The following is a 57671-nucleotide window of genomic DNA, read 5'->3' as shown; positions in this document are numbered from 1 at the left end:
AGCAAAAACGGTCTGAAGCAATACCGGATGCACAAAGAGCGGTCACGGCAGCACAAGCGCCCGGCAGCGGCACCACTTTAATGCCGGCTTGGCGGCAATGACGGACAAGATGAAAACCGGGATCGCTGATAAGCGGAGTACCGGCATCGGAAATGAGGGCGATATTTTCTCCTTTTGTTAATTTTTCGACTAAAATGACCGCTTTCTGCTGCTCGTTATGGTCGTGTAAGGCAAAAAACGGCTTTTTAATACCATAGTGACTGAGTAGTAAACCACTGTGGCGGGTGTCTTCGGCGGCGATTAAATCTACCATTGCTAAGGTGTCTAGTGCCCGTTGAGTAATATCGCCCAAATTACCAATCGGGGTGGCAACAATATATAAAATTCCGTAGTCTGAATGAGTTTCTGTTGAATTTTGTCTGTTTTTCATTTGCTTTTAGCTCATTTGATAAGTAAGATTTCATCAGTAAATTTTTTAAATTTAGCACATTATATTCTATAGAGGTAAATACAATGGCAACTATTTTAAATTTGAGTATGAAAAAGGCATTCGTACCCACTGCAATTGCTCTTCTCATTTCTGCCTGTACATCTGTGAATCCTGTTACCGAATCTATTAAAAACGAAGCATATTCAAGCTCAGAATTCTATATTAATAAAGCTGAACAAACCAAAGAGCAGGAAGATAAAATCTCTTATCAGCTCTTGGCCGTGCGTAAATTAATTGATGAAAATAAAGAGTATGAGGCACAAAATACTTTTAGTGAAATTTTGACTTCCGAGATGAATGAAGTACAAAAACTGGAATATGCATTAGTTTCTGCTCAATTAGCCGCATTGCAAGGTAAAAATGCACAAGCAAGTAGCCAATTAAAAGCGATTCAAGAACCATTATTAAGCTCAGCACAGCGTTTACGTTATATCCAAACTCAAGCCCGTATTGCGGAAAATCAGAAAGATGTGATTGGAATTGTGCGTGCGAGATCGCTTTTAAACAGTTACTACAAAATGAACCGTGAGCGTCAAGAAAATAATGATTTTATCTGGCAGACTCTGCGTGATGCTAACCGTGGAATGCTTGAAAAAGCCACGCCAGAGGCCGGTGAAATAGAACTGGCAGGTTGGCTGGCATTAATTAATATTTATAACCGAAATGTTACCACACCGGCACAAATGCCACAGGCAATCAATCACTGGAAAAGTCAATATCCAAGCCATAGTGCGGTAACGGTAATGCCTAGTGAATTACAGGGTATTAGTAACTTCCAACAAACGCAGCTAAACAGCGTGGCATTATTATTGCCATTAAGCGGTGATGCTAAAATTTTAGGGGATATTATCAAACGTGGTTTTAATGATGCCAAAGCAGAAGACCCAACAGCGGTGCAAACTTTTGATACTGATGCCTCAGATGTTAATTCGTTAATTGCACAAGCAAAACAGCAAGGGGCAAATATTATTGTCGGGCCTTTGCTCAAATCTCGTGTAGATGAAATGTTAAGCGGCTCAGAAATTCAAAATATTAACGTACTTGCTTTAAATGCGACCGAAAATGTCCGTAGCATTCCTCAAGTTTGTTATTATGGTTTATCACCTGAATCAGAAGCGCAATCCGGTGCGGAGAAAATGTTTCGTGACGGGCATACTGTGGCAATTGTTGCAGCACCGCAGGATGATTTTGGTAACCGCTCTGCTGAGGCATTCTCTAAACGTTGGCGTCAGCTAACTAAAACCGATGCGGATGTACGCTATTATAATCAACCGCTTGATTCCGTTGCCTCTATTCAAAATGCAGGGGTAACTAAAGCAGGTTTATATGTGTTAGGAAATGCAGAACAAGTACTGGAGATTAAACAAGGTATAGATAATTCAACCTTAAAAGAGCGTTTGGCTATTTATACCTCATCACGTAGTAATTCACCGAATAACGGCATTGATTTTTATACTTCTTTAGAGGGCGTAAAATTTAGTGAGGTTCCATTATTATCTGATACCTCTTCAGCAGAGTATAAAAAAGCAGAAAATCTGGCAAGCAGTGATTTCTCAATGATGCGTTTATATGCAATGGGGGCTGATGCTTGGGCAATTGCGTCTAAATTTAATGAATTCCGCCATATTCCGGGCTATAAAATTTCAGGTCTCACAGGGGAATTAAAAGCAGGACAAAATTGCAATATCGAACGTAACTTGTCTTGGATGCAGTATCGTAATGGAGCTATTCAACAAGCTGATTAATCGACGGAAGCAAGGGTCAATTTATGAGCAAAAAGCCCGAGAGTTTTTAGAAGCTCAAGGGCTTCGTTTCGTTGCTGCTAATCAATCCTTTAAATGCGGCGAATTGGATTTAATTATGCAAGACGGACAAACAACGGTATTTATCGAGGTTCGTCAGCGTAAAAGTAATCGTTTTGGCTCTGCGGTGGAAAGTATTGATTACCGCAAACAGCAAAAGTGGCAAAATGCCGCCAATATGTGGTTATTAAAACAAAATCAAAGCTTAGACACAGCAAATTGCCGTTTTGATGTGATTGCATTTGAAGGGAATCAACTACCTTTATGGATTCCTAACTTTTTAGGTTAGATAAAAATAATGTTAAATAAGATCCAAGACAGATTTACTGAAAGTATTCAAACTCAAATTTCAGCAGCAGAATTACTACCGCAAAAATTAAGTGATGCTGCAACTCGCATTGTAGAGTGTTTATTACGTGGGAATAAAGTGATTGTATGTGGTCATGGTCGTTCTTATGGCAATGCAGAGTTATTAGTAAGCCATTTATTGCATCGCTATGAATTAGAAAGACCTAGCTTTGCAGCGGTGCAATTGCAGCTAAACGGGATTTTAGCCGGTGTACTGGCTCAAGATCAGGAGCTGGATAGTCTCTATAAAAAGCAGCTACAAGCTGTGGCAAAAGTAGGTGATCTGTTTATTACATTTTCACCTATCGGCAATGAAGAAAGTGTGTTACAAGCCATTCATAGTGCAAAAAATCACGGCTTAGATTTAGATATTATTGCCTTTACAGGCAGTCGAAATGACCATACACTCGGTTTGTTAGATGAAAGTGATATTGAAATTTCAGCCCCTTCCACCAATGAATTAAGGGTAATTGAAAGTCATCATTTTTATGTGAATTTATTGGGTGAACTTATTGACCATTTACTTTTCTCGTAAGGAGATATTATGAATAAATTAGTAAAACATCTTTTAAAAGGCAGCTTGTTGACGTTAGGCTTTATTTCTTTACAAGGTTGTATTACCACAGCAGTTGTAACCTCTGCGGCAGTGGCAACTAAAGTCGCAACAGATCCTCGTTCAACCGGTACACAAGTAGATGATGAAATCTTAGAAGAAAAAGTAGCGTATAACATCAATAAGGATGAACAAATTAAACAAGAAGCCCGAATTAACGTGGTGGCTTATAATGGCAAAGTGTTGCTTATTGGACAAGCACCAAGTTTTGATGTAGTAGAGAATGCGAAAAATTTAGCCGCAGGAGCTGAAGGCGTAACTGAAATTTATAATGAGATTCGCCAAGGAGAGAAAATTGGTTTTGGTCAGGTTACGAAAGACAGTTGGATTACAACACAAGTTAAATCTAAACTCTTGGTAAATGGCGAAGTAAAGGCGACAGAAATTAAAGTGGTGACTGAAAACAGCGAAGTTTTTTTAATGGGGAAAGTTAGCCAAACTCAAGCTGATGCCGCAGCAGAAGCTGCTCGTAATGTCAGCGGTGTTACTAAAGTGGTGAAAGTTTTTAGCTACGCTCAGTAACAAAAAACGGGTTAGTTTTCTTAACCCGTTTTTTTTTGCAAAAAATTCTCCATTTTTGACCGCTTGTTAGCAGCAAAAATGATGAATTAATTTAGTCAGTAGCGTTTTAGTTGGCTCAATATATTTCAGCTCTAAAAATTCATCAGGCTGGTGAGCCTGTTCAATGGAGCCGGGGCCGAGTACTAAAGTGGGGCAGAGCTGCTGAATAAATGGCGCTTCGGTGCAGTAGTTGACAGCATCGCATTTCTCACCTAGTAATTTTTCTACCACTTGCACAATTTGGGCGGAGTGTTCACACTCATAGCCGGGAATGCCGTCGTGAAGATGGCGGATTTCCACCAAATCGCCATATTGTTCCAGCATAGGTTTTAAATGCTCGTGCACCATAGTGTATAAATCTTCCACCGCCATATTTGGCAACGGCCGCATATCAAATTGTAACTCACAGCAAGCGCAAATACGGTTGATCGCATCACCGCCCTGAATATTGCCAAAATTCATTGTGGGGTGAGTCACTTGGAACAGTGGATTATGGTATTTTTGGCGGAGTTCATCCCGCATTTTCATCAAATAGCCAATCGACTCGTGCATTAATTCAATCGCATTAATGCCTTTGCTTGGGTCGCTCGAATGTCCGCTTTTGCCGGTAATTCTTACTGCTTCGCCTACATGGCCTTTATGAGCACGAATCGGCTTAAGAGATGTCGGCTCACCGATAATGGCACAATCCGGACGAATGTGAGTGTGCTGAGCAAAAGTTTTCGCCCCCAGCATGGTGGTTTCTTCATCAGCGGTAGCAAGAATACGAATCGGCTTTTTAATTTGCGATAAATCCAGTTGGCTAATCACATCTACCACAAAGGCAAAAAAGCCTTTCATATCAGCGGTGCCTAAGCCGTATAATTTGCCCTCTTTTTCGGTAAGCCTAAATGGATTAAACGTCCATTTTCCGTCATCAAACGGCACGGTGTCGGTGTGTCCGGCAAGCAATAATCCCCCTTCGCCTTCGCCGAAGGTTGCCAATAAATTATATTTATTGCGGCTACCTTCCACCGCCAGAATCTCAGTTTTAAAGCCGAAATCGGCAAGCCAAGTGGCAAGCAATTCAATAAGAGAACGATTGGATAAATCTTCTTCCGCAATCAGACTTGAGATGGTTGGTAGCTCAATCAGTTGAGTGTAGCGTTGAATAAAGGGAATGTTGCGTTTCATTGTTTTTCCTGTTTAGGGTAATTTTCTTAAACGTTTAATAATGGCAAATCCGGCAAGAATTTCCCAAACCATAATAGTATAAATGCCGGTCCGCTCAATTAATGGGCTGAAAATAGTCGGTAGTAGTAATGTGACTAAAATACAGGCAAAACCGATAACGCCTGCGGTAATACTAAAGCGTTTGAAAAATTTCATTGAGGGGTGGTAAATATCCAAACCTGCAATCAACAGCGTGAGGTTGCCGATTAAAAAAGTAATGCTTGCGCCTAAGTTGTAAATGCCAAATTCGCCCCGCATGGTCGGTTGAATGCCGGCAATCAAAGAGCAGCCAATCGCAAAACAAAGTGATAATAGCAAGCCAATTACTCGCAATTTATTGTGTGTAATATGCGTAATGCCGATTGCATAAATAAAGAAAAAAACGACTGCTTGTATAATAAACATTGAGCTCATCACAATCGAAAGCGGAGACAATTGGCTGGCTTTGCCATCAATTATCGTACCAACAGGCACCATTAATTCTAAGGTGCTGTGGTGGAAATAGCTGGTGAGCGATCTTTCGCTAAATAAAATGGTAAAGTGTTCTGCCACTAAATAAAACAGCCCGCTAAAGCTGGAAATAATGGCGATAATAAAAATGAAAAACGCACAGCTTTTGCGTACGCAAGGGTGCATTAAAATCGGGTAAAATTTCACCCCAAATGAACCGCTTGTAAAATAGTTCTCAACTGTTTTGGAAATTTGAATCAGCTTTTGAACAAGGTGTTTAATCCATTCTGTTTTCATATTACTCTATCATGATTTGCAATTTGCCTTCGTAATTTGACCACTTCTTACATCAAATACGTCCATTCCAGCATTAAGGGCTGCTTGTATGCCTAAGTCTGCATCTTCAAAGACTAAGCAATATTGCGGTAGAACATTTAATTTTTCCGCACATTTTAAAAAGGTTTCAGGATGAGGCTTGTGATTTGTTACCTCATCTGCATTTACAATCACGGACACATAACGACTGAGCTGGAATTTTTCGTCTAATAATTCCACCATCGCTTTGTGTGAACCGGTGCCGATTGCCATCGGTTTTTTGCCTAAATTGGCTTTAACAATTTCGAATGTGGGTAAAAGAGTAGCATTTTCTAAAATCATTTTCATACCCAATTCACGTTTCATTTGTACCACTTGCTCTAAATAATGTTCAGGCATATTGGCTTGCTTCATCATTTCACGCGCGATCACAAAGGTAGTTGATCCACTTAGTTCATACATTGCTTGAGGATTCATCGGATAGCCTAGGGTTTCTCCTACTTTTTCCCATGCTTTAGCGTGGCTTGGCATGGTGTCGATTAAAGTTCCGTCCATATCGAAAATTAATGCTTGATATTGGTCGATAATATGTTGTTCTAACATGGCTTTCCTTTCTAAATTCTGGCTTTAATACCGCCAAATTCCTCGATGATTTTGCTTGTAAAGGCGCTGAGTTCTTCGGTCATCAGCAAGAAATCGGCATCAAAGCGTTGGGCGATATCTTCTTTTAAAATATCATCGTTTTTTTCACGCACTTCATCGGCAAATTTCAAGCGGGATAAGGTAGCATCTTCATTGAGTACGCAAGAAAAATGGGCTTCCCAATCAATTGCAAGTTTTGTGATAAATTTACCCGCTTGTAAATGTTGGACAATTTCTTCTGACTCTAAATCTTGGCGTTTGCAGCGAATGACACTGTCGGTATCAAAGGATTTGAGCTCTGCTTCTTCCAATAAGTTCAGCCAGCTTGGTGTATGTCCTTTAGCTACCCAGTTAGTCATCACTTCTGCCGGTGGTAGGGCAAAAGAAATCGGGACGACCGGCAATGAACCTAAGGTTTTACGCAATAGGGCAAGCGTATCTTCCGCCCGTTTGCTAGAGGCTGCGTCCACGTACACCAATTGGCTTTCCAAATCTAACCAAATGGCAGTGAATTGATGCTTGCTGAATGCTCGTGGCAATAATACCGAAACTGCTTGATCTTTTATTGCTTGTTTTTCGGTTTTCTTTAATTTACGGGCTTCTTTTTCTTCCAGCTCGGCAATGCGTTTTTCTGTTTCTGCTTTGATGATGTTGGCTGGCAATAATTTATCTTCTTTATGTGAAATCAATAAGAATTGTTTACCTTGTGAAAAATGCAATAAATCTGAACCTACAAGCGGGCAAGACCAACCGAATTTGCTCATATCGTGTTCGGAGCATGGCGTGAATTTCGTTTCTTGCAATAAGGCTTCCAAGGCATTATTTTCAAGTGAAAGCTCGCTGGTTAATTTATAGATCATAACATTTTTAAACCAAATCATTTTTGCATATCCTTTCCAAGGTGTAGAATGGGTGTAAAATACCGCTATTCTAGCAGACCCCAAACCGACACAGTAGAGAATTTGTTGATGAATGATAAAAAACTTGCCTTTATCGGCACCGGCAATATGGCGTATGCCATTATTCAAGGCTTATTGAAAAGCGGCTATCCTGCCACCCAAATGATAGCGTGCAATAAAAGTAATTTAGCCCGCCGTGAGGCATTACAAGCGGTCGGAATTGCCACACATTTTGCAAATATTGAGGCGGTTAAGCAGGCTGATGTGGTGGTGTTGGCAGTTAAACCGCAGATGATGGCGGAAGTTTGTGCTGAATTTGCCGAGGTGGATTTTTCCGAGAAATGGGTAATTTCCGTTGCTGCCGGAATTTCGGTGGAACGTTTGGAAGCATTGTTGCCTACGGCGAAAAATATTATCCGTACTATGCCGAATACACCTTCGCTTATCGGTGAGGGAATGACAGGCTTATTTGCGAAAAAATCGGTAAATTCGACCGCTTGTGAGTTTGCTGAAAGCTTGATGTCCGCGGTCGGTAAATGTTATTGGGTAGAATCGGAAGATAAAATCAACCAAATCATTGCGATTACCGGCTCAAGCCCGGCATATTTTTTCCGCTTTATGGAAGCAATGCAGCAAAGTGCAATGCAAATGGGCTTTAGTGAGCAAGATGCCAGACTTCTCGTGCAATCTGCAGCTCTCGGGGCGGCAAAATTAGTGGTGGAAAATCTGGAAACGCCACTGGCTACTTTACGCGAAAATGTGACCTCAAAAGGTGGCACAACGGCTAAAGCCCTTGAGGTGTTTGAGCAGGCTAATTTACAAGAGACAGTGGATAAAGCGATGTGGGCGGCAATTCACCGAGCGGAAGAAATGGAGCAATCGCTATGATGGTTTCACCTTTTAAGTGGACGGCATTTAACTATTTTGGCTATTTTTGTGCCTACGGTGTGCTGATTCCTTTCCTGCCGGTGTGGTTAAAACATCACGGTTATTCCACCGAAACTATCGGCTTATTGGCTGCAATTGGGTATTTATTCCGCTTTTGTGGCAGCATGCTTGCCTCACAACGTGTGAAGCAGGTAGGGCAATTGATTCCCACTGCTCGTTATTTGACATGGTTTAATCTTTTGGCTGCCTTGTTATTGGCCTTTTCCGGGGAAAATTTTTGGTTACTTTTCCCTGTATTAATGCTGTTTCAGATTTTTAATTCGGGCGCTATGCCGATTGCAGACAGTATTGCCTCTATTTGGCAGCGCCAGATCGGTCTAGATTATGGCAAGGCAAGATTATTTGGCTCTATTGCTTTTGTGGTTGGATCGCTATCTGCAGGGTACTTGATTGGAGTATTCGGGCAAGATGTGGTGGTTTGGGTAATTATTGGCTTTTTGGCTTTGTTGGGGCTTGGGCAATTAGCTTCGCCTACAGTCGGTTTTGAGGCAAAAACGGCTACAGCGACAGGTTCAAGCATTACCTATCTTCAATTATTAAGAGAGCCGGAAACTTTAAGAGTGATGATAGCCGTTTCCCTGATTTCAGCTTCGCATGCGGCTTATTACACCTATAGCACTATCCATTGGTCTAACGCCGGTATTTCAACGCAAATGACAAGCTTGCTTTGGGGCTTAGCGGTTGCGGCAGAAATTTTGTTCTTTTTAGTCTGTAAGCGGTTGTTTAAATCGTGGAAAATTAGCCATTTAATGATTTTATCTGCTGTGTTTGCCATTATCCGTTGGGCAACGATGGCAAGTACGACGGCAATTTTGCCGATAATGATGGCACAAATCTTACATTCGGTAACTTTTGGGGCTTCACATATTGCAGTAATTCGCTATATTTCTATGCAATCGGCAGAGCGAGTGACTAAGTTGCAAGGGCTTTATTTTGGCTTGGCAAGCTGTGCGGTAATGGCGGTGTTTACCTTTGTAGCGGGGATCTTATACCAAAGTTCTCCAAGTTTGACTTTCTACTTAATGGCAGCTTTTGTGGTGCCGGCAATTTTTATTATGCCGAAGAAATTTGAAGTACAAATTACAAGATAAAGAATACAAAAATGCCGACATTACGTCGGCATTTGTCAAAATAACTCGTTGAAAATTAGATTGTTTTCACGTTGATTGCTGATGCGCCACGTTCTGAATCTTGGATTTCGAATTGAACTTTTGCACCATCTTCTAATGTACGGTAACCACCGTTTGCTTCAATTGCAGAGAAGTGAACGAATACGTCTTTTCCGCCTTGATCAGGGGTAATAAAACCAAAACCTTTAGTTGAGTTGAACCATTTTACGGTACCGGTAACTGCTGACATAACATTTTCCTTATATAAATGTAAAAAGTGATAAAAATAGCTAAACGGGATATTACAGGCGTATCTATCAATCACTTGCCTTGAGGAAAATAACTAACAAGATTCAACTATTAATTAACGCACGAACAGCTTGTGCCATTACAACACTTATTCATTTTTTACGCAAACAATTTTTATACATTTATGAACATTAAGGCAAAAAAACAGTCTATCGTTTTTGTAAAACGAATATGCGATTTATATGGACGAAGCCTTATAAATCAAATATAGTATCCAGTTAGATTTAACTTTATCTAACGTTTAAATTTTATTTAATTGATTAAATGGAACTATTATGTCAGAACAACTTATGTCGGAACAATCTATGTCAGAGCAACAAAAAGTAGAACAAACACAGAATAAAACCAACCCAACTACAAAAGAAGTAATCGCTTATTTATCAGAAAAATTCCCACTTTGTTTTAGCCTTGAAGGTGAGGTGAAACCCTTAAAAATCGGGCTTTTCCAAGAGTTGGCGGAAGCTTTGGCAGGGGATGAAACAGTAAGTAAAACCTTATTACGTCAAGTATTACGCAATTACACCAATTCTTGGCGTTATTTAGCGGCTTGTCAACCCAATGTCGCGCGTGTGGGTTTACAAGGCGAAGAAGCCGGAGTGGTAACAGAGCAAGAAGCTGCACACGCTTCAGAAACTTTAGCGGCAGCTAAAGCTGCAGTGGCTGAACGTAAGGCTCAAGAACGTAAAGCACAGCGTAAAGAGTACTTTAAGCAAAAAGCCCGTGAAGAAAATGCGAAAAAACGTACAGATATAAAAGCGAAAAAAGCAGCATCGGATAATTTACCAAAAGCATCAGATGAAAGTTTAGCGGCTTTGGCAAGTAAATTTGGCCGTAACTAATCCTCTTGCTGAGTTTTTTGGGCTATTTTACTGTTTCACAAGCGGTTGATTATTTGTAAAAAATTGCAAATTTATGACCGCTTGCACATTTGGAAAAGAATATGAAATTAAAAGAATTGAATAAAATTGTTGCACTTGGCTTGGGCTTTTTTATCGGTACTGTTTGGGCTGTTCAGCCGGATATTAAAGAGAGTGCGATTATTATTCCAAAACCTAATGAACAACATAGCTTATCAACAAAGCGTGTTACCGCTCGTTTAACGCAGTCTCATTATCATAAATTCCAATTAAATGATGAGTTTGCGGGCAAAATTTTTAACCGTTATATTGATTGGCTTGACCCGACACACACTACTTTTCTTAAATCGGATATTGAGGAAATGCGTGTGAAATATGCATCTACCTTAGATGACGATTTATATGCAGGTAAATTAGATGCGGCATTTTCTATGTATGAATTAATGTCTAAACGTCGTTATGAGCGTTATCGCTATGCATTATCGTTACTGGATAAAGAGCCGGATCTTAAAAGTGCCGATCAAATTGAGATCGATCGTGAAAAAGCCCCTTTCCCGACAACAGAACAAGAAGCAAATATGTTGTGGGAACAGCGTGTTAAAAATGACATTATCAATTTATATCTGAAAGATAAAAAATGGCCTGAGATTAAGAAAACATTGATTAAACGTTATAACTTCGCCATTAAACGTTTAACACAGTCGAAAGCGGACGATATTTTACAAACTTATTTAAATTCGTTCTCGCGTGAAATTGACCCACATACCAGCTATTTATCGCCTCGTGCGGCAAAAGCTTTCCAAGAGAGTATGAACCTTTCATTAGAAGGGATTGGAGCGACTCTTTCACAAGAGGATGATGTTACAACGATTAAATCTTTAGTTCCCGGTGCACCCGCTTCTAACAGTAAGAAACTTGCTGTTGGCGATAAGATTGTCGGGGTTGGTCAAGGTGATAAAGGCGAAATCGAAGATGTTATCGGTTGGCGTTTAGATGATGTAGTCGATAAAATCAAAGGTAAAAAAGGGACAAAAGTTCGCTTAGAAATTGAGCCGGCAAAAGGCGGTAAAGCGAAAATTATTACTCTTGTACGTGATAAAGTCCGTATTGAAGATAGTGCGGCTAAATTGACTGTTGAAAAAGTAGAAGGTAAGAATGTAGGAGTGATTAAGATCCCAACGTTCTATATCGGCTTAACTGCAGATGTTCGTAAGCTCTTAACCGAAATGGATAAGAAAAACGTTGAAGGGGTAATTATTGACTTACGTGAAAATGGCGGTGGTTCACTAACGGAAGTGATTGAGTTAACCGGCTTATTTATTAAAGACGGTCCGGTAGTTCAAGTGCAAGATGCCTTTAATCGTATTAAAGTCCATGAAGATCCGGAATCTAAAACAGTATATGACGGTAAAGTGATGGTGATGATTAATCGCCATAGTGCTTCAGCCTCTGAAATTTTTGCCGCTGCAATGCAAGATTACAACCGTGCTATCATCGTGGGACAGCAAACCTTTGGTAAAGGAACGGTGCAACAGAGCCGCTCACTGAACTTTGTGTATGACTTAGATCAGGAACCGCTCGGTTTTATTCAATATACGATCCAAAAATTCTATCGTATTAACGGTGGCAGTACCCAATTAAAAGGGGTGGATGCGGATATTAAATTCCCTGAAATTATCAATGCAGAGAAAACAGGCGAAAGCTTTGAAGATAATGCTTTACCTTGGGATAAAGTACCGGCTGCAACTTATAAAGAGACGGGTAATGCAAGAAGTGCGGTCTCTGCTTTGACAGCGAAGCACGAAGAGCGTATTGCGAAACATCCTGAATTTATCGTGTTAAATGAAAATATTGCTATTCGAAAAGATCGTGATGAGCGTAAGTTTTTATCATTAAACTTAGCGGAGCGTTTGAAAGAAAACAAAGCTGATGATGATAAACGCTTAAAAGATATCAATGCCCGTTTTGCTCGTGAAGGGAAGAAAGCATTAAAAGATATTGATGATTTGCCAAAAGATTATGAAGCGCCGGATTTCTTCTTAAAAGAAGCTGTGCAGATGATGGTAGATTGGTCAGAAATTGCTAAAAAGTCATAAATGTGTTTATAATATAAACATTACATGCCGCTTAGGTAACTAAGCGGTCTATTTTTTGGAAAAATTTGCAATGAAGGATAAACGGATGACTAAGGTGAAAGCCTTTAAATTATTACCTATGATGCTTGCATTTTCGAGCTTTGCAGTTGCTCAGACAACCGCTCCGGCAGAAGCAGCTCCTGTTGTTCAAGATACAATCTTACCGCAGTTGAGTTTTGCAGCCCAGCAAGCTCGAGCAGCGGAATTAATGAAGCAAGCAGATTATGCATTACAGCAAGAACAAATTCGTCAAGAAGAAGCAAGAAAATTTGCTGAGGCTGAAGCTAAAATTAAGCAAGAAATTGGTAATAATGTGTTATTGCTTAGTCAGGCTACGACTAAAGTGTATTTAGACAGCCAGTTTTCTAAGATGTGGAATGATAAAACTGCGGAAAAAGTGTTCTTAAAAGAGTATGCTTTGCTGGCAGCAAGTGGGGTATCATCGAAATCAGCCAAAGCATTGCAGCAGATTTTAAGTCAGCCGGAAGGATTAGGACGTGATATTCTCTTAACAGACGGTTTTTTAGACTATCTATTTTATAGTAAAAATGTATTTAAAAATGCTAATAATTGGTTATATAGCCTAGGTAGCTATAGCCCAAAGGCGCCGTCATCTGAGCAAATTGATAAATGGGTAAATGCGGTAAGAGAGGGTGAGTCGGGTCAATTTGTGTCTAATCTTGTGCCGAGAAACCATCTATATCGTGATACTACAGAAAGAGTGCTTGCCATGGCAGGTGGTTTTGCGAAAAAAGGAAAAATCAGTGGGGAAACCGCTCAGGGAACGTCATTTTATAAATTGGCGTTAAATGCACAGCGTTTACGTATTATCCCGAATTTCAATAACGGCATTTTCGTTAATATTCCAAGCTATCAATTATATTATTTCCGTGATGGTGCTTTAGCTTTACAATCTAAGGTGATTGTTGGACGTAATGAGCGTCGTACCCCGGTGATGTACAGCAAATTGAGTAATGTGGTCGTTAACCCGCCTTGGAATGTACCAACCAGTATTATGACTAAAGATATTGTGCCGAAGCTGGCCCGTGATCCGGGGTATGCTGATCGCGTCAGTCTAGAAATTCTGGATGGTAACGGTAATAAAATTAATGCTCGTAGCGTTAATTGGTCTCAATATATCAATGCAAAAAGTACACCATACCGCATTCGTCAGAAAGCAGGTGATGACAGTGCTTTAGGGCGTTATAAATTCAATATGCCAAGTTCTGATGCGATTTATTTACATGATACTCCAAATCATGGCTTATTCGGAAAAACTGACCGTGCTTTAAGCTCTGGCTGCGTACGTGTGGCAAAATCAGATGAGTTAGCCTCTATTCTACTAAAAGAAGCAGGTTGGAGTGTAGATAAGAAAAACAAAGTATTAGAGAGTAAAAAAACCACTTCAGCACAAATCCAATCAGATAACCCTGTTTATCTATATTATGTTACTGCTTGGGTTGAAGGTGGAAAGGTGCAAACCTTACCGGATATTTATAACTTTGACGCAAAAATTCCGCAAACTTCAATTAATTGGAATAAAGTGAGAAGTTTGATTTAATTAGGATTGTTAAATTTTGTGGGTTCCAAGAAGAATTTTAATCTTCTTGGAACTTTTTAGACTTGGAAGTTACCTATAACTTATGACTTAAATTTTTATTTTCCTACTTTTTATGGTTTATAGAAAATGGTTAACAATTGAGCTATTTTCTATAAATCAGTAGCTAACCTATGAGGTAAAAATGAAACAAATTGATGTTCAACGCCGTAAGTGGTTATCACTCGGTGGACTTGTTTTAGGGGCTAGCCTTCTGCCGGGTCAAGTGATGGCAGCGCTTTCTACACCAGCCCCTGTTGCATTGCGTTTTCGCAATATTAATACAGGTGATACCTATACAGCCAAATTTGGTGTGGGTGGACTCAACAAAACTGATCTCGGGCACTTAAATTACTTAATGCGAGATCGCCATATCAACCAAGTAAAAGCAATTGATCCAAGATTATTTGTTAAATTGAATCAGCTCCAACGCCGTTTAGGTTTTCATAATGCCGAAATTCTCGTCTTAAGCGGTTATCGTTCGGCACAAACTAATGCCAGAATGCGTATGAGAAGCCGTGGTGTAGCAAGTCATAGTTACCATATTCGCGGGCAGGCAGTGGACTTCCAAGTGTCAGGTGTACCACTAAATAAGGTTAGACAAGCAGCAGAAAGCTTAAATAACGGTGGAGTAGGCTATTATCCACGTAGCAATTTTGTTCACGTAGATACTGGCCCGGTACGTACATGGCGAGGCTAACAAGCGGTTATATTTGATGTTTAATTTGCAAATTATTCCAGTCAGTCCTTTTCAACAAAACTGTACTGTTGTATGGGACGAAAACAACAATGCAGCAATTATTGATGCCGGTGATGATGCTGAACGTATCATTCAATTTGTAGAATCTCAAAATTTAAAAGTGCAAAAATTATTGATTACCCATGCGCATTTAGATCATATTATGGCGGTGGAGAAGGTAAAAAATCACTTTGATGTTGAGGTTTTTGGTTCAAATATTGCAGATAAACCGTTATTTGAGCGTTTGCCGGAAATGTGCCAGCAGTTTGGATTAGCTCCTGTTGAAGCCTGTTTGCCCGATTACTGGTTGGGAGAAGGCGATATAGTTGAAGTTGGAAATCTAAAATATCAAATTCGCCACTTACCCGGCCACGCACCAGGACATATCGGCTTTTTTGATTTTGAGAATAAAATTGCTTTTAGTGGTGATGTATTATTTCAAAACAGTATTGGGAGAACAGATCTTTATATGGGCAGTCATGCTCAATTATTGGAGACTATCCGAACCAAAATGTTTGATCTAGAAGATGACTTTATTATTGTGCCGGGACATGGTTCACATACCACCATTGGGCGTGAAAAACAAAGTAATCCGTTTTTGAAATAATAAAAAGCAGATCGTTGGACGATCTGCTTTTTTGCTATCTACTCCCGCGTAAATAGAGACGGTAACTGATAGATTCTGGGGTGGGCTTGATTAAGGTGACAAACTGTGTCTGCTTGGGTTGCAACCATAAATATTGCCAAGGAGTGCTATCTGTATTGCTAAATGATTGTGTCACACCATCTTTATCATACCAAAAAAGTTTGTAAGCGATATTAAGCGGAAATTCGGTCAAATTTGTCGTGGCAAATCGTTTATCATCAGTTTCTAATTTAATGTGGTCTGCAATATTCGCTTCGATATTTACAATAGGGCTTGCGCTTTTGGGTAAATAGCTGACAGGTTTACCGGTACAAGCGGTCAAAAACAGCGAAAAAATTGCAACAATGGAAAGCGATTTCATCATATTATTTAGTCACTAAAGGGCCTAATTTTTGTCCACCAAGTAAGTGCATATGGATATGGAACACTTCTTGTCCGCCGTTTTTATTGCAGTTCATTACCAATCGATATCCGTCTTTTGCAATACCTTCTTCTTTAGCCAATTTTGCTGCAACGGTAAATAGCCGACCAAGCGCTAATTCATCTTCAGCCGTTATATGGTTTACTGTTGGAATAAATTTATTCGGAATAATTAAAATATGTGTTGGTGCTTGTGGAGCAATATCGCGAAATGCAGTTACCAATTCATCTTGATAGACGATATTTGCCGGAATTTCTTTATTGATAATTTTAGTAAAAATGGTTTCTTGATATTCTTGAGGCATAGTATGTTCCTTTTAGTCTAAATTAAGCACTTTTCTAACCGGCGCAAAGCTTTTACGGTGATAAGGCGTTGCACCAAATTCTACTAATTTTTCAAAATGCAGCTTGGTTGGGTACCCTTTATGTTGAGCAAAGCCATATTCGGGGTGAAGCTGGTCAAGCTGAGCCATTTCTTGATCGCGGGCAACTTTCGCTAAAATCGAAGCAGCACTGATTTCTGCTACCAAACTATCGCCTTTTACTACCGCTTGAGCAGGCATTACTAGTTTGGGGATGCGGTTGCCATCCACCAACACAAAATCAGGCTGAATATGCAATCCAGCTACCGCTCTCTGCATTGCCAACATTGTAGCATGTAAAATATTGAGTGTATCAATTTCAGTCGGTTCTGCACGTCCAAGTGACCAACTTAATGCTTTAGCTTTGATTTCTTCAGCTAGGGCAATACGCTTTTTTTCAGAGAGCTTTTTAGAATCAGCTAAACCTTCAATCGGATTATTTGGATCTAAAATCACCGCAGCTGTAACGACGGCCCCGACTAAAGGGCCACGACCGACTTCATCAACACCGGCAATTAGTTTGGCGTCAGGATATAAAAATTCATTCATGTTATAAATCTTCCGTTCTAAAATGACGTTGGCTTTTACTTTCAGCCCGGCTTTCAATTAGACGATGGTAATTTTCAAAGCGAATTGCAGAAATTTCACCATTTTCGACCGCTTGTCTTAATGCACAACCTGGGTCGGCTTTGTGTTTGCAATCACGGAATTTGCAGGTGCCTAGCACAGATTGAAATTCGCGATAGCCTAAGGTAATTTGCTCGGGTTCTAAATGCCATAGGCCAAACTCACGTATTCCCGGTGAGTCAATTAAGTTACCGCCTTGCGGTAAATGATAGAGACGTGAGGCAGTGGTAGTGTGTTGCCCTAAGCCAGATACATCGCTTACTGAACCGGTTAACGCATTAACTTCAGGTATTAGTTGATTGATCAGGCTTGATTTGCCGACACCGGATTGTCCGACAAAAATAGAGGTACCTTTGGCTAAATATTGATGTAAGGCATCCATATTTTCACCGGTATCGGCAGATAAACACAGTGTTTTATAGCCAATTTCCTCGTAAATTTTTAATTGTTCTTGAACCGTTTTTCTCTCTGACTCATTTAATAAATCAATTTTATTTAGCACAATGAGGGCTGGAATATTTGCAGTTTCGCAAATCACTAAATAGCGATCGATAATATTCAATGAAAGTGTAGGTAGCACGGCAGACACAATAATAATTTGGTCAATATTTGATGCCATTACTTTAATGCCATCATAATAATCTGGGCGAGTGAGCTCATTTTTACGCGGGAATACTGCTTCGATCACACCACTTATACCTTGTAATTGCTCGCTACCCTTACGCCAAGAGACAATATCGCCAACTACTACATTTTTTAAGGTCCGACGTAGATTGCAGCGGAAGATTTCTCCCTGCTCGGTTTCAACATCAGCATGTTTGGCATGTCGGGTAACGACAATACCTTGCTGGATTTCACCTAACATATCATCTTGCCATTCAGCTTCTTTTTTATTGATACGTTTGTGATGATTCGATTGAATTCTGCGTTGTTGGTTATGGGTTAGTCTTCGTTTACTCAAGGGAATTCTCAGTCTTTTAATATCAAGGTTTATAGATTAGCATACTATAAAACACCCCTCTATAATAGTCTAAATTCATAGAATAAAAGGGAATAAGGGCTAGAATAAAAATAATGAATAAGATAGAATTATACCTAAATGTTTGAGAGGCTATGATAGCTAGAAAAAAACCGCCCAAAGTGGGCGGTTATAAACCAATACGGTTCAAAATATACAGGAAGTGAAACGAGTAACGTTAGTTACTCTAGTCTAGTTTCCTAGACCAATATGCAAACACAACATCATACTTAAAATTTAGGAGTAGAAATATCTTCTACGACTATCCATCTAAGTATGGGCGTAATTTTATAGCCTCTTATGTAACGTATCAAACGAAATTTTTTAATTTAAACTATCAGAAAAAATAATGGTTGTACCTTTATTGGCAATCATCATCAATTGAAACTATATGAATATAAAACTCCCACCATTAAATGCATTAAAAGCATTCGAATCGGCTGCTCGTCATTTGAATTTCACTAAAGCCGCAGAAGATTTATTTGTAACACAAGCAGCTGTAAGCCATCAAATTAAATTATTGGAAGATTTTCTCGGTGTTTCTTTATTTCATCGTCGTAATCGTTTGTTGGAACTAACTGAGTTGGGTGCTCAGTATTTTTATGAAGTGCAGCCCCTATTGGAACAAATTGCGTTAGCAACCGATAAGATTCGCCAGCAAAGTTGCCGTCAGATCTTAACTATTAGTGTTCCCCAAACGTTTGGTATGCATTGGCTAGTCCCTCGTTTGGCAGATTTTCATGAGAAATACCCTGAAATTGAAGTTAGAATTAAAGGCGTTGATCATGATGAAGGATTATTAGGTAAAGAAATTGATGTTGCTATTTATTATGGCAGTGGAGACTGGAGCGATCTAGAGTCTATTCGTTTAACGGAATCTCGTATTGTGATTTTAGCTTCACCGGAATATTTAGCACAGAATAGAATAACTAGTGCGGAAGATCTCGTGGATAAAACTTTACTCCATTCATCAACTTATAATAAATGGAAAAGTATGGTGGAGCATTTAAATATTCAAGACAAAGTAGATGCTGAAACAGGTTCTATGTTTAGCCATACCTTTATGGTGTTACAAGCAGCGATGCATCAACAAGGTGTGGCAATTGCCAATCAAGTTCTGGCTCAGCATGAAATTGAGAAAGGTACATTAATTGAGCCTTTTCCTACCACATTATTTGATGAAAAGTCATTTTATGTTGTCTATTCTCCTCAATCATCACAGGTGCCGAAAGTGCAATGTTTTGTTGAGTGGATTCAGCAGAAAATGAAAGAGTGCTGTGGTTAATTGCCTATTTATTGAGTTATCAAGCGGTTAAATTTTAGTGATTTTTTACTCATTGCTCGCTCATCCAGAGCCGTTTGTAAAGCTGACATTCAAATGTAGATGTTTGTGCTAAAGAATACTGAAATCTAACCGCTTGTTTTATTAAAAGGAAGAGTATGAAATATCAATGGATATTATTTGATGCGGATGAAACCTTATTTTCGTTCAATTCGTATTTCGGGTTAAAATCGATGTTGGCTCGCTATCATATTGATTTTAGCGAGCAAGACTATCAGGAATTTCAGGCAATAAATAAGCCTTTATGGGTTGCTTACCAAAATAACGAAATCACAGCACAAGATATTCAAACTCGGCGATTTGCGAAATTATCTGAACAAACAGATGTAACGCCTTTCCAATTAAATCAAGAATTAATGGCGGAAATGGCGTGGGTGAGTAAACCTTTAGAAGGCGTTATTGAAACGCTCAATGCTTTGTACGGCAAAGTTAAAATGGGCATTATTACCAATGGTTTTACCGAGTTGCAACAAAAGCGGTTACTTAATACCCAAACCGAGCATTTTTTTGAAATCTTAGTAGTGTCCGAACAAATTGGCGCTGCAAAGCCAGATCGTCAGGTTTTTGATTATGCCTTTGCATTGATGGATGAATTTAACCGAACCAAAGTTTTAATGGTAGGTGATACTCTGGCATCCGATATTTTAGGTGGGAATAATTCGGGCATTGATACTTGTTGGCTAAATGTATCAAAAATAAAAAATGAGACACACATTAAGCCAACTTATGAGATTCATAACATTAAACAGATTATTGAGATTGTAGAAGGAAAATAATATGAAATTGCAACAGCTGCGCTATATCGTTGAAATTGTAAACCAAAATTTAAATATTACAGAAGCGGCGGAAGCGCTTTACACTTCACAGCCGGGAATAAGTAAACAAGTACGTTTGTTAGAGAGTGAGCTCGGTGTTAATATTTTTGAGCGTAACGGAAAGCACGTGAAATCATTAACCCCTGCAGGCGAGAAAATTGTAGCAATTGCCCGCGAGTTATTGGTGAAAACACAAAGTATCAGATCAGTTGCTGAAGAACACACTCGACCGAATAAAGGCGTGCTACGTATTGCGACTACAAACACACAAGCACGCTATATGTTGCCGGATGTGATTAATAAATTTAAGGTCCGTTATCCTGATGTGAGTTTGCATTTGCATCAAGGTTCACCTAATCAGATTCATGATGCTTTAATGGCAGGAGAAGTTGATTTAGCTATTACCACAGAAGCACAGTATTTATTCGAAGAGGCGATTTTATTACCATGTTATTGGTGGAATCGCTCAGTTATTGTAAGACCGGACCATCCGCTGGCAACTTTTGTGAACCAAAGTGAAGATTTGACTGTCGAAGAACTAGGTAAATACGATTTGATTACTTATACATTCGGCTTTACCGGTCAGTCAGATTTGGATCATGCTTTCAATAAAGACGGTATTTTACCGAATATTGTGTTTACCGCAACCGATGCAGATGTGATTAAAACCTATGTTAGATTAGGATTAGGCGTTGGTATTATGGCTTCTATGGCATATACAGAGTCAGATAAAGATTTGGTTGCAATTAAAGCAAGTCATTTATTTCAATCGAGTATGACTCAAATTGCGATTAAACGAGGAACCTTCCTTCGTAATTATATGTATGATTTTATTAATTATTTCTCACCACACTTAACTAGAGCACAGGTGGAGAAAGCAGAACAATTAAGAGATAAGAGTGCTATCTCAAGGTTGTTCGAGAGTATATCTTTAGAGGAGAAATAGATGAAAATTTGGCAGAAGCTCACAGTCTCTATTGTTACAATTTCTGGATTGATTTCGACTGCTTATGCAGACAGTTTTAAGATTAAATATAGCTCAAATTATTTAATGCCAGCTTATATTAATTTCAATAATGGAGGCGGGCAATATAATATTCAGGCTAAAATTAATGTGCCATTATATAACATTGTCTTTTCTGCGAAAGGAACGGAAAAAAACGGGCAGTTTAATATGTTGAGTTATAGAGATACTCGTAACGGCAAAACTTATGCGATGGCAGAGATAGATTCAAAAACAGTGAGATACGGAAAAGTAAAAGAACCGCTAAAACAGGAAGCTTTAACAATGCCGACTTATGATTTGTTTACCACTGCCTTCCAGCTGAGTTATTACGATAAATTACCTGCAAGCTTTCAAACGACTAACGGTAAAAAGCTTTATCCAACACCAAATGTGCAGTTACGTAAATCGCAAAGAGATGTAAAAGCCAGTGGTAAGAACTATAAGGAAATTACTTATAAATTCAGAACCAGTGATAACAAGGACATTACCGTCAAAAAATATGAGGGTGAAAAATTCCCTCGCTATATTGCCTATAGTCGTGATGGCGATAACTACGAGCTGACATTTGATAGTTTCGTTCAGTAAATATAGGAACAAGCGGTCTAATTTTGACTATATTTTGCAAAATTAACTATTTAAAAATAAAGGCAATATTTCTTTAAGAAATATTGCCTTTTTTACTACTTGTGGCATTGAGCCAAAATATCTAATTCTTTGTTATAAACGGAGAATGGAGTTTTCATATCCATCATGCTAATCACGGTATGGAAGAAATTATCGTGGGAATGTGCGTTATTTTTCGCATTATTTCGAACGCAATTTAAATCAAATGGCTCGTTTTTAATCCATTCTGGTGAAAACCACATAATCATAGGTACTTTGGTTTGGTAATCGGGAGCAATATTATATGGCGCACCGTGTAAATATAATCCGTTTTCACCTAACGATTCACCATGATCAGAGACATAGTATAACGCGCTTTCCCATGCTGGTTCTTGTTCTAAACGTTGAATAATTTTATCTAAGAACTGATCTAAATATACAATACCATTATCATAAGTATTTACTAATTCTTGATTAGAGCAGCGATTAATTTCGTTAGTATCACAGGTTGGTGTAAAGATTCTTTCTTTGTCGGTATAACGTTCATAATATGTTGGTCCATGGTTACCCATGGTATGTAATACCACCACTAAATCTTTGTCAACTCGACTTTCTTTTAAGGCTTTATCCAGCTCAGGTAATAAAATATTATCTAAACACTCTCCATCGCGGCAGTATTCCGGTAAATTTAATGTGAGCAGATCTTTATTTGGCACGCGTTCGCATACCCCTTTGCAATCGCTATTATTATTTAGCCATAAAATATCAATACCGGCACGTTGGAGAATATCCAATAAATTATCCTGTTTTGATGCTCTTATACCGTTATGGTCAGCTTGTGAAAAGCTGGAAAACATACAAGGAACTGAGACCGCAGTTGATGTGCCACAACTACTAGCGTGCGGGAAATTGATAATTTGCTCACCACGAGCTGCTAGTTTTGGTGTGGTTTGGCGTTCATAACCGTTCAATCCCCAGTTTTGTGCACGGGTTGTTTCACCGACTACCAAGATAGTAACGTGGCGGTGGTCATCCGGCTTAGCTTGTACCGCATCTAAGCCTAATTGTTGGTACGGGATGTTATTACGATAATCGTGGCGGATTTTTTTCACGGTTGAAGCAATAAAATTAGACGGTGTAATCAAATTCGGTAGATTTTTGTGATTACGAAAAAAAGAAGCATAATCCTGATAATAAAATTTACCAACCGCTAAGATTACAAAAGCAGAACCTAAAATGGATCCGAAGCGAAAGCCGATCTCTTTCCACCAAGGTTTATAATCAATTTTAACCAGTAAGTAGAGGAAAGATGGAATAATTCCTAAGCAAACAATCCAAGCAATATAAGAAAATGTCAGCATTCGTGAGCTTTCTGCAAAATTGGTTTGTAGCACATTATTTAGCATATCTACATCAAAATAGACATTAAAAAATAATGAGTTATAACTAATTGCTGCACTTAAAATCAGCAAGGTTGGAATAATAATTTTATGGATAATCGGCAAGGCGATGAGATTAAGAATAATGTTAAGTGCAAAGAAATAGACTAACGGAATTGTTAAAATAAAATAATCTTCAACACGGAACTGAAACGATTGTGCATTTAAAACTTCCCGATAAAAACCTAGATTTAAAGCAAACATAAAATAGGCAGAAACGAGAAAGAGCAAGGTGGTTGATGAGAGTGAAAATTTATTAAAAATACGCATAAATACCTCTATTGAGTTAATGGTACCTTCTTAGAGGTAAGTGAGAAGATAAAGTTCGAGGGAGAAAAGAAATTTTTGAGACTCTCATCTATTTTCTATATAGCAAAAAATTTAGATTTGATGTAAACTGTTTTCCCGTCCTGATAGTTTCTTTTTATAAAGCAAACGTTTATCTTATTTCCAATCCAATTAATCAGCAAAGGCAATAACAATGGCAACGAATTATATTTTCGTAACGGGCGGTGTTGTATCTTCTTTAGGTAAAGGTATTGCGGCAGCCTCTCTTGCATCTATTCTTGAAGCTCGTGGTTTAAATGTCACCATTATGAAGCTTGACCCTTATATCAATGTTGACCCAGGTACGATGAGCCCAACTCAGCACGGCGAAGTGTTTGTGACCGAAGACGGTGCGGAAACCGATTTAGACTTAGGTCACTATGAGCGTTTTATCCGTTCAAAAATGAGCAAAGCGAACAACTTTACCAGCGGTAAAATTTACTCTGAGGTACTGCGTAAAGAACGCCGTGGCGACTATTTAGGTGCAACCATTCAGGTCATCCCGCACATCACCAACGAAATCAAAGAACGTGTGATTGAAGGCGGTAAAGGCCGTGATGTGGCGATTGTTGAAGTCGGCGGTACAGTGGGCGATATTGAGTCGCTACCATTCTTAGAGGCCCTTCGTCAATTAGCGGTAGATGTAGGTCGTGAAAAAACCTTATTTATGCACTTAACCCTTGTGCCATATATTCCAACGGCGGGTGAAGTCAAAACTAAACCAACCCAGCATTCAGTAAAAGAGTTACTGTCTATTGGTATTCAGCCGGATGTGTTAATTTGCCGTTCAGATCGTGCCGTGCCGGAAAATGAGAAGAAAAAAATTGCCTTATTTTGTAACGTTCCGGAGCGTGCGGTGATTTCACTGAAAGATGTGGATTCAATTTACCGTATTCCTGAATTATTGAAATCACAAGGTTTAGATACCTTTGTTTGCGATCGTTTCCGTTTAGATTGCAAAGAAGCCGATCTTTCAGAGTGGGAGCAAGTATTATATCGTCAAGCAAACCCGACAGGCGAAGTGACTATTGGTATGGTAGGAAAATATGTTGAATTACCTGATGCCTATAAATCGGTAAATGAAGCGTTAAAACACGCAGGTTTAACTAACCGTTTGACAGTCAATATTAAATATATTGATTCGCAAGATATCGAAACAAAAGGCACTGATTTACTTGCAGGCTTAGATGGCATTTTAGTACCGGGCGGCTTTGGCTATCGTGGCGTTGAGGGTAAAATCCGTACTGCACAATATGCTCGTGAAAACAAAATTCCATATTTAGGCATTTGCTTAGGCATGCAAATCGCTTTAATTGAATATGCTCGTAATGTTGCAGGTTTAACAGTGGCTAACTCATCTGAATTTGATAAAGATTGTTCACAGCCTGTAATCGGTTTAATTACCGAGTGGCAAGATGCTGACGGCAATGTTGAAACCCGTAGCGATGAATCCGATTTAGGCGGCACAATGCGTTTAGGGGCTCAACAATGCCATTTAATCGAAGGTTCAAAAGCCCGTGAATTATATGGTTCGGAAACTATTGAAGAACGTCATCGTCACCGCTATGAGGTGAATAATAAACTACTTCCACAAATTGAAGCAGCCGGTTTGAAAGTGACCGGATTATCGGCCGATCGTAAATTGGTGGAAATTATCGAGGTACCAAACCATCCTTGGTTTGTGGCTGCACAGTTCCACCCTGAATTTACCTCAACCCCACGTGATGGTCATCCATTATTTGCCGGTTTTGTAAAAGCAGCGAAAGAACATCAGGATAGCCGTAAGGCCTAATTTCATTACTGCAAGCGGTTAATTTTGCAAGTTTTTTTGCAAATTTAACCGCTTGTTACTATCCATTATTCGTTAATTCAAACAGAGAGTTGAAACAAAAATGACTAATCAAACTATCAGTACACCTAAACAGGCTTTTGTTGGCTTACAAATGTTATTTGTTGCATTTGGCGCTTTGGTTTTAATGCCTTTAATTACAGGTTTAGATCCTAACACTGCACTTCTTACCGCCGGTATCGGCACCTTGCTTTTCCAACTTTGCACAAAAGGGCAAGTGCCTATTTTCCTCGCCTCTTCTTTTGCTTTTATTGCGCCAATTCAATATGGTGTTCAGCAATGGGGGATCCCTGTTACTATGGGCGGCTTGGTTTTTAGTGGTCTTGTCTATTTCTTGCTGAGTGCTTTAGTGAAATTAAAAGGGGCGAAAATTCTTGAGAAATTATTTCCGCCTGTGGTTGTTGGCCCCGTTATTATCATCATTGGTTTGGGGCTTGCACCTGTTGCGGTAGATATGGCGTTAGCGAAAGGCACGCAAATTGAACCGAATACGGCGTTAATTATTTCAATGGCAACCTTAATTACTACGTTAGTGGTGGCGGTATTTGCCAAGGGAATGATGAAGTTAGTACCGATTATGTTTGGGATTTTAGTCGGCTATATTCTGTCTTTAGTATATGGCATTATTGATTTTACTAAAGTAACTGAAGCTGCTTGGTTTAGCTTACCGAATATCTCAGCACCCGAATTTGAACTCGAGGCAATTTTGTACCTTTTGCCAATCGCTTTAGCTCCGGCAGTGGAGCACGTTGGTGGTATTATGGCAATTAGCTCAGTGACCGGAAAAGATTTTATGAACAAACCGGGCTTACATCGTACCTTATTAGGTGATGGTGTGGCAACTTCTGCTGCTGCATTCTTAGGTGGTCCACCAAATACCACTTATGCGGAGGTAACAGGTGCGGTAATGCTTACCAAAAACTTTAATCCACGTGTGATGACTTGGGCGGCTTGTTGGGCAATTGCGATTTCATTCTGCGGTAAAGTAGGTGCATTCTTACAAACCATCCCGGGTGTTGTGATGGGGGGGATTATGATGTTAGTGTTTGGTTCAATTGCGGCTGTGGGAATGAGTACCTTAATTCGTGCTAAGGTAGATATGGGACAAGCTCGTAACTTATGTATTGTATCTGTGGTGATGACTTTTGGTATCGGTGGTATGTTTATTAATGTGGGTGAATTCTCGTTAAAAGGCATTAGCCTTTGTGCAATTGCTGCCATCATTATGAACTTAGTATTGCCGCATGAGAAAAAAGAATCCGATTCTCAATAGAGTAGCGGCAGTTTTAGCCCACCTGATTTTATCTCTTTACTATGTAATAAAAATGGGAAGGTTTAACCTTCCCATTTTTCATTTTGCTATCTTAATAATAAGAGTGTTCACCATGTTGGTGCTCGGTAATATCCCTTACTCCTACCAACTCATCCGGGAACATCATAAGCAGCTGTTTTTCTATACCTTCTTTTAATGTTACATCAACCATTGAACAGCCATTGCAACCACCACCAAATTGAAGAACAGCATATTTGTCTTCTGTTACCTCGAGCAATGTTACTTTACCACCATGGCTGGCTAATTGAGGGTTTACTTGGGTTTGAATCACATAATCTAAACGCTCAATAAAAGGAGCATCATCTGCTACTTTACGCATTTTGGCGTTCGGGGCTTTTAAGGTAAGTTGAGAGCCCATTGGATCGGTAACATAATCAATTTCTGCCTCGTCTAAAAACGGTAAACTTACATCATCAACAAAAGCTGAGAAATTATTAAAAGTAAATTCAGTATCTGTCTCTTCCACGGCATTTGGTGGGCAATAAGACACGCCACATTCAGCATTTGGTGTTCCTGGATTTACTACAAAAATACGGATATTAGTTCCTTCTTCTTGCTGTTCTAATAATCGGGCAAAATGTGCTTGAGCCGGATCGGAAATTGAAATATGAATCGTTTGTTCTGTCATTTCGAGTAATCCTATTTTCAAAATATTCTATTAAATTTATCAACTATTTTACGCCTGAATTTTAAAATTGCCTAGCTAAAAAATAGGTGTAAATTTTTAACACAAAATGCAAAAAGTATTTTGAACGCTGGCGTATCTAGCAGCTCTTAGGAGGCGAACAAAATTGTTAGAATTTTGTGAGTAAGATTTAACCGCTTGTAGAAGAATTTGATTAACTATTTATGGTTATCTTTCATGCTGAGCTTAAGTGAAAATTGATTTATTTCAAATTTTAGAGAGGGAAAGTGTAAAAAAGTGGGGGTTCTTCTAGCCATAGAGGGCGATTTTTAGGTAAAATATGGCGATTATTTTTTAGTTAACCTTTTGTTACAAAAAATCGACAACAAAAGGGGAAAACAGATTTGAGAACTTAATGTGGCTTTTAAAAATAAGTGGGGGAATCATCGTTTATTTTTAGTTCAGGCTGCGGCTCAATAGAAGCGATTGCGTTATACGCAATCATATTTTTAACCCAAAAGAAAAGTAGTGCAAACAATATGATTACAATCAAAAAAGGCTTAGATCTTCCAATTTCGGGAAAACCTGAGCAAGTAATCCATAACGGTAATACCGTTACTGAAGTTGCTATGCTTGGTGAAGAATATGTGGGAATGCGTCCTTCAATGAAGGTGCGTGAAGGTGATGTGGTTAAGAAAGGTCAAGTTCTTTTTGAAGATAAAAAGAATCCGGGCGTTCTCTTTACTGCTCCTGCAAGCGGAACTGTTACGGTGATTAACCGTGGCGAAAAACGCGTTCTTCAATCCGTAGTAATTAAAGTTGAGGGTGATGAGCAAATTACCTTTGCTCGTTATGAAGCCGGTGAGCTTGTCTCACTAACTTCAGAGCAAGTAAAACAAAACTTAGTAGAATCAGGTCTATGGACTGCATTCCGTACTCGTCCATTTAGCAAAGTGCCTGCATTAGATGCAATTCCTTCGTCTATCTTTGTTAATGCGATGGATACTAATCCGCTTGCAGCTAATCCTGAAGTGATTATTGCAGAACATCAACAAGCTTTCTTCGATGGCTTAACAGTGTTAAGTCGTTTATTTGATGGCAGTAAGACCATTCATCTTTGCGGTGGTGCTGATTCTAATATCTTAAATGCGGCACAGAGTCGTCAAATTCAAAATGTGGAAACCAACCGTTTCAAGGGGCCGCACCCTGCAGGTCTTGCCGGCACACATATCCACTTTATCGATCCTGTCGGCGCAACCAAGCAAGTTTGGTATTTGAACTATCAAGATGTGATTGCAATCGGTAAATTATTTACAACCGGTGAATTATTTACAGATCGCGTTGTGTCTTTAGCCGGTCCGCAAGTGAAAAATCCTCGTTTAGTGCGTACGCGTTTAGGTGCTAACCTTTCACAATTAACGGCAGGCGAATTAAATGAAGGTGAAAACCGTGTAATTTCCGGTTCTGTATTAAGCGGTGCTACCGCAGCAGGCCCAGTAGATTACTTAGGTCGCTATGCGTTACAAGTTTCGGTATTATTAGAAGGTCGTGAAAAAGCATTCTTCGGTATGATCGCACCTTACTCAGATAAATACTCTATTACTCGTACAACCTTGGGCCATTTTGCGAAGAAATTATTTAATTTCACAACAGCAGTTCATGGTAGTGAGCGTGCAATGGTGCCAACAGGTGCTTATGAGCGTGTAATGCCTTTAGATATTCTGCCTACGTTATTGTTACGTGATTTGGCTGCAGGCGATACTGACTCTGCTCAAGCATTAGGCTGTTTAGAGTTAGATGAAGAAGATTTAGCGTTATGTACTTTTGTGTGTTCAGGTAAAAACAACTGGGGACCATTATTACGTCAAGCGTTAGATAAGATCGAGAAGGATGGTTAAAAATGGGTTTAAAAAATCTTTTTGAAAAAATGGAACCCGCTTTCCATAAAGGTGGAAAGTATGAAAAATGGTACACGCTATTTGAAGCTGCTTATACTATTTTCTATACACCAGGTACAGTAACTCGTAAAGATGCTCACGTGCGTGATGCAATTGACTCTAAGCGTATGATGTTAATTGTTTGGTTAGCATTATTCCCTGCGATGTTCTATGGAATGTACAATGTTGGTGCACAAGGTATTTTGGCAGCTCTTAAAATGGGAACATTAACCGATTTAATTGCAAGCGACTGGCACTATAGTTTCGCTAATAGCTTAGGTTCTGTAACCGAAGCAGGTTGGGGAACTAAAATGGTGTTAGGTGCGACTTATTTCCTTCCTATCTACTTAACTGTATTTGCAGTAGGTGGCTTCTGGGAAGTGGTATTTGCAATGGTGCGCAAGCATGAAATTAATGAAGGTTTCTTTGTTACCTCTATTTTACTTGCACTTATTGTTCCGCCAACATTGCCATTATGGCAAGCAGCTCTTGCAACAACCTTTGGTGTTGTGGTTGCAAAAGAGGTATTTGGTGGTGTAGGGAAAAACTTTATGAACCCTGCATTAGCTGGTCGTGCATTCCTATTCTTTGCATATCCGGGGCAGATTTCCGGTGATGCAGTATGGGTTGCAGCAGATGGTTTTTCAGGTGCAACAGCACTTTCTCAATGGGCTGTCGGTGGACAAGCTGCACTAAAACACGTTGCAACAGGTGAAACTATCACTTGGATGGATGCGTTTTTAGGCAATATTCCGGGCTCTATTGGTGAAACATCAACTTTAATGTTGATCATCGGTGCGGCAATTATTGTCTTTGCTCGTATTGCATCATGGAGAATTATTGCAGGTGTTATGATTGGTATGGCTGCAACGGCAACATTATTTAATGTTATCGGTTCAGATACAAACCCATTATTCTCAATGCCGTGGCACTGGCACTTAGTTTTAGGTGGTTTTGCATTAGGTATGTTCTTTATGGCAACCGACCCGGTATCTGCAGCCTTTACGAATAAAGGTAAATGGGCATACGGTATTTTAATCGGCTTTATGTGCGTTTTAATCCGTGTAGCCAACCCGGCATATCCGGAAGGTATGATGTTAGCGATCTTATTTGCTAACTTATTTGCTCCAATCTTCGACTACTTAGTAGTTCAAGGCAATATCAAACGCAGATTAGCGAGGGTAGCAAACAATGGCTAAATTTAATAAAGATAGCGTTGGCGGTACACTAACCGTTGTGGTTTTATTAAGTTTAATTTGTTCTCTTATCGTAGCTGGTGCTGCGGTGTTATTAAAACCAACACAAGATATTCAGAAACAACTTGATAAACAGAAAAACATCTTACAAGCGGCCGGTTTATTGCAAAAAGATACTAATGTGCAAGAAACCTATGCAAAATTTATTGAGCCGAAAGTTGTTGATTTGGCAACAGGTGATTATGTTGAAGGCATGAAAGATTTTGATGCTCGTGCAGCAGCAAAAGACCCTGCAAAAAGCGTTGCAATCAGTCCTGCTGATGATAAGGCAAACATCAAAGTTCGTGCGAAATATGCGGAAGTCTATTTAGTAAAGGACGAAGCTGGTAAAACGACCCAAGTAGTATTGCCAATGCACGGCAATGGTCTATGGTCAATTATGTATGGCTTTGTCGCGGTTCAACCTGATGCTAATACTATCAATGGTATTACTTACTATGAGCAGGGAGAAACAGCAGGCTTAGGCGGGGAAATTGCAAACCCTAACTGGCAAAAAAACTTTGTAGGCAAGAAATTATTTAATGAGCAAAATGAAGTCGCTTTAAGAGTAGGTAAAGGAGCATCAGCCGATAAAGATCATGGTGTTGATGGTCTATCCGGTGCAACATTAACTTCAAATGGGGTTGATGGTTCATTCAAATACTGGTTTGGTCAAAACGGCTTTGGTCCATATTTAGCAAAATTTAAAGCAGCAATGGGAGTTAACTAATGGCAGACAATAACAATCTTAAAAAATTATTGTTATCGCCTATCGCAGATAACAACCCAATTGCACTACAGATTTTAGGTATCTGTTCTGCACTTGCGGTAACTACTCAATTACAAACAGCAGTAGTAATGGCGATTGCGGTAAGTTTAGTTACTGCATTCTCAAGTATGTTCATTTCAATGATTCGCAACTATATCCCAAATAGTATCCGTATCATTGTACAGATGGCGATTATTGCATCTCTTGTAATTTTGGTTGACCAAATTTTACGTGCGTATGCTTACGATCTTTCAAAGCAGTTATCGGTATTTGTTGGTTTGATTATTACTAACTGTATCGTAATGGGTCGAGCAGAAGCATTTGCAATGAAATCAGGTCCGGTTGAAAGTTTTGTAGATGGTATTGGCAATGGCTTAGGCTACGGTGCAATGTTAATTATTGTTGCATTTTTACGTGAATTAATCGGTTCAGGAAAAATCTTCGGTATCACTATTCTTGAAACTGTGCAAAATGGCGGTTGGTATCAAGCAAACGGTCTATTCTTATTAGCACCAAGTGCGTTCTTCATTATCGGATTTGTAATCTGGGGAATTAGAACGTGGAAACCGGAACAAGTGGAGAAATAAGATGGAACAACTTCTTAGTATCTTTGTTAAGTCCGTATTTATTGAAAATATGGCACTTTCTTTCTTCCTTGGTATGTGTACATTCCTCGCGGTGTCTAAGAAAGTTTCAACAGCATTTGGTTTAGGTATTGCGGTAATTGTAGTACTTGGTATTTCTGTACCGGCTAACCAATTAGTTTATGAACACGTTTTAAAAGATGGTGCATTAGTTGAAGGGGTAGATTTAAGCTTCTTAAACTTCATTACCTTTATCGGTGTAATTGCAGGTATTGTACAGATCCTTGAAATGGTATTAGATAAATACTTCCCGGCACTTTATAGTGCATTAGGTATTTTCTTACCGCTTATCACAGTAAACTGTGCTATCTTTGGTGGCGTATCCTTTATGGTACAGCGCGAATATAACTTTGCAGAATCTGTAGTATATGGTATCGGTGCTGGTACAGGCTGGATGTTAGCAATCGTAGCGCTTGCGGGTTTAACCGAGAAAATGAAATATTCTGATGTACCTGCCGGCTTGCGTGGTTTAGGTATTACTTTCATCACAGTTGGTTTAATGGCGTTAGGCTTTATGTCATTCTCAGGCATTCAATTATAAGGAGCATATCGTGGATAGTAATTTTATTTTCGGTATTATCGCATTTACGGCTCTGGTATTAGTGCTTGCGGTGATTATCCTGTTTGCTAAATCTAAATTAGTGGATTCTGGCGATATTACAATCTCAATCAACAATGACCCTGAAAAAGGCATTACGTTGCCTGCGGGCGGAAAATTACTCGGAGCTTTAGCGAGCAAAGGAATTTTCGTATCGTCAGCTTGTGGTGGCGGTGGCTCATGTGGTCAATGTAAAGTACAGGTGAAATCCGGTGGCGGTGAAATTCTGCCGACTGAGTTATCACATATTTCAAAGAAAGAAGCGAAAGAAGGCTGGCGTTTGGCTTGCCAAGTAAACGTGAAATCTTCTATGGATGTTGAATTACCGGAAGAAATCTTCGGCGTGAAAAAATGGCAATGTACTGTTATTTCTAACGACAACAAAGCGACCTTTATTAAAGAGCTTAAATTGGCGATTCCGGAAGGTGAAGAAGTACCATTCCGTGCCGGTGGTTATATCCAAATTGAAGCAGAGCCTCATACAGTTCATTATAAAGACTTCGATATTCCGAAAGAGTATCATGAAGACTGGGATAAATTTGACTTATGGCGTTATGTATCAAAAGTGGACGAGCATATCATTCGTGCTTACTCAATGGCTTCATATCCGGAAGAGAAAGGCATTATTATGCTGAATGTACGTATTGCGACACCTCCACCGCGCAACCCTGATGTACCACCGGGTCAAATGTCTTCTTACATTTGGTCTCTCAAAGCAGGCGATAAAGTGACCATCTCTGGCCCATTCGGTGAGTTCTTTGCGAAAGATACCGATAATGAAATGGTATTTATCGGTGGTGGTGCAGGTATGGCTCCAATGCGTTCACATATCTTCGACCAGCTCAAACGTTTGAAGTCAAAACGTAAAATGACTTTCTGGTATGGTGCACGTTCTGAGCGTGAGATGTTCTATGTGGAAGATTTCAATATGCTTCAAGAAGAGAATGATAACTTCAAGTGGTATGTTGCACTTTCAGATCCTCTACCGGGTGACAATGAAGAATACTACCGTGGCTTCATTCACAATGTGCTTTATGAAAACTACCTGAAAAATCATGAAGCACCGGAAGATTGTGAATACTATATGTGTGGTCCACCGGTGATGAATGCTGCCGTAATCGGTATGCTGAAGAGTTTAGGTGTTGAAGACGAAAACATCTTATTAGATGATTTTGGTGGCTAATCCTTAACTTCATACAATCACAAGCGGTGCGTTTTGCAGAATTTTTTGCAAAATGCACCGCTTGATTTAGTTCATAATGGAAAATTCTTAAAAGATAATTTTCCATTATGAATTGTAGGATGGGGCTTGCCTCACCATTTAACTAATTTACATTATAATGGTGGGGTAAGCTCCACCTTACAGGAATACTATGAAATTAAAAAGAGTACTTTCTTTTGCAATTTTCTCGCTGTTTTTAACCGCTTGTGAGAAAGCCCCGGAACAAATTACTTTACAAGGTAAAACAATGGGGACAACTTACACAGTAAAATATATTGATAATGGTGAGGTGAAGAATCTAGCTTCGGCAGATACAGTGAAAAATGAGTTGGATAAACTATTGATTGAGGTGAACAATCAAATGTCTACCTATCAAAATGATTCAGAAATAAGCCGTTTTAATCAGCTAAAACAAGCTAATCAAGTGGTCGAAATTTCAAAAGATTTCGCAAAGGTGGTGCAAGAGGCGATTCGTTTAAATAGCGTTACCGAAGGGGCATTAGATGTAACGGTTGGACCTTTGGTAAACCTTTGGGGATTCGGACCGGATAAACGTTTAAACAAAGTGCCTTCAGATGAACAGATTGCAGAGCGTTCCACCTATGTCGGTATTGATAAAATTGCAGTCCAAATAGATCCTAAGCCAACGCTCACAAAAGTTGTACCTGAGCTTTATTTGGATTTATCGGCGATTGCCAAAGGTTTCGGAGTAGATAAGTTAGCTGAATATCTTGAGCAGATTGGAGTGAGCAACTACTTAGTGGAAATTGGTGGTGAATTACGTGGTAAAGGTAAAAATCTCCAAGGGCTAGATTGGCGAATCGCGATTGAACAGCCTATAATGGCTCAAGCACAAACGGCTCAAATTACCGTACCGTTACATAATTTAGCGATGGCAACTTCGGGTAACTACCGCAATTATTTTGAAGATGAAAAAGGTAATCGTCTTTCACATATTATTAACCCGAAACAATTACGCCCGGTCAGCCATAATTTGGCATCAATTACTGTATTTGCTCCTACAACAATGACTGCAGACGGCTTATCCACAGGTTTATTTGTTTTAGGACCGGAAAAAGCCCTGCAAGTAGCAGAGCGTGAAAAACTGGCAATTTTTTTAATTATTAAAAACGGTGAGACATTTGAAACGCAAATGTCGAGCGAATTTAAAAAACTTATTCAATAGAGTGGGAGCTCTCAATGGAAACATTATTATTAACTTTCGGATTTTTTGTTGCCGTGATTTTTGCAATGTCGATTGGATTTATTGTTAAAGGTAAAACTATCAAAGGTAGCTGCGGCGGCATTACTGCATTAGGCATGAAAAAAATGTGTGACTGCGAGGAGCCTTGCGATAATTTGAAATCAAAAATTGCAGATGGTAGTGCTGATCCGGAAGAAGTTGCACGTTTTAACAAAGAACCACAATTTTACGAAGTGAAATAAGATGAACCAAGATATTCGTTGGAAACAGCGGTTTGATAATTACCAAAGAGCTGTTAATTATTTGAAAGACGAAGCTGAAAAATACTCAGATACAGAGATTGATGTCATCAAAAAAGGGATTATCCAAAGTTTTGAAATTACACACGAACTGGCTTGGAAATTAATGCAGGATATTTTAAAGTCTGAAGGTGAAAGTGGTGTATTGGGTTCTAAATCGGCTTCTCGTCTTGCTTTTAATCGAGGGTTAATTACTCAAGGTGATATTTGGTTAGAAATGGTTAATAGCCGTAATATCACTGTACATACTTATGATAAAGCGGTTTTAACGGAAGAATTTGATAAAATTATCAGAAATTATCTACCGCAATTCATTGCATTTGAGCAAAGAGTTACAGAGTTATGTCAAACTTTGGATTGAATGAGCATCAGACTAAAATTATCTGCGATATTTTAGCCAAATATCCGCAAGTTGAAACAGCAATTATTTACGGATCTCGTGCTAAAGGCAATTATCGGGAAGGGTCTGATATTGATCTTACGTTTAAAGGACAAGATCTCACTTACGATATTGTCAAAAAAATTTGGGGCGATCTTGATGATTCAAGTTCACCTTATTTATTTGATCTCTCAATTTACGATCAATTAACCAACCCTAACTTTATTGAACATATTGATAGAGTAGGGAAAATTTTCTATCATCGAGAAAATTAATTTTTATATGCAAGCGGTAAAATTGGCAAAAAATTTTGCAAATCAGACCGCTTGTTACTTTTATTATTAACCAAGTGCTTCGCCTTAACCGAAGTTACGGGAGAATTATGTCAAATCAATTAACTTCAAAAACTTACCAAACTCATTTCCCCAAATTGACAGCTGAACAGCTTGCCGAAAACGGTCAGAAAAAAGTGATTATTGGCATGTCCGGCGGAGTGGATTCCTCGGTGTCTGCTTTTATTCTTCAACAACAAGGTTACCAAGTGGAAGGTCTCTTTATGAAAAACTGGGAAGAAGATGACGATACCGATTATTGTACTGCCGCGGCAGATCTGGCTGATGCTCAAGCGGTTGCCGATAAATTAGGAATGAAGCTACATAAAATTAATTTTGCGGCGGAATATTGGGACAATGTATTTGAATATTTTCTAGCGGAATACAAAGCAGGGCGTACGCCAAACCCCGACATTTTGTGCAATAAAGAGATTAAATTTAAAGCTTTTTTGGAATATGCAGCAGAAGATTTAGGAGCAGATTATATTGCGACAGGGCATTATGTTCGTCGTAGCTTTGATGAAAATGCAAAATTATTGCGTGGTTTGGATGAGAATAAAGATCAAAGCTATTTTCTCTATGCATTAAACAAAAAGCAGATCGGGCAGAGTTTATTTCCGGTGGGCGAAATTGAAAAACCGATTGTGCGTGCTATTGCGGAAGATTTGGGGTTAGCAACTGCGAAGAAAAAAGATTCTACCGGTATTTGTTTTATTGGCGAACGTAAATTTAAAGATTTTTTGGCTCGTTACTTACCTGCTCAACCGGGGGAAATTCGCACCGTTGAAGGCAAAGTAGTAGGTCGTCACGATGGATTGATGTACCATACTCTTGGTCAGCGTAAAGGTCTAGGTATTGGCGGGGTAAAAGGTTTAAGCGAAGATCCGTTTTATGTAGTAGAAAAGGATCTGATTAACAATGTGTTAATTGTCGCTCAAGGTCACGATAATTCCGCTTTGCTTTCAAGCGGCTTAATCGCTAAACAGCTCACTTGGGTGGATATGCAGCCGTTGCGTGAGAATTTACGTTGTACAGTAAAAACACGCTATCGCCAAGCTGATATTCCGTGTGAAATTCAAGTGATTGATGATGAAAGCATCCGAGTGGTATTTGATGAGCCACAAATTGCAGTTACACCGGGGCAGTCTGCGGTATTTTATCAAGGTGAAGTTTGCTTGGGTGGTGGTATTATTGAGACACAATTAAAATTATCATAAATAAATATTGAAATATTTTGCATATTTATGCAGAATAAACATCAGTTTAAGGCGGTAAAACGCCTTTTTCATTTTCACAATATACAAGGAATAAAAATATGGCTCTTTGGGGTGGACGTTTCACACAACAAGCGGATGCAAAATTTAAATATTTTAATGACTCGCTACGCTTTGACTATCGTTTAGCAATCCAAGATATCGAAGGTTCTATCGGTTGGGCGAAAGCGATTACTACAGTTGGTATTTTAACTGAAGACGAATTAGAAAAATTAATTGCAGCACTCAATGAAGTACGAGCAGAGGTGGAATCTAATCTGGCAATTATTTTAAAAGATGATGCGGAAGATATTCACAGCTGGGTAGAGTCAAAGCTAATTGAAAAAGTGGGTGATTTAGGGAAAAAATTACACACCGGTCGCAGCCGTAATGACCAAGTTGCAGTTGACATTAAAATGTGGTGTAAAGTGCAAGCGGTTGCGTTACAAGAGCGAATTCGTGCTTTACAAGAACGTTTGGTGTTGGTGGCAGAGGAAAATCAAGCTTCTGTTATGCCGGGTTACACCCATTTACAACGTGCCCAGCCGGTCACTTTTGCCCATTGGTGTATGGCATATTACGAAATGCTTGAGCGTGATTTCAGCCGTTTAAGTGATGCTAATAAACGTATGAGTACTTGCCCACTTGGTTCTGGCGCCTTAGCGGGTACGGCTTACGGCATTGACCGTGATTTATTGGCTCGTAATTTAGGTTTTGAAGAGGCAACTCGCAACAGTTTAGACAGTGTTTCAGACCGTGATCATATTTTGGAATTGCTTTCGACAGCCTCAATCAGTATGGTGCATTTATCTCGTTTTGCTGAGGATTTGATAATTTTCAATAGCGGTGAGTCTGGTTTCCTTGAAATGTCCGATCGTGTCACTTCAGGTTCCTCTCTCATGCCACAAAAGAAAAACCCTGATGCTTGTGAGTTAATTCGTGGTAAATCAGGACGGGTATTCGGTGCGTTAACCGGCTTATTAACCATCTTAAAAGGTTTGCCACTCGCTTATAACAAAGATATGCAAGAAGACAAAGAAGGTATTTTTGATGCTCTTGAAACCTGGCAAGCGTGTTTGGAAATTGCAGAGCTTGTTCTAGTTGATATTCAGGTTAATACAGAACGTACCCGTGAAGCGGCTCAACAAGGGTATGCAAATGCAACTGAATTGGCTGATTATCTGGTTGCAAAAGGTGTGCCGTTCCGTGAAGCGCACCATATTGTGGGTGAAGCTGTTGTTTATGCAATCAGTAAGAAAGAGCCGCTTGAGGTGTTAAGCATTGCTGAATTCCAACAATTTCACCCAAGCATTGGTGATGATGTTTACCCGATTCTATCATTAGAATCTTGCTTGGAAAAACGTTGTGCTAAAGGCGGTGTTAACCCACAGCGGGTGACAGAAGCGATTGCAGCAGCAAAAGTGGCTTTATCCTCTTACTAGCTTTCTACAAGCGGTCAGATTTTACGTAAAATTTACGTATCATGCTCGCACTTTATATCACTAGTAAAGATGTGCTTTAAAGGCACGCGTTTGTGTAAAATTTTTGCTAAATATGACCGCTTGAAAATGAAAATTTCAATAATTTTGCTTGTGAAGATTGCAAAATAGGCATTACCTCTTTAAACTTCCGAATAATTTTTGAATTTTTATTTCTAACATTTTATTTTAAAGAGTTTTGTATGATGAAATCAGTTAATTCTCAGCAAGAACAGCTTCATGTAAATGGGGATGGATTAACCTTAGGACAACAATTAAGGGCTGCTCGTGAGGCGTTAAATCTTTCAATTGCAGATGTTGCACTAAAAACTAACTTAAAAAAATCACATATTGAATCGCTTGAGAATGATATTTTCATTTTAAAAAATGTAGCCCCGACCTTTGTGCGTGGTTATGTGCGTAATTATGTTAAATTTTTACGTCTGCCAGAGGTGCTGATTTCGAGTGTAAACTATGGTGAAGTAACGATTCCAAAAGAAGTTACTAAGGTTTCTCCGGTTAAGCCGTCTCCGAATTCGCAAGGTCGCTCATTAAAATATTTAACTATTTTAGTGTTGTTGGCTGCATTAGGGATGACTTTATTATGGTGGTGGCAGGGTTATCAAAAAGATCAGGAAAACCGTGAACAGCTAGTAAATTCTGCTCCTATTAATGTAGAAGCAGTCGGTGCTTTGAATGAAACAGCAGCTACAACTCAATCTATTCCTGTGCAACAGCCGATTGTGCCTGCGACAACATCTGAAATTGCTCCGGCTACAACAGAGCCTGCATTGACGGAAAAAGTTGAGGTAGTTGCTCCAACAGAGGTAAAACCTTCATTAGATGAAGTGTCTGCAGCAACGGAAGCTACTCAAAGTGAGACGGTAAATATTTTACAGAATACACAAACTGAAGGTACACAAACGCAAGCCACAGAACAACAGCAAACTGCAATTGGTAATGATGAGCTACGTATTGAGATTACCGGCTCACAAAGTTGGATTACCGTTCGCGGTACTAAAAATAAGCGACTAGCTGAGAAGCTTTATAGTAATGGTGAAACCTTAACTTTTAATGATAATGAGCAATATCGCCTAACTATCGGGGCTCCTGCGAATGTGAAGCTTTACTATAAGGGACAGGAAGTGCCATTAAAAATTGATGGTCGTGTCGCACGTATTCGTTTACCACTACAATAATTTCATCAGATGAAAAACGCACGGCAAGTTAGCAAGAAGATTGCTCTCTTGGCGAGCGTTTTCTGCTTTATATATTTTTAACTATTATTTGAGAATATGATACATCAATCACCTATTAAACGCCGTGTATCGAAAAAAATCTATGTCGGCAATGTACCTGTTGGCGGTGATGCACCGATTACGGTTCAATCCATGACGAACACTCGCACAACAGATGTAGAAGCAACGGTTGCTCAAATCAAAGCTTTAGAGCGTGTTGGGGCAGATATTGTGCGAGTTTCTGTACCGACCATGGATGCCGCAGAGGCTTTTAAAATTATTAAACAGCAGGTGAATGTACCGCTTGTTGCTGATATTCACTTTGATTACCGTATTGCTTTAAAAGTGGCAGAATATGGAGTGGATTGTTTGCGTATCAATCCGGGTAATATCGGGAATGAAGAGCGTATTCGTGCAGTGGTTGATTGTGCCAGAGATAAGAATATCCCAATTCGTATCGGGGTAAATGCAGGATCTCTTGAGCGTGATCTACAAGAAAAATATGGTGAGCCGACACCGCAAGCTTTATTAGAATCTGCCTTACGTCATGTTGATCACTTAGATCGTTTAAACTTCGATCAATTTAAGGTTAGTGTAAAAGCCTCAGATGTATTTCTAGCGGTCGAATCTTATCGACTTCTTGCAAAGCAGATCGAGCAGCCTCTGCATTTAGGTATTACTGAAGCAGGGGGGGCAAGAGCTGGCTCGGTTAAATCAGCAGTTGGATTAGGCTTGCTTTTAGCAGAAGGTATTGGTGATACATTACGTATTTCGCTTGCAGCTGATCCGGTAGAAGAAATTAAAGTGGGTTTTGATATTTTAAAATCGCTGCGGATTCGTTCTCGTGGTATTAACTTTATCGCATGTCCAACCTGCTCCCGTCAGGAAATAGATGTGATTGCAACGGTTAATGCTTTAGAGCAGCGTTTAGAGGATATTATTACGCCAATGGATGTGTCGATCATCGGCTGTGTCGTAAATGGTCCGGGCGAAGCATTGATTTCCGATTTGGGTGTAACCGGCAGTAATAAAATGAGTGGTTTCTATTTAGACGGTATTCGCCAAAAAGAGCGCTTTGATAACGATAAATTAATCGACCAACTGGAAGCAAAAATTCGTGCGAGAGTCGCACAACAACATAATCGTATAGATATTGAACAAGTAGGATAAATAACGTGGCAAAAACAATTCAAGCAATTCGTGGAATGAATGACTGTTCCCCAACGGAGTCCCCTTTATGGCAATGGGTTGAGGGCAAGGTACGTAATGTATTAGCTAATTATGGGTATGCGGAAGTGCGTATGCCGATTGTAGAAAGCACGCCTCTATTTGCCCGTGCTATCGGTGAGGTTACTGATGTTGTTTCTAAAGAGATGTACACTTTCTGGGATAACGATGAGCAATTAACGCTACGTCCGGAAGGTACTGCAGGCTGCGTGCGTGCGGCAATTGAGCGCGGTTGGATCTATAATAATGAGCAACGTTTATGGTATATGGGGCCGATGTTTAGACACGAACGTCCGCAAAAAGGCCGCTACCGCCAGTTTCACCAAGCCGGTGTAGAAGTATTTGGTATTCCGAATCCGGAAATTGATGCAGAATTAATTATTTTAACTGCACGTTTGTGGAAAGAATTGGGGATAGAGAAGCATGTTTCACTTCAGCTTAACTCAATCGGCTCGCTTGAGGCTCGTGCGAATTATCGCTCGGCATTGGTAAAATTTTTAGAAAATCACACCGCTTTAATGAGTGAGGAAGAAAAAGAGCGTTTAGTAAAAAATCCGTTACGTATTCTTGATACTAAAAATGAAGCCTTGCAAGAGGTATTAAATGATGCCCCTAAATTATTAGATTATTTAGATGATGACAGCCGTGAGCATTTTGCACAATTGTGTGCATTATTAGATGCAATGGGCATTGCATATGAAATTAATCCAAAATTAGTTCGTGGATTAGATTATTACAACAAAACGGTATTTGAATGGGTTACATCAGCATTAGGTTCACAGGGTACAGTGTGTGGCGGTGGTCGCTATGATGGTTTAGTCGAGCAGCTCGGCGGACATGCAACCCAAGGTGTTGGTTTCGCAATGGGCTTAGAGCGTCTGGTGTTGCTAGTTCAAGAAGTGAATAAAGAGATTGATTTACCGAAAGCAGTTGATGTTTATCTGGTATTCTCAGGCGAAGGCGCAACGGTTAATGCGTTCCAAATTGCTGAGAAAATTCGCAGTGAATTACCTCAATTACGCGTGATGACTCACTGCTCGGGCGGTAAATTCCAAAAACAATTCAAACGCGCTGATAAAGTTGAAGCAAAAATTGCATTAGTGATTGGGGAAAGCGAAGTAGCTGAAAAACAAGTTGTGATCAAAGACTTACGTTCAGGCGCAGAGCAAATTACCATTTTACAGGCAGATTTAATTGCTGAGTTAGCAAAGCGTTTTTAAAGAGGGAATTTATCCCTAACGGATAAGGAGAGATTAAATGAGTAATGAATATTTAAATAAAACTGAAGAGCAGCAATTTGAAGATGCAAAGAACTGGTTTAAAGAAAATGGCACCCCGATTTTGCTTGCGATCATTTTAATTTGTGCAGCCAGCTTTGGTTGGAATTTCTGGAAAAATCATCAATTGCAAACTGCGCAACAAACTTCCGCAACATATCAAAATGTAATGGAAAGCTATTTGCAAAATCCAAGCAAAAATCAACCGCTTGTTGAAAAGTTTATTGCGGATAATAAAGACTCAAGTTACGGGACTTTTGCTCAGTTAGAAGCCGCGAAACAAGCAGTGGAAAAAGGCGATTTTTCTGCGGCTAAAACGCTTCTGCAAGCGGCATTGACTAACCAAGATCCGACTTTACAGACTATTGCACGCTTTCGTTTAGCACAACTTGATTATCAGTTAAAATCTTATGATGACGCACTTGCAACGCTAACACAGGTTCAAGACAAAGTTTGGGAGTTACGTAAGCAGATCTTAACCGGTGATATTCTTGTCGCTAAGGGAGATATTCAGGCAGCAAAAGCAGCTTATGAGCAAGCCAAAGCAGTGGCTTCTCCTCAAGAGCAAATTTTAATTGATGTACGTTTGAATAATTTATAGAAGCAATAGACGATGATCTGCACCCTAAAGTTGAACTAAAGAATCAATGAATTAAGGTGCAGATTTTTTATTGTTATGTACCAGAGATTAATATTAGCGATATATAACATTTCTTATGAGTCAAAATAACCTAGGTGAGTTACTTCAACTGTTACATAATCCTTTATGTGTCTATTTTCTGATCCTTATTAAAAGTTTCTTAGCAAATGAATAGAGTAATACAGAGTTGTATCAAATAAAATCGATTGGTATTTTATTATTACTTATTTCATGGAGGGATAAGATTTAGTCATTTTAGGCTGTGATTTTTGGACAAATATAAGTTTTGAATTGGTCGGATATGTTGCTGTTATATCCCTATATTAAAATATCTAGATTTTTTATGGGTAATATACCTATTTTTTTATGTTGTGTGTTTAATCAAGAGGCATTCTATGAAACTTTCAACCAAATTAAGTATTAGCTTAATTACTACTTTTATCCTAATGGGATGTAGTAGTGGAGGTAGCGGTAGTTCCGCAAAATCTGTGCAATCACCAGAGCAGCTAGTAAAACCTGGTACTGCTAATATCCAAAAGCAACCAAAAGTTCAGGAACAACCAAAGGTTCAAGAACAACCAAAGGTTCAAGAACAACCAAAGGTTCAAGAACAACCAAAGGTTCAAGAGCAACCACAAGTTCAGGAACAACCAAAAGTTCAGGAACAACCAAAGGTTCAAGAACAGCCAAAAGTTGAAGAACAGCCAAAGGTTGAAGAACAGCCAAAGGTTCAAGAGCAGCCAAAAGTTCAAGAGCAACCAAAGGTTCAGGAACAACCAAAAGTTCAAGAGCAACCAAAGGTTCGGGAACAACCAAAAGTTGAAGAACAGCCAAAGGTTCAAGAGCAACCTAATCAAGTACCAGAGCATAAATTAGATAATCAAAAAATTTTTGATAGTTTAGATCCTAATGATGCTTGGAGAAATTGGATCTCACTTAAATTAGATGGTGAGGAAGTTAAAGTGTTGCCAGTAGCATCAACAATTACGTTAAATAATAAAAAAGATACTATTGAAACTTTAACAGATAATGACGGACGCCTATTAGGTTACTTTGGTCATGCGATGCTTTCTAAAGAGAAACAAAGCTTAAATCATCCTGATGAAAAGGAGGCAGAATATGTTAATTTGCCATTACTCAAAATGGATGAGAGCCAGAAAACTTTACCTAGTCAAGATATGGAATATTTCGGAAAATTCTACTATCACTATACTCAAAAACCAGTTGAAAGTTTAGAAGGAGATGTATCTGCACGTTATAATCACAGCGATAAAAAAATTGGAATTAATCTAACTGGACAAAATGGAGAGTTCTGGGAAGTAAAAGATAGCTTAAATAGTCATACTGTTGATGTGCAAGGTAGCGGAACAATCTTTGGTCGAGTTTGGGAAGGTAGAAATGCGTTTGGTGAATTTGATGGTGGCATTTATGGAAAAAATGGTGAAATCCTTTCTGGAAACGTCAAGTATACAGATGATAATTCTAAAGATAGCAATTGGATTGGCGTAGTCGGTGCAAAAGCTAAAATAGAATAATAAAACGGAAAACAGAAATTAAATGATCTGCTTCTAAAGTTAGATTCAATAACTAACGACTAGGGGCAGATTTTTTTATGACTAAAATTGGCAAAAATAGTTATAGGTATTCGCATAGATATACAGTTACAGTAAAAAGGGCTGATTCTGATTAAGTAATCAAAAGCAGCCCTTGATTTAACTCACTTTTAGAGTGGATTACAACCTCATCGGCATAATCACATATTCTGCAGAGCTGTTATCGCAATCTTCAATTAAGCAGCTTGAGCTAGAGTCCACCAAGCTAAAACGTACTCGTTGGCATTTTAGTGTATTTAATACGTCTAAAACGTAGCTAACGTTAAAACCGACTTCCATTTCCGGGCTATCGTAGGCCACATCAATCGTTTCTTCTGCTTCTTCCTGCTCAGGATTATTGGCGGTAATTTTGAGCAAGTTATTGCTTAAGGTTAAACGCACACCTCTAAATTTTTCATTTGAAAGGATGGCTGCACGCATTAAAGCACGTTTTAAGGTTTCTGTATCGGCTTCTAAAATACGATCTGCATTACGTGGCAATACGCGACGATAATCAGGGAAGCGACCATCAATTAATTTCGAGGTAAAGACAATCCCATTCATCGTAATGCGGATATTGCTGGAGCCGATTTCTAAGCGTACGGTTTCTCCGCTTGTAGAAACCAGGCGAGAGAGTTCAAGTACGGCTTTACGAGGCACTATCACCGAATGGGTGAGCAGTTCTTGGTTTAATGCCATCGTGCAAACTGCTAAGCGGTGGCCGTCTGTTGCGACTGTGCGTAATAAGTTACCTTCAGTTTCAAACTTCATGCCGTTTAAGAAATAGCGGGCATCTTGGTTTGCCATTGAAAATTGTGTTGCTTCAATTAAACGGGCAAGGGTTGATTGCTCAATAGAAAAATCGACTTCCGGTTTCCAGTCCATTAAATTAGGGTAGTCGCTTGCAGGTAATGTCGCCAGACTAAACTTGCTACGTCCTGCTTTGATAATGGCTTTATCTTCCTCAAAAAGTACGGAAAGTACGCTATCATCCGGTAAACTTTTGCTGATGTCTAAGAATTTTTTGGCAGGAATAGTAAATTTTCCTGAAAAATCGACCGCTTGTAGTAGTTGAGCTTGGGTAGTTAATTCAACTTCTAAATCAGTGCCTGTTAAAGATAGACGATCGCCATCTACTTCAAGTAAAAGATTGTTAATTACAGGCAAGGTTGGGCGGCTACTTAATACGCTACAAGCTTGTTGTAAAGGTTTGAGTAGCTGTTCTCTTGTAATAGTAATTTGCATAATTATTCCTTCATACTTAACAGATTAAGATGATAATTTGCGGGTTAAATTTATATAATCTTCTTGGATATTGCTTTCGCCATCACGCAGTTCATTAATCGTTTTGCAAGCGTGCAGTACAGTCGTATGATCGCGTCCGCCAAATTCTCGGCCAATTTCCGGCAAACTATGGTTTGTTAACTCTTTAGCTAATGCCATTGCCATTTGACGAGGGCGGGCAATGCTTCTTGCTCGGCTTTTTGATTTAATATCTGCTACTTTGATATTGTAATATTCTGCCACAATACGCTGAATATTCTCAATGGTAATGAGATAATCAAAAGAGGCAAAAAGATCTTGTAAGGTTTCCCGTACAGCATCAACTGTAATTGGGCGAAGTGTTAATTTTTGCCATGCAATTACACGGTTTAATGCACCTTCTAACTCACGTACATTAGTACGCAGTTTTTGCCCCATTAAATAAGCGGCATCTTCTTGCAAATCTGCTCCCCGTTCCGCTGCTTTTTGACGGAGAATTGCAACACGGGTTTCTAACTCAGGTGGCTCAATGGTTGCACTAATCCCACCACTTAGACGTGATTTAATCGCAGTATCAATTTTATCAATATTTTTAGGCAATACGTCTGAAGTTAGAATGATCTGTTTTTTTTGCTCAAACAAAGCATTTAATAAATGTAAAAACTCTTCTTGAACCTTAGGTTTGTTTGCTAAAAATTGAATATCATCAATCATAAGCACATCAAGCGAACGATAGAATTTTTTGATTTTTTCCGCATCGTTATTCGAGCTGTTAATCGCTTTAATAATATCGCGATAAAAACGTTCAAGATGAATATATAAAACACGTGTAGTAGGTGTTTGTTTGATCAATTCATTACCGATAGCATGAAGTAAATGTGTTTTACCTAAACCGGTGCCGGCATAAAAAGAGAGTGGATTGCAGTGGCTTTCGCCTAGGTTATCTACTACTTGTTGCGCTACTAATTTTGCCAGTTGGTTTGAACGACCTTGAACAAAGTTTTCAAAGGTTTGATTTGGGTTTAAGCCTGTTTTAAAACCAGAATGTACGGAATCTGAATTTTCCTCTTTTACATTGCTTAGCGGTTTTGACTGCTCGCTAGGCTTAATTCCTACTTTGAGTGTCACAACTAAGTTATCATTTTTAGCTAAAAAACGTGCCAGCTCGGTAATTTCCGATAAGAATTTATCTTTAACCCAATTTTCGACAAATTGATTTTGAGCATAAAGTGTTAGTTCCCCATTATCAGAACTTGCTTGAAGAGGGCGCAACCAAGTACTGTAATCGGTTGGTGAGACTTTAGTTTGTAAGTGATTAAGGCAATCAGACCAAAGGGCAGACACAATTTGCTCCAAAATTATTGTTATTAAAAGCCATAATGATACCTGAAAAAGCAGGATAAATCTTGAAATTTTTTGTCAATATTTTGATAGGTTTCAAGTCTGTTTTTAGCAGGTTTTAATTGGTGATCAAGCGGTCATTTTTTGCCGAAAATTTGTAAATTTTATTGAAAAAATGACCGCTTGAACTAAAGCATCACATGAGATTTATGTTTAGATATCCATGTTTTCCGGCAGGAATCCACCGCTTTGGTGCGCCCAGAGACGGGCATAAACGCCGTTGTAGGCGAGTAGTTCTTCGTGTGTGCCTTGTTCGACAATTTCGCCTTTGTCTAACACGATAAGCCTATCCATCGCCATAATGGTGGATAAGCGGTGGGCGATTGCTACCACGGTTTTACCTTCCATTAGTTTGGTGAGGTTTTCTTGAATAGCCACTTCTACTTCGGAATCTAACGCACTGGTTGCCTCATCTAATAATAGAATTGGGGCATCTTTTAACATAACACGAGCAATTGCAATCCGTTGGCGTTGTCCACCGGAAAGTTTAACACCACGTTCGCCAACATGGGCATCAAAGCCGGTTCTACCTTTGGCATCTTGAAGATGTGGGATAAATTCGCCGGCAGCAGCTTGCTCTACAGCTTTTAGCATCTCTTCTTCTGTCGCAGTTGGGCGACCATACATTAAATTTTCTCTTACAGAGCGGTGTAAAAGTGAAGTGTCTTGAGTCACCAAACCAATTTGTGAGCGTAAGCTCTCTTGGGTAATGTTAGCAATATTTTGTCCATCGATGGAGACAACACCGCTTTGAATATCGTAAAAACGCAAGAGTAGGTTAGTAAGTGTAGATTTACCCGCTCCGCTTCTTCCTACTAATCCCACTTTCTCCCCTGGCTTAATAGTGAGATTGAAATCCTTTAGGAGAGGCTTGCTTGGGTCATAGGCAAAATCCACCTTTTCAAATTTAATTTCTCCCTCGGTTACGCTTAGTATTTGCGCATTTTCTTTATCGACCACATTATGTGGCTTAGAAAGCGTCAGCATACCATCTTGCACTGTGCCTAAATTTTCAAATAGGCTAGCAAATTCCCACATAATCCATTGTGATAAACCTTTAATACGTAGAGCAAGAGCTGTTGAGGTTGCAATTGCTCCTGCACTGACCACGTTATTTCCCCATAGCCATAAACCGATACCGGCCGTTGAAATAATGAGTACCATAGACATGAGATTAGTTACTGTTTCAATTACAGTAACCAAACGCATTTGTTTATGCACGGTAACCATAAATTCTTCCATCGATTCTTTGGCATAAGCGGATTCACGATTGCCATGAGAGAATAATTTTACAGTGGCGATATTAGAGTAAGCATCGGTAATGCGTCCTGTCATCAAGCTGCGGGCATCAGATTGCTCTTGTGCTGCCTGTGCCAATTTTGGCACAAAATAACGAATGGTACAGCCTAAAGCAATTACCCATAAAATAAACGGAATAAATAACCAACCGTCTAATTGCAATAAGATAATGCTAGAGGTAGCGAAATAAACCATTACATAAACCAGCATATCGGCACAGGTCATAATCGCATCACGCACCGATAATGCAGTTTGCATCACTTTGGCAGAAACTCTGCCTGCAAATTCGTCTTGGTAAAAACCTAAACTTTGCCCTAGCATTAAGCGATGGAAATTCCAACGCAAACGCATCGGGAAAACGCCTTGCAGCGATTGAAAACGAATGCTAGATGCAAGGTAAACGAACAGCACTGCGAGCAAGGCAGTAAAGAACATCGTGATAATGGTGCTGCCTTTTTCTGCCCAGAGTTCGGCTGCAGAGTATTTATTGACCCAATCGACCAAATCGCCCATAAATTGAAAGAGAACTGCTTCAATAATACCGACTGCCGCAACCAAGATAGTGAGCAGTAAAATGTATAGCCGTATTCCTTTTGTGGCATCAAAAATAAACGGAATGAGTCCAGATTTTGGTGTTTTTGGCATTTCATTTGGGTAGGTTTCCACCCTTGCCTCAAACCATCTAAAGAGTTTTTCAAACATAAACTAATGATTCCCGAGTATAAAAAAGTAGGGGCAAATAGCAATTTGCCCCAAAATGCAAAATTTCTCTAAAAATTGACCGCTTGTGTTTATAGGGCAAATAATGATTTCCCTCTACAAAATCACGGATTTAACAATTTCTCGTCTAACGCTAAATCTTCGTTCAAATTGACACCTATGCCTGCACTTAATACATTACGGGCAATTTGGTGAGCTTCTTCTAATGAATGTTCTTTATAAGAGCCACATTGATATTCGTTTAATTCTGGAATCGCATCCACAGTTGGGATTTTATTTAACGCATCTTCCATTGAGGCTGTCCAAGCTTTCACGACATCTTCTGCAGAAGGTGATCCGATTAAAGACATATAAAACCCCGTGCGGCACCCCATTGGCGAAATATCAATAATTTCAACATTCTCACTGTTTAGGTGATCTCGCATAAAACCGGCGAATAAATGTTCCATGGTGTGAATACCACGTACCGGTAGGATCTCAATATTCGGGCGACAAAAACGTAAATCGAAGACGGTAATGGTATCCCCTTTTGGGGTAGTCATGGTTTTTGCTACACGTACCGCCGGTGCATTCATTTTGGTATGATCAACTTTAAAACTATCTAATAAAGGCATTTTTTACTCCATCTATAATAATTGCCTTACTCTGCAATGCCTTGCTCCCAAGCAGGAGCATCATCAGGAATTTTGCGTTGTAAGAAAAATCTGCGGTTTGCCTGAGCTTGAGGCTTTACCACGGTTGTGTAAGGGGTTGAGAATTCAATCCCTCCTTTTAATAATTGCGACATCGTGCCTGAGTTCATACTCATACCCTGTAGGCTAATGTCCATTGTATAACCACTGGCTTGCCAGAATTGAGTATTGGTTCTGACTAAGTGCTTGTATTTGTTGTTGATTTTAAGATGAATGAGAACGCGATCGTTTAAGTCACTTAAGCTTAGGTGACTGACCACACCCACTTCCATTCCGCGATAAAGCACAGGGGCTTCTGGCTGGATACCGTTAGCATTGGTTGTTTCAACAATAATTGGGAAACCATTGGCATAGGTCGTTTTTACCGTATCGGTCTCAGCGAGATCAAATTGAGTTTGTACTTTGCCCGAGCCTATATCTACAGTAATATAATTTTGCAATGCAGCATCTAAATTTTTAACACCGGATGTGCTGATTTCTGGGGCGATCACGCTGAACTTTGTTCCGGCTTTGGCGATTAACGGATAGTATTGACCGTTGATGTAAGCGGTTGCTTTTATCTGTTTTTTTGCATTTTGCAATTCAAGCTTTTCAAGCTGACCGATAGTTAAGCCCATATATTTGATGTTCATTCCCTCAGTCAGTTTTGCCGCATCTTTGGCAATTAACGTAATATAAGTATTGCCTGAAGTAGCCTTTTCTTGGCTCTGATAAAGGGTTTTATTTCCTTTGCTTCCGCCATTATCGAAGCTGATTGCTCCTTTTAATGTTCTCATTAAAGGGGAGGCTGCAATATTGACACCTTTCATCGAAACATCAACTGCCATTGCTGGTTCTATCCAGAACCGGCTTTTATCTGTCAATAAGTGGCGGTAGCTAGGCTGTATAAATAATTCAACATCAAATTTTTGCTGTTTTGGTGTAATTTTTATGACCTCACCAACTTGAAAATCCCGGTATAACACTACCGATCCTTCGCTGATTCCCGACAACGATTGAGCAGCAAGTTTTACTGTGGCTGTTTTATCAATACTGGTCATACCTAATTCGGCACTTTCAAGATCTTTATAAAGAGCGTACTGTTTTTTAGGCTTTCCATCCGGTTTATCTGCCAGTAAGCGCACACCGCCTTTTAGCCAATCAGCAGGAGAGGCTGCATTAACTCTTAATCCATCTAAGCCGACGGAAAAATCCATATTGGAAATAGCAACAAATTTACTGTTACTGCCGATTAAATTGCGATAATTCGGATAGATAATGGCACTAAAATGCACATTTTCGAGATCTAATTTTCGCTTTAGTATTTCACCAATTTGTATATCGTTATAGTAAATTCCTTGTCCTATATCCACACCATAAGCTTGAGGGGAGGTTAGGCTAATATCCAGTAAATTCGGTAAGCTAAGGAGATAATCTGCCTCATTTTGTACGGTAAAATTATATTGAGCTTCTCCTTCTCCTGCTTGAATATCGAAGTAGCTTCCCCGTAAAAGCTCCCCTACTTTAGTGAGTTGCTCGGTATTTAAAGATAGCCGCGGCTCTTTGAGTAAAATTTTCGTTTCGGCACGTAACAAATCAGCGTGGTTCGGGTCGATTAATAAAATTCCCTCAACCGGGGTATTTTGTAATTCCGTATTTGGCTGTGTGATATTATCAATTGCTTTCGGCAAAATGAGTTTAGTGAGCGTACCAATTTGCAGGTTTTGGTAAAAAACACCTGTTTCATTCACTTTCAAGTTGGCAGAATGAGGAATTTTGACTTTGACTTCAATTCCACGTTTCGCTGCTTTGAAATCTGAATAGAGCGTAAATTTCTGCCCTTGCTCAGCAACTTCCATATTTTCAGGAGAGTCGAATGCTACTGCACCTTGCACAACAGAGGCAATGCTATCCATATTGACTTTTATGCCCTGTAAATTAATGTCTGCTGAGATACCGCTAATATTCCAAAAGTGGCTATCTTTTTTGACTAAATGAGCATATTTTTTATTGATGACAAGATCAATTTCAAGTTTCTTCTGGTCTTTAGTAAATCGATAATCGGCAATATTTCCGACAGGCACTTTGCGAAAATAAACACCTGCACCGACAGTAATTGAGCCAAGATCATCGGAAATTAAGCGAATCAATAAATCACCATCGCTTACGGTGATCGCTGGGGGATCTTCTTCCGCAATAAATTCGTCAGCAGATTCGCCTTCACCCGGTAGAAGAGTGATATAGTTTCCAGACACAATAGCATCTAAACCGGAGACTCCGGCTAAAGAGGCACTTGGATGTACTAGCCAAAATTTGGTGTCTTTTCGTAAAACGCTTCTGGCTTCAGGATTGATTTCAGCTTGGACTTCAACTTCTTTTAAATTATCAACAAAATAAACACGCTTTACCTGTCCGATTTGCAAACCTTGATAACGAATAGCCGTTTTACCTGCTGTAATACCATCACCTTTTGCAAATCGAATAGTAATTGTTTCGCCTTGTTCTTTTAAAATTTGGAAAAAGAGTAATACCCCAATAATAAAGGCAACAATAGGTAAGATCCAAAAAGGGGATATTTTTCGAGGCGGCCTGATTTGGGCATCTACGACATCTTGTTTATTTTCTTCCATAATCATTTAAAATTAGGGTTACCTATATACAATAATACCGAAGACTCAAAGAACCTTCGGTAACTGATTAATCAATATAGCAGGAAAAGATTATTTTTTCTCATCACAGTTTGATAAATTACTGCATTTACCATAGAGATATAAACTGTGATTAGTTAATTCCATACCGTGTTTTTCACTAATCTCTCGTTGGCGGCGTTCCATATCCGGATCTTTAAATTCAAATACTTTACCACAGTCCATACAAATAATATGATCGTGCTCGTGGTTCATATTCAATTCAAATACCGCTTTATTCGCATCAAAATTATGACGCGTTAATATACTAGCTTCTTCAAATTGATTTAATACACGATAAACGGTTGCCAAACCAATATCTGAGCCTTTTTCTAACAGAATTTTATAAATATCTTCTGCTGAGAAATGTTGCATCTCATCACGAATATCCTGCATTAACGCAAGGATAGTTAAACGAGGTTCGGTTACTTTTAAGCCGACATCTTTTAAACGTTTAATATTTGCTTCAGACATACCTGTCACCTATTTATCTTGAAAGTAATTATGCTAATTGATCTAAACACATTTCTTCGCTTAATTGTTCGCACCATTTATTAACACGCTCTGTAGTTAATTCCGGTTGGCGATCTTCATCAATACATAAGCCGACAAAAGTATTTTCATCCACTAATGCTTGTGAAACTTCGAAAGTATAGCCTTCCGTTGGCCAATGACCAACAATCACTCCACCGTTTGGTTCTACAATATCACGAATGGTTCCCATCGCATCGCAGAAGTATTCTGCGTAATCTTCTTGGTCACCACAGCCAAAGATAGCCACAACTTTACCGTTAAAATCGATCTCTTTAAGGGTTGGCATAAAGTCATCCCAATCTGCTTGAGATTCGCCATAATACCAAGTTGGGATACCAAACATCAGAAAATCGTATGCTTCAATATCTTCTTTTGTGCTTTTTGCAATATCTCGAATATCAATCAATTCAGCCCCTAACTTCTTCTGAATCATCTTCGAAATATTTTCGGTATTACCTGTATCGCTACCGTAAAATAAACCTACAACTGCCATTTTAACTACCTATTTTTGATATAATTATTTAGAATTATTTCAATCAACTGTCCGCGTGAAACCCCACGTTCAGACGCCTGTTCCTCTAATAACCGTACTAGATCCGAATGTAATTTCAATTCCACGCGTTTTAAGCCAAAAGACTTATCCCGCTTTAGTTGGTTACGTTTATTGATACGAATTTGCTGTTCTCTATCAAGAGGGTTTGTACGAGGACGCCCAACTTTTGGTACCGTCGCAAACAGATCTAATGTAATACAATCTGAATCTTGTTTTGCCATTTCTTTTTAATATTGGGCTTTTGCCTCTTTTTATTTCTCATTAATGAGAATGAGAAGCTACTTTTAAGGTATGAACTATATCAAATATCCATTCATTTGAAAAGTAAATCACAGTGAAAACAAGCGGTGTTTTTTTATTTAAACTTTGCAAAAAATCAGCAAAATTTGACCGCTTGTGCGATTGCTTATGTAACTTACTGCTTTTTAGCATATAATTCCCTCAATTATCAGATAATGAAAAAGGAGCATCTGTGTCAAATATTCATTTAGCAATTGCCAGTGATTTTACGTTAGCGGAAAAATTACTTGAAGCATTAGAAAATAGTGATTTATCTATTGAAAGCATTTCAGCTGTCGAGCTAGAACCTTTTGGTGAGGATCAGAATTTACGTTTTGGGGCAAAAGCGGTGGCTCAATATGCTCTAGATGAAGTGAATTGGGCAGAATTTACCCATGTGTTTTTTGCCGGCAAAATGGCTCAGGCGGAAGTGTTGGCTGAAGCGGTAAAAGCAGGCTGTGTGATTTTGGATTTATACGGCATTACTGCGTTAATCGGTGATGTGCCAGTAGTTGTGCCTAGTGTGAATGATGAAGATGTGGCAAATTTGCGTGAGCGAAATATTGTAGCCCTTGCCAATCCACAAGTGTCACAACTGGCTTTGGCATTAAAGCCACTGTTAGACCAGCCGTTAAAGCAAATTTTTGTAACCTCGCTTTTACCATCGGCCTATTTTGGCGATGATAAAGTCAAAGAACTGGCAGGGCAGACCGCTCGTTTGTTAAATGGGATTCCATTTGATGAAAATGCCGAGCGAATCGCTTTCGATGTGGTGCCGGCAAATGTACAAGGGGAAGAGAAAAATCTCCCATTCTCAAAAGCCTTTGAACTGCAACTTGCAAAAGTTTTGCCGAATTTGACCGCTTGTACTACTTTCCACGCAGTGCAAGTACCGGTGTTTTACGGCGTGTCGCAAATGGTGTCGGTGCAATCTGAATATTCATTAGAGGCGGAAAATTTAAGTGAAACGTGGAAAGCGTCAAATTGGATAAACTTCAACGAAGATTCAGTGATTACCGCGGTTAAAAACGGAGAAAACGAGGAAGAAAACGCTTTAGAAACCAGCCAGTTGTTGGTGAAAGCTGAAAATCAAATCCAGTTTTGGAGTGTGACGGATGAGCAGCGTTTCAGTTTAGCTTTCCTCGCAGTTGAGTTACTAAAATCAGTTTTAGAGTATTAATTACTTGCCAAAAAACAGATTACATGATAAAAATCATCAACGCCCGAGCAAACGATTGCTTGGGCGTTGTTATTTCATTTAATTAAGTTCCGAAGGTCTTATGTTAGAAAAATTATTTCAGCTTAAAGCAAAGGGCAGTAATGCGAAAACCGAGATTGTTGCGGGCATTACCACTTTTTTCACCATGGTTTATATTGTATTTGTAAACCCTTCTATTCTTGGTGTAGCAGGAATGGATACTCAGGTAGTGTTCGTCACCACTTGCTTAATTGCGGCATTTGGTACTATCGCGATGGGGTTATTCAGTAACTTGCCGATTGCACTGGCACCGGCAATGGGATTAAATGCTTTCTTTGCCTTTGTAGTAGTACAAAAATTAGGCTACTCTTGGCAGGTGGGGATGGGAGCAATTTTCTTAGGTTCTGTTGCTTTATTCCTATTAACTGTCTTGCAGGTTCGCTATTGGTTTATGTCATCAATTCCGCTAGGTTTGCGAGTTGGCATAGGTGCTGGGATTGGTTTGTTTATAGCGTTAATCGGCTTTAAAAATATGGGGATCGTGGTTGCAAACCCAGATACATTAGTGACTTTAGGAAATCTGCATGATCCAAAGGTACTGATGGGGATTTTAGGCTTCTTCATTATTGTAGTGCTTGCGGCTAAAGGTATTCATTCAGGGGTGTTGGTCTCTATTGTAGTGGTAACTGCCTTAGCATTGATATTTGACCCTGCGGTTAGCTTTAATGGTATTGTTTCTATGCCTCCAAGCTTAGGCGCTGTTGTAGGTCAAGTAGATATTGCCGGTGCTTTTGATGTGGCATTGTTGGGTATTATGTTTTCATTTATGTTAGTGAATTTATTTGATTCATCAGGCACGTTAATTGCGGTTACAACCAAAGCTGGTTTTGCAGATGAGCAAGGTCGTTTCCCAAGAATGAAACAGGCGTTATTAGTCGATAGTACGGCGGCTATGGTGGGTTCTTATATGGGCACTTCGGCGATTTCTACCTATATTGAAAGTGGCTCAGGCGTGTCGGTTGGCGGCCGCACTGGCTTAACTGCAGTGGTCGTAGGTGTGTTATTCCTATTAACCATTTTCTTCTCTCCATTGGCAGGATTAGTACCGGCTTATGCGACTGCTGGAGCATTAGTTTTCGTGGGGATTTTAATGGCATCTAGCCTCATTGAAGTAAAATGGGATGATTTAACTGAAGCAACCCCGGCTTTTATTACTACAGCAATGATGCCATTTACTTACTCAATTACGGAAGGAATTGCATTTGGCTTTATTAGCTACTGTATAATGAAAGCTTGTACAGGGCGTTGGAAAGAAATTAATCTCTCTGTTGTAGTGGTTTCTTTACTGTTTATTACGAAATTTATTTGGGCTGATGCTCATTAATTTGGTAGACTCTTCATGTTATCCCTCCTGTAGAGGAGGGAATTTTTAATTATCTGTGTGTTTCGTGTATTCCGAGGTAAAACATGTCAAATTCAATTCAAAAGCTGCTTTTCATCATTAATTCTGCTCCTTATGGTAATGAATCTTTTTTCAGTGCATTACGCTTGGCGTTACAAATTCAAGAGCAACATAAAACCAGTACCGAAATCAAACTGTTTTTAATGTCTGATGCAGTCACTGCCGGGCTTGCCAAACAAAATCCGGCTGAAGGTTATCATTTACAGCAGATGCTTGAAATTCTAACGGCTCAAGGCGCTCTGGTGAAGCTCTGTAAAACTTGCACCAATGCTCGTGGCATAACTGATTTACCGCTTGCAGATGGGGTAGAAATCGGCACTTTAATTGAATTGGCAGATTGGACGTTTGAAGCGGATAAGGTACTTAATTTCTAATGCAAAAATTTGATGTCGTCATTATTGGTGCAGGGGCTGCGGGCTTGTTCTGTGGGGCACAACTCGGGCAGGCCGGCAAGAAAGTTGCGATTTTAGATAGTGGCAAGAAAATTGGCCGGAAAATTTTAATGTCCGGTGGCGGCTTTTGTAATTTCACCAATATGGAGGTGAGTGCAGCGAACTACCTTAGCCAAAACCGCCATTTTGTAAAATCAGCGCTTTCTCGTTATACCCAATGGGATTTTATCTCCTTGGTGGCAGCCTATGGAATCAGCTATCACGAAAAAGAACTGGGGCAGCTGTTTTGTGACGAAAGCTCAGAGCAGATTGTTGATTTACTTAAGGCGGAGTGTGATAAAGGGAATGTCGAGATTTTCCTCCGACAAGCGGTTATTTCTGTGGAAAAATTTGCAAATTTTTTCCAAATTTCGACCGCTAGTGAACAATTCCAAACTGATAATTTAGTGA

At 39.3% G+C, this 57671-nt stretch carries 58 protein-coding genes (2 of these 58 cut by a window edge); 38 read left to right on the top strand and 20 right to left on the bottom strand.

The window, feature by feature from the left end; all coding sequences use genetic code 11:
- Window positions 1-430, bottom strand: the beginning of a protein-coding gene (gene rsmI, locus A6B41_RS08565; RefSeq protein ID WP_027074053.1) for a 16S rRNA (cytidine(1402)-2'-O)-methyltransferase. The gene continues 443 nt to the left of window position 1, outside the view; only the first 430 of its 873 coding nucleotides appear in the window; it begins with the start codon at window positions 428-430; the stop codon falls past the left edge of the window.
- Between the two features lie 83 nt (window positions 431-513).
- On the opposite strand from rsmI, the gene A6B41_RS08560 reads away from it, so the two are divergent.
- Genes A6B41_RS08560 through dolP form a run of 4 tightly spaced genes read left to right on the top strand, consistent with a single transcriptional unit; the run spans window position 514 to window position 3775 of the window.
- Entirely contained in the window at window positions 514-2235 is a 1722-nt protein-coding gene (locus tag A6B41_RS08560; RefSeq protein WP_027074054.1) for a penicillin-binding protein activator, read from the top strand.
- On the top strand, window positions 2210-2581 hold the full coding sequence (locus A6B41_RS08555; RefSeq protein WP_027074055.1) for a YraN family protein: 372 nt from the start codon (window positions 2210-2212) through the stop codon (window positions 2579-2581). Before A6B41_RS08560 ends, A6B41_RS08555 begins: the two co-directional genes overlap by 26 nt.
- A gap of 9 nt (window positions 2582-2590) precedes the next feature.
- Window positions 2591-3175 carry a D-sedoheptulose-7-phosphate isomerase gene (locus A6B41_RS08550; protein WP_027074056.1) on the top strand — a complete coding sequence of 195 codons (585 nt, stop codon included), beginning with the start codon at window positions 2591-2593 and terminating at the stop codon, window positions 3173-3175.
- 9 nt (window positions 3176-3184) lie between these two features.
- Window positions 3185-3775: a division/outer membrane stress-associated lipid-binding lipoprotein gene (gene dolP, locus A6B41_RS08545; RefSeq protein ID WP_027074057.1), complete on the top strand. Its 591-nt coding sequence runs from the start codon at window positions 3185-3187 to the stop codon at window positions 3773-3775.
- Window positions 3776-3841: 66 nt separating this feature from the next.
- Here dolP and argE read toward each other — a convergent pair whose 3' ends face one another.
- From argE to rdgC, 4 genes are read right to left on the bottom strand one after another with little or no spacing between them, the layout of a single operon-like run.
- Window positions 3842-4987: an acetylornithine deacetylase gene (gene argE / locus A6B41_RS08540; RefSeq protein WP_027074058.1), complete on the bottom strand. Its 1146-nt coding sequence runs from the start codon at window positions 4985-4987 to the stop codon at window positions 3842-3844.
- Window positions 4988-4999: 12 nt separating this feature from the next.
- Complete coding sequence (locus tag A6B41_RS08535; protein WP_027074059.1) at window positions 5000-5773, bottom strand: DUF998 domain-containing protein; 774 nt, start codon at window positions 5771-5773, stop codon at window positions 5000-5002.
- Between the two features lie 9 nt (window positions 5774-5782).
- Window positions 5783-6394: a beta-phosphoglucomutase family hydrolase gene (locus A6B41_RS08530; protein ID WP_027074060.1), complete on the bottom strand. Its 612-nt coding sequence runs from the start codon at window positions 6392-6394 to the stop codon at window positions 5783-5785.
- Window positions 6395-6405: 11 nt separating this feature from the next.
- Window positions 6406-7314, bottom strand: coding sequence for a recombination-associated protein RdgC (rdgC, locus tag A6B41_RS08525; RefSeq protein WP_027074061.1), 909 nt, complete (start codon window positions 7312-7314; stop codon window positions 6406-6408).
- A gap of 87 nt (window positions 7315-7401) precedes the next feature.
- On the opposite strand from rdgC, the gene proC reads away from it, so the two are divergent.
- Together proC and A6B41_RS08515 are read left to right on the top strand one after the other, a co-directional pair.
- A complete protein-coding gene (proC, locus tag A6B41_RS08520) occupies window positions 7402-8220 on the top strand; it encodes a pyrroline-5-carboxylate reductase (RefSeq protein ID WP_027074062.1) in 819 nt (272 codons plus the stop codon).
- On the top strand, window positions 8217-9371 hold the full coding sequence (locus A6B41_RS08515; RefSeq protein ID WP_027074063.1) for a 3-phenylpropionate MFS transporter: 1155 nt from the start codon (window positions 8217-8219) through the stop codon (window positions 9369-9371). Before proC ends, A6B41_RS08515 begins: the two co-directional genes overlap by 4 nt.
- Window positions 9372-9426: 55 nt before the next feature.
- On the opposite strand, the gene A6B41_RS08510 is transcribed toward A6B41_RS08515, so the two are convergent.
- On the bottom strand, window positions 9427-9639 hold the full coding sequence (locus A6B41_RS08510) for a cold-shock protein (protein WP_027074064.1): 213 nt from the start codon (window positions 9637-9639) through the stop codon (window positions 9427-9429).
- Between the two features lie 364 nt (window positions 9640-10003).
- Here A6B41_RS08510 and proQ point away from each other — a divergent pair, with 364 nt between their 5' ends.
- The 5 genes from proQ (at window position 10004) to A6B41_RS08485 (ending at window position 15633) form a co-directional block, all read left to right on the top strand.
- Window positions 10004-10537, top strand: a complete 534-nt coding sequence (gene proQ / locus A6B41_RS08505; protein WP_027074065.1) for an RNA chaperone ProQ — start codon at window positions 10004-10006, stop codon at window positions 10535-10537.
- Window positions 10538-10638: 101 nt separating this feature from the next.
- Window positions 10639-12651, top strand: coding sequence for a carboxy terminal-processing peptidase (prc, locus tag A6B41_RS08500; RefSeq protein ID WP_027074066.1), 2013 nt, complete (start codon window positions 10639-10641; stop codon window positions 12649-12651).
- A gap of 85 nt (window positions 12652-12736) precedes the next feature.
- Entirely contained in the window at window positions 12737-14251 is a 1515-nt protein-coding gene (locus A6B41_RS08495; RefSeq protein ID WP_027074067.1) for a L,D-transpeptidase family protein, read from the top strand.
- Between the two features lie 181 nt (window positions 14252-14432).
- Window positions 14433-14987, top strand: coding sequence for a peptidoglycan L,D-endopeptidase MepK (locus A6B41_RS08490; protein ID WP_027074068.1), 555 nt, complete (start codon window positions 14433-14435; stop codon window positions 14985-14987).
- A gap of 16 nt (window positions 14988-15003) precedes the next feature.
- Complete coding sequence (locus A6B41_RS08485) at window positions 15004-15633, top strand: MBL fold metallo-hydrolase (RefSeq protein WP_027074069.1); 630 nt, start codon at window positions 15004-15006, stop codon at window positions 15631-15633.
- Between the two features lie 34 nt (window positions 15634-15667).
- Here A6B41_RS08485 and A6B41_RS08480 read toward each other — a convergent pair whose 3' ends face one another.
- From A6B41_RS08480 to rsgA, 4 genes are read right to left on the bottom strand one after another with little or no spacing between them, the layout of a single operon-like run.
- Window positions 15668-16036 carry a YcfL family putative periplasmic lipoprotein gene (locus A6B41_RS08480; RefSeq protein WP_027074070.1) on the bottom strand — a complete coding sequence of 123 codons (369 nt, stop codon included), beginning with the start codon at window positions 16034-16036 and terminating at the stop codon, window positions 15668-15670.
- Window position 16037: 1 nt separating this feature from the next.
- A complete protein-coding gene (locus A6B41_RS08475) occupies window positions 16038-16397 on the bottom strand; it encodes an HIT domain-containing protein (protein WP_027074071.1) in 360 nt (119 codons plus the stop codon).
- 12 nt (window positions 16398-16409) lie between these two features.
- Window positions 16410-17003 carry a ribonuclease HII gene (gene rnhB, locus A6B41_RS08470; protein ID WP_027074072.1) on the bottom strand — a complete coding sequence of 198 codons (594 nt, stop codon included), beginning with the start codon at window positions 17001-17003 and terminating at the stop codon, window positions 16410-16412.
- A gap of 1 nt (window position 17004) precedes the next feature.
- Window positions 17005-18042: a small ribosomal subunit biogenesis GTPase RsgA gene (gene rsgA / locus A6B41_RS08465; protein ID WP_027074073.1), complete on the bottom strand. Its 1038-nt coding sequence runs from the start codon at window positions 18040-18042 to the stop codon at window positions 17005-17007.
- A gap of 448 nt (window positions 18043-18490) precedes the next feature.
- On the opposite strand from rsgA, the gene A6B41_RS08460 reads away from it, so the two are divergent.
- The 4 genes from A6B41_RS08460 to A6B41_RS08445 all read left to right on the top strand — a co-directional run bounded on the left by A6B41_RS08460 (window position 18491) and on the right by A6B41_RS08445 (window position 21847).
- The gene (locus A6B41_RS08460) at window positions 18491-19384 is read left to right on the top strand and encodes a transcriptional regulator GcvA (protein WP_027074074.1); all 894 of its coding nucleotides are present in this window, start codon (window positions 18491-18493) and stop codon (window positions 19382-19384) included.
- A 155-nt stretch (window positions 19385-19539) separates the two neighbouring features.
- Complete coding sequence (yjjG, locus tag A6B41_RS08455; protein WP_027074075.1) at window positions 19540-20217, top strand: pyrimidine 5'-nucleotidase; 678 nt, start codon at window positions 19540-19542, stop codon at window positions 20215-20217.
- Between the two features lies 1 nt (window position 20218).
- Entirely contained in the window at window positions 20219-21202 is a 984-nt protein-coding gene (gene cysB, locus A6B41_RS08450) for an HTH-type transcriptional regulator CysB (protein ID WP_027074076.1), read from the top strand.
- The gene (locus A6B41_RS08445; RefSeq protein ID WP_027074077.1) at window positions 21203-21847 is read left to right on the top strand and encodes a hypothetical protein; all 645 of its coding nucleotides are present in this window, start codon (window positions 21203-21205) and stop codon (window positions 21845-21847) included.
- A gap of 95 nt (window positions 21848-21942) precedes the next feature.
- On the opposite strand, the gene A6B41_RS08440 is transcribed toward A6B41_RS08445, so the two are convergent.
- Window positions 21943-23574, bottom strand: coding sequence for a phosphoethanolamine transferase (locus A6B41_RS08440; RefSeq protein WP_027074078.1), 1632 nt, complete (start codon window positions 23572-23574; stop codon window positions 21943-21945).
- A 211-nt stretch (window positions 23575-23785) separates the two neighbouring features.
- On the opposite strand from A6B41_RS08440, the gene pyrG reads away from it, so the two are divergent.
- Entirely contained in the window at window positions 23786-25423 is a 1638-nt protein-coding gene (gene pyrG, locus A6B41_RS08435; RefSeq protein WP_027074079.1) for a glutamine hydrolyzing CTP synthase, read from the top strand.
- A 100-nt stretch (window positions 25424-25523) separates the two neighbouring features.
- A complete protein-coding gene (locus A6B41_RS08430; protein WP_027074080.1) occupies window positions 25524-26753 on the top strand; it encodes a uracil-xanthine permease family protein in 1230 nt (409 codons plus the stop codon).
- Window positions 26754-26844: 91 nt separating this feature from the next.
- Here the strand turns inward: A6B41_RS08430 and nfuA are convergent, their stop codons facing one another.
- On the bottom strand, window positions 26845-27441 hold the full coding sequence (nfuA, locus tag A6B41_RS08425) for a Fe-S biogenesis protein NfuA (protein ID WP_027074081.1): 597 nt from the start codon (window positions 27439-27441) through the stop codon (window positions 26845-26847).
- A 536-nt stretch (window positions 27442-27977) separates the two neighbouring features.
- Between nfuA and A6B41_RS08420 the strand changes: the two genes are divergently transcribed.
- The 17 genes from A6B41_RS08420 (at window position 27978) to A6B41_RS08340 (ending at window position 44705) form a co-directional block, all read left to right on the top strand.
- Window positions 27978-29336 carry a Na(+)-translocating NADH-quinone reductase subunit A gene (locus A6B41_RS08420; protein ID WP_027074082.1) on the top strand — a complete coding sequence of 453 codons (1359 nt, stop codon included), beginning with the start codon at window positions 27978-27980 and terminating at the stop codon, window positions 29334-29336.
- A gap of 2 nt (window positions 29337-29338) precedes the next feature.
- Window positions 29339-30574 carry an NADH:ubiquinone reductase (Na(+)-transporting) subunit B gene (locus A6B41_RS08415; protein WP_027074083.1) on the top strand — a complete coding sequence of 412 codons (1236 nt, stop codon included), beginning with the start codon at window positions 29339-29341 and terminating at the stop codon, window positions 30572-30574.
- Complete coding sequence (locus tag A6B41_RS08410) at window positions 30567-31340, top strand: Na(+)-translocating NADH-quinone reductase subunit C (RefSeq protein ID WP_027074084.1); 774 nt, start codon at window positions 30567-30569, stop codon at window positions 31338-31340. The genes A6B41_RS08415 and A6B41_RS08410 overlap by 8 nt, the downstream gene beginning before the upstream one ends.
- Window positions 31340-31966: an NADH:ubiquinone reductase (Na(+)-transporting) subunit D gene (locus tag A6B41_RS08405; RefSeq protein ID WP_025236574.1), complete on the top strand. Its 627-nt coding sequence runs from the start codon at window positions 31340-31342 to the stop codon at window positions 31964-31966. The genes A6B41_RS08410 and A6B41_RS08405 overlap by 1 nt, the downstream gene beginning before the upstream one ends.
- A 1-nt stretch (window position 31967) precedes the next feature.
- Window positions 31968-32564, top strand: coding sequence for an NADH:ubiquinone reductase (Na(+)-transporting) subunit E (gene nqrE, locus A6B41_RS08400; RefSeq protein ID WP_027074085.1), 597 nt, complete (start codon window positions 31968-31970; stop codon window positions 32562-32564).
- 10 nt (window positions 32565-32574) lie between these two features.
- Window positions 32575-33804 (top strand): NADH:ubiquinone reductase (Na(+)-transporting) subunit F, encoded by a 1230-nt coding sequence (gene nqrF, locus A6B41_RS08395; RefSeq protein ID WP_027074086.1) that lies wholly within the window; start codon window positions 32575-32577, stop codon window positions 33802-33804.
- Between the two features lie 190 nt (window positions 33805-33994).
- Entirely contained in the window at window positions 33995-35029 is a 1035-nt protein-coding gene (locus tag A6B41_RS08390) for an FAD:protein FMN transferase (RefSeq protein WP_027074087.1), read from the top strand.
- 14 nt (window positions 35030-35043) lie between these two features.
- A complete protein-coding gene (gene nqrM / locus A6B41_RS08385; RefSeq protein WP_027074088.1) occupies window positions 35044-35289 on the top strand; it encodes a (Na+)-NQR maturation NqrM in 246 nt (81 codons plus the stop codon).
- Window position 35290: 1 nt separating this feature from the next.
- Window positions 35291-35707 (top strand): nucleotidyltransferase substrate binding protein, encoded by a 417-nt coding sequence (locus tag A6B41_RS08380; RefSeq protein WP_027074089.1) that lies wholly within the window; start codon window positions 35291-35293, stop codon window positions 35705-35707.
- Window positions 35689-36000, top strand: coding sequence for a nucleotidyltransferase domain-containing protein (locus A6B41_RS08375; RefSeq protein ID WP_027074090.1), 312 nt, complete (start codon window positions 35689-35691; stop codon window positions 35998-36000). Before A6B41_RS08380 ends, A6B41_RS08375 begins: the two co-directional genes overlap by 19 nt.
- A 107-nt stretch (window positions 36001-36107) precedes the next feature.
- Entirely contained in the window at window positions 36108-37274 is a 1167-nt protein-coding gene (gene mnmA, locus A6B41_RS08370; protein WP_027074091.1) for a tRNA 2-thiouridine(34) synthase MnmA, read from the top strand.
- A 98-nt stretch (window positions 37275-37372) separates the two neighbouring features.
- Window positions 37373-38752 carry an argininosuccinate lyase gene (gene argH / locus A6B41_RS08365; RefSeq protein WP_027074092.1) on the top strand — a complete coding sequence of 460 codons (1380 nt, stop codon included), beginning with the start codon at window positions 37373-37375 and terminating at the stop codon, window positions 38750-38752.
- Window positions 38753-38991: 239 nt separating this feature from the next.
- Entirely contained in the window at window positions 38992-39987 is a 996-nt protein-coding gene (locus A6B41_RS08360) for a RodZ domain-containing protein (RefSeq protein WP_027074093.1), read from the top strand.
- Between the two features lie 96 nt (window positions 39988-40083).
- The gene (ispG, locus tag A6B41_RS08355; protein WP_027074094.1) at window positions 40084-41196 is read left to right on the top strand and encodes a flavodoxin-dependent (E)-4-hydroxy-3-methylbut-2-enyl-diphosphate synthase; all 1113 of its coding nucleotides are present in this window, start codon (window positions 40084-40086) and stop codon (window positions 41194-41196) included.
- A gap of 5 nt (window positions 41197-41201) precedes the next feature.
- On the top strand, window positions 41202-42473 hold the full coding sequence (gene hisS / locus A6B41_RS08350; RefSeq protein WP_027074095.1) for a histidine--tRNA ligase: 1272 nt from the start codon (window positions 41202-41204) through the stop codon (window positions 42471-42473).
- 37 nt (window positions 42474-42510) lie between these two features.
- Complete coding sequence (locus A6B41_RS08345; RefSeq protein ID WP_027074096.1) at window positions 42511-43131, top strand: YfgM family protein; 621 nt, start codon at window positions 42511-42513, stop codon at window positions 43129-43131.
- Between the two features lie 434 nt (window positions 43132-43565).
- On the top strand, window positions 43566-44705 hold the full coding sequence (locus A6B41_RS08340) for a HupA family protein (protein ID WP_027074097.1): 1140 nt from the start codon (window positions 43566-43568) through the stop codon (window positions 44703-44705).
- Between the two features lie 198 nt (window positions 44706-44903).
- On the opposite strand, the gene dnaN is transcribed toward A6B41_RS08340, so the two are convergent.
- The 8 genes from dnaN to ybfE all read right to left on the bottom strand — a co-directional run bounded on the left by dnaN (window position 44904) and on the right by ybfE (window position 54111).
- On the bottom strand, window positions 44904-46007 hold the full coding sequence (gene dnaN, locus A6B41_RS08335; RefSeq protein WP_027074098.1) for a DNA polymerase III subunit beta: 1104 nt from the start codon (window positions 46005-46007) through the stop codon (window positions 44904-44906).
- A 24-nt stretch (window positions 46008-46031) separates the two neighbouring features.
- Window positions 46032-47381 (bottom strand): chromosomal replication initiator protein DnaA, encoded by a 1350-nt coding sequence (gene dnaA, locus A6B41_RS08330; protein ID WP_027074099.1) that lies wholly within the window; start codon window positions 47379-47381, stop codon window positions 46032-46034.
- Between the two features lie 198 nt (window positions 47382-47579).
- Complete coding sequence (locus A6B41_RS08325) at window positions 47580-49427, bottom strand: ABC transporter ATP-binding protein (protein ID WP_027074100.1); 1848 nt, start codon at window positions 49425-49427, stop codon at window positions 47580-47582.
- 122 nt (window positions 49428-49549) lie between these two features.
- A complete protein-coding gene (gene luxS, locus A6B41_RS08320) occupies window positions 49550-50059 on the bottom strand; it encodes an S-ribosylhomocysteine lyase (protein ID WP_027074101.1) in 510 nt (169 codons plus the stop codon).
- Between the two features lie 26 nt (window positions 50060-50085).
- A complete protein-coding gene (locus tag A6B41_RS08315) occupies window positions 50086-52752 on the bottom strand; it encodes a PqiB family protein (RefSeq protein ID WP_084493746.1) in 2667 nt (888 codons plus the stop codon).
- A gap of 84 nt (window positions 52753-52836) precedes the next feature.
- Window positions 52837-53277 (bottom strand): ferric iron uptake transcriptional regulator, encoded by a 441-nt coding sequence (gene fur, locus A6B41_RS08310; protein WP_027074103.1) that lies wholly within the window; start codon window positions 53275-53277, stop codon window positions 52837-52839.
- Between the two features lie 28 nt (window positions 53278-53305).
- Window positions 53306-53830: a flavodoxin FldA gene (gene fldA, locus A6B41_RS08305; protein WP_027074104.1), complete on the bottom strand. Its 525-nt coding sequence runs from the start codon at window positions 53828-53830 to the stop codon at window positions 53306-53308.
- Window positions 53831-53835: 5 nt separating this feature from the next.
- Entirely contained in the window at window positions 53836-54111 is a 276-nt protein-coding gene (gene ybfE / locus A6B41_RS08300; protein WP_027074105.1) for a LexA regulated protein, read from the bottom strand.
- A 251-nt stretch (window positions 54112-54362) separates the two neighbouring features.
- Between ybfE and A6B41_RS08295 the strand changes: the two genes are divergently transcribed.
- The 4 genes from A6B41_RS08295 to A6B41_RS08280 all read left to right on the top strand — a co-directional run.
- Complete coding sequence (locus A6B41_RS08295) at window positions 54363-55349, top strand: oxidoreductase (protein ID WP_027074106.1); 987 nt, start codon at window positions 54363-54365, stop codon at window positions 55347-55349.
- A 100-nt stretch (window positions 55350-55449) separates the two neighbouring features.
- The gene (locus A6B41_RS08290; protein WP_027074107.1) at window positions 55450-56751 is read left to right on the top strand and encodes an NCS2 family permease; all 1302 of its coding nucleotides are present in this window, start codon (window positions 55450-55452) and stop codon (window positions 56749-56751) included.
- A gap of 95 nt (window positions 56752-56846) precedes the next feature.
- Window positions 56847-57203, top strand: coding sequence for a DsrE/DsrF/TusD sulfur relay family protein (locus A6B41_RS08285; RefSeq protein WP_027074108.1), 357 nt, complete (start codon window positions 56847-56849; stop codon window positions 57201-57203).
- Window positions 57203-57671 carry the 5' portion of a BaiN/RdsA family NAD(P)/FAD-dependent oxidoreductase gene (locus tag A6B41_RS08280; protein ID WP_027074109.1) on the top strand. Its footprint extends 728 nt past the window's final position, so only the first 469 of its 1197 coding nucleotides appear in the window; the start codon lies at window positions 57203-57205; the stop codon falls past the right edge of the window. The genes A6B41_RS08285 and A6B41_RS08280 overlap by 1 nt, the downstream gene beginning before the upstream one ends.

The organism is Mannheimia granulomatis (assembly GCF_013377255.1).
In the GTDB taxonomy this organism is placed as follows: Bacteria; Pseudomonadota; Gammaproteobacteria; order Enterobacterales; family Pasteurellaceae; genus Mannheimia; species Mannheimia granulomatis.
This window is presented reverse-complemented; position numbering and strand designations above follow the sequence as displayed.

What these genes read in the sequence shown, in the direction of transcription:
- A6B41_RS08380 (WP_027074089.1), top strand. Translation starts at nt 35,291, where the DNA reads ATGAACCAAGATATTCGTTGGAAACAGCGGTTTGATAATTACCAAAGA.
- pyrG (WP_027074079.1), top strand. Translation starts at nt 23,786, where the DNA reads ATGGCAACGAATTATATTTTCGTAACGGGCGGTGTTGTATCTTCTTTA.
- rdgC (WP_027074061.1), bottom strand. Translation starts at nt 7,314, where the DNA reads ATGATTTGGTTTAAAAATGTTATGATCTATAAATTAACCAGCGAGCTT.
- A6B41_RS08550 (WP_027074056.1), top strand. Translation starts at nt 2,591, where the DNA reads ATGTTAAATAAGATCCAAGACAGATTTACTGAAAGTATTCAAACTCAA.
- rnhB (WP_027074072.1), bottom strand. Translation starts at nt 17,003, where the DNA reads ATGAATGAATTTTTATATCCTGACGCCAAACTAATTGCCGGTGTTGAT.
- fur (WP_027074103.1), bottom strand. Translation starts at nt 53,277, where the DNA reads ATGTCTGAAGCAAATATTAAACGTTTAAAAGATGTCGGCTTAAAAGTA.
- A6B41_RS08535 (WP_027074059.1), bottom strand. Translation starts at nt 5,773, where the DNA reads ATGAAAACAGAATGGATTAAACACCTTGTTCAAAAGCTGATTCAAATT.
- nqrM (WP_027074088.1), top strand. Translation starts at nt 35,044, where the DNA reads ATGGAAACATTATTATTAACTTTCGGATTTTTTGTTGCCGTGATTTTT.
- A6B41_RS08340 (WP_027074097.1), top strand. Translation starts at nt 43,566, where the DNA reads ATGAAACTTTCAACCAAATTAAGTATTAGCTTAATTACTACTTTTATC.
- A6B41_RS08440 (WP_027074078.1), bottom strand. Translation starts at nt 23,574, where the DNA reads ATGCGTATTTTTAATAAATTTTCACTCTCATCAACCACCTTGCTCTTT.
- A6B41_RS08325 (WP_027074100.1), bottom strand. Translation starts at nt 49,427, where the DNA reads ATGTTTGAAAAACTCTTTAGATGGTTTGAGGCAAGGGTGGAAACCTAC.
- yjjG (WP_027074075.1), top strand. Translation starts at nt 19,540, where the DNA reads ATGAAATATCAATGGATATTATTTGATGCGGATGAAACCTTATTTTCG.
- mnmA (WP_027074091.1), top strand. Translation starts at nt 36,108, where the DNA reads ATGTCAAATCAATTAACTTCAAAAACTTACCAAACTCATTTCCCCAAA.
- A6B41_RS08495 (WP_027074067.1), top strand. Translation starts at nt 12,737, where the DNA reads ATGACTAAGGTGAAAGCCTTTAAATTATTACCTATGATGCTTGCATTT.
- argH (WP_027074092.1), top strand. Translation starts at nt 37,373, where the DNA reads ATGGCTCTTTGGGGTGGACGTTTCACACAACAAGCGGATGCAAAATTT.
- nfuA (WP_027074081.1), bottom strand. Translation starts at nt 27,441, where the DNA reads ATGACAGAACAAACGATTCATATTTCAATTTCCGATCCGGCTCAAGCA.
- A6B41_RS08290 (WP_027074107.1), top strand. Translation starts at nt 55,450, where the DNA reads ATGTTAGAAAAATTATTTCAGCTTAAAGCAAAGGGCAGTAATGCGAAA.
- A6B41_RS08360 (WP_027074093.1), top strand. Translation starts at nt 38,992, where the DNA reads ATGATGAAATCAGTTAATTCTCAGCAAGAACAGCTTCATGTAAATGGG.
- cysB (WP_027074076.1), top strand. Translation starts at nt 20,219, where the DNA reads ATGAAATTGCAACAGCTGCGCTATATCGTTGAAATTGTAAACCAAAAT.
- dolP (WP_027074057.1), top strand. Translation starts at nt 3,185, where the DNA reads ATGAATAAATTAGTAAAACATCTTTTAAAAGGCAGCTTGTTGACGTTA.
- A6B41_RS08410 (WP_027074084.1), top strand. Translation starts at nt 30,567, where the DNA reads ATGGCTAAATTTAATAAAGATAGCGTTGGCGGTACACTAACCGTTGTG.
- A6B41_RS08560 (WP_027074054.1), top strand. Translation starts at nt 514, where the DNA reads ATGGCAACTATTTTAAATTTGAGTATGAAAAAGGCATTCGTACCCACT.
- A6B41_RS08555 (WP_027074055.1), top strand. Translation starts at nt 2,210, where the DNA reads ATGGAGCTATTCAACAAGCTGATTAATCGACGGAAGCAAGGGTCAATT.
- A6B41_RS08315 (WP_084493746.1), bottom strand. Translation starts at nt 52,752, where the DNA reads ATGATTATGGAAGAAAATAAACAAGATGTCGTAGATGCCCAAATCAGG.
- A6B41_RS08460 (WP_027074074.1), top strand. Translation starts at nt 18,491, where the DNA reads ATGAATATAAAACTCCCACCATTAAATGCATTAAAAGCATTCGAATCG.
- A6B41_RS08530 (WP_027074060.1), bottom strand. Translation starts at nt 6,394, where the DNA reads ATGTTAGAACAACATATTATCGACCAATATCAAGCATTAATTTTCGAT.
- A6B41_RS08420 (WP_027074082.1), top strand. Translation starts at nt 27,978, where the DNA reads ATGATTACAATCAAAAAAGGCTTAGATCTTCCAATTTCGGGAAAACCT.
- A6B41_RS08445 (WP_027074077.1), top strand. Translation starts at nt 21,203, where the DNA reads ATGAAAATTTGGCAGAAGCTCACAGTCTCTATTGTTACAATTTCTGGA.
- A6B41_RS08405 (WP_025236574.1), top strand. Translation starts at nt 31,340, where the DNA reads ATGGCAGACAATAACAATCTTAAAAAATTATTGTTATCGCCTATCGCA.
- proC (WP_027074062.1), top strand. Translation starts at nt 7,402, where the DNA reads ATGAATGATAAAAAACTTGCCTTTATCGGCACCGGCAATATGGCGTAT.
- A6B41_RS08430 (WP_027074080.1), top strand. Translation starts at nt 25,524, where the DNA reads ATGACTAATCAAACTATCAGTACACCTAAACAGGCTTTTGTTGGCTTA.
- ybfE (WP_027074105.1), bottom strand. Translation starts at nt 54,111, where the DNA reads ATGGCAAAACAAGATTCAGATTGTATTACATTAGATCTGTTTGCGACG.
- A6B41_RS08475 (WP_027074071.1), bottom strand. Translation starts at nt 16,397, where the DNA reads ATGCCTCAAGAATATCAAGAAACCATTTTTACTAAAATTATCAATAAA.
- proQ (WP_027074065.1), top strand. Translation starts at nt 10,004, where the DNA reads ATGTCAGAGCAACAAAAAGTAGAACAAACACAGAATAAAACCAACCCA.
- A6B41_RS08515 (WP_027074063.1), top strand. Translation starts at nt 8,217, where the DNA reads ATGATGGTTTCACCTTTTAAGTGGACGGCATTTAACTATTTTGGCTAT.
- dnaN (WP_027074098.1), bottom strand. Translation starts at nt 46,007, where the DNA reads ATGCAAATTACTATTACAAGAGAACAGCTACTCAAACCTTTACAACAA.
- A6B41_RS08510 (WP_027074064.1), bottom strand. Translation starts at nt 9,639, where the DNA reads ATGTCAGCAGTTACCGGTACCGTAAAATGGTTCAACTCAACTAAAGGT.
- luxS (WP_027074101.1), bottom strand. Translation starts at nt 50,059, where the DNA reads ATGCCTTTATTAGATAGTTTTAAAGTTGATCATACCAAAATGAATGCA.
- A6B41_RS08390 (WP_027074087.1), top strand. Translation starts at nt 33,995, where the DNA reads ATGAAATTAAAAAGAGTACTTTCTTTTGCAATTTTCTCGCTGTTTTTA.
- A6B41_RS08345 (WP_027074096.1), top strand. Translation starts at nt 42,511, where the DNA reads ATGAGTAATGAATATTTAAATAAAACTGAAGAGCAGCAATTTGAAGAT.
- nqrE (WP_027074085.1), top strand. Translation starts at nt 31,968, where the DNA reads ATGGAACAACTTCTTAGTATCTTTGTTAAGTCCGTATTTATTGAAAAT.
- fldA (WP_027074104.1), bottom strand. Translation starts at nt 53,830, where the DNA reads ATGGCAGTTGTAGGTTTATTTTACGGTAGCGATACAGGTAATACCGAA.
- A6B41_RS08480 (WP_027074070.1), bottom strand. Translation starts at nt 16,036, where the DNA reads ATGATGAAATCGCTTTCCATTGTTGCAATTTTTTCGCTGTTTTTGACC.
- A6B41_RS08490 (WP_027074068.1), top strand. Translation starts at nt 14,433, where the DNA reads ATGAAACAAATTGATGTTCAACGCCGTAAGTGGTTATCACTCGGTGGA.
- ispG (WP_027074094.1), top strand. Translation starts at nt 40,084, where the DNA reads ATGATACATCAATCACCTATTAAACGCCGTGTATCGAAAAAAATCTAT.
- A6B41_RS08415 (WP_027074083.1), top strand. Translation starts at nt 29,339, where the DNA reads ATGGGTTTAAAAAATCTTTTTGAAAAAATGGAACCCGCTTTCCATAAA.
- prc (WP_027074066.1), top strand. Translation starts at nt 10,639, where the DNA reads ATGAAATTAAAAGAATTGAATAAAATTGTTGCACTTGGCTTGGGCTTT.
- A6B41_RS08485 (WP_027074069.1), top strand. Translation starts at nt 15,004, where the DNA reads ATGTTTAATTTGCAAATTATTCCAGTCAGTCCTTTTCAACAAAACTGT.
- argE (WP_027074058.1), bottom strand. Translation starts at nt 4,987, where the DNA reads ATGAAACGCAACATTCCCTTTATTCAACGCTACACTCAACTGATTGAG.
- A6B41_RS08375 (WP_027074090.1), top strand. Translation starts at nt 35,689, where the DNA reads ATGTCAAACTTTGGATTGAATGAGCATCAGACTAAAATTATCTGCGAT.